This is a genomic window from Agrobacterium sp. H141 (assembly GCF_057158725.1).
Genome location: NZ_CM169893.1, coordinates 112,672 through 170,342, shown reverse-complemented (window position 1 = coordinate 170,342; position 57,671 = coordinate 112,672). Strand labels below are relative to the sequence as shown.

Here is a 57,671-nt window from a genome sequence, read left to right as displayed (position 1 = left end):
TTTCCTCCGGACTTAGCCTTGATAGGCAGGAGCGGTGCGCGTGCTCTTTGTTTGCTGGTAGACGGGACCAAGCCCATTTCCGCGTGGGGCATTACACCACCGCCATCTGTTTGTCACCCCCAAAACCGCTATTTTGGAGGCGATCTCATCCCTTGGCGGTAAGAAAAACCAACAAAGGCGACAAATGGACCGCGAGAGGTCAGTTTGAGCCGTCAGATCCTTGGTCGTCGAGAATGTCGGGGCGCCGCTCACGCGTCAGTTTGAGGGCTTCTTCGTGACGCCATTTATCGATGGCGCCATGATTTCCGGACATCAGAACAGGGGGAATGGGAAGACCTTCGAATTCCGCCGGACGGGTGTACTGCGGATGCTCCAGAAGACCGCCTTCAAAGCTTTCGCTGACACCCGACTGATCATTTCCCATGACGCCCGGCAGAATGCGCACGACAGCGTCCAGCAGTGTCAAAGCCGCAGGCTCTCCACCGGACAATATGTAATCGCCGATCGAGACTTCCTCGAGTTTGCGCGCCTCGATCACGCGCTGGTCGACACCTTCAAACCGGCCACAGACGATCACGACACCTTCGCCAGCGGCAATCTCGCGCACACGCTTCTGCGTGAGCGGTCTGCCGCGTGGGCTCATCAGAAGCCGCGGTCTCGTATCGGTCCCGGTCGAATCGATAGCAGCAGCCAGAACATCGGGTTTTAGCACCATGCCGGCTCCGCCACCGGCCGGCGTGTCATCAACATTGCGATGCTTGCCAGTGGCAAAATCCCGGATCTGAACCGTATCCAGCGACCAGTCCTCGCGCGCCAATGCCTTACCGGCAAGGGAATGGCCGAGATGCCCGGGAAACATATCCGGATAAAGCGTAAGCACCGTTGCTATGAAGGTCATAATTTGCGGCTCATCCGCGCTTGTCAGAGGGTGGCTTTCCGCCACGGCCGAGCGGCAATATATCGCCATCATCCTTCAGTCCCGCAGCGATGGGATCAACGATAATACGTCCGCCGTCCATATCGACCTCGATCACCGCAGCCTCGGAGAAGGGAATAAGCACGGGGCGCTTGCCCGGCCCTTTCAATTCGAGCAGGTCACCGGCGCCAAAATCATAGACGCCGCTCACGGCGCCATAGTGAGCACCTTCCGCGTCGAACACCTGCAACCCCTCAAGATCGGCATAGTAGAACTCGTCTTCGTCCAACTCGTCATCCGGCAGGGCGTCGCGTTCGATATAAAGCTCAAGCCCGTTCAAGGCTTCCGCGGCATTGCGATCGTTGACGCCACGAAAGCGGACAACCACGACCGTCTTGGCTTCGCGAATTTCCAGAATCTCGAAGACGCGACCGTCCTTGGCGTGAAGATTGCCGTAATCGCCAAGTGCCGTCGGGTCGGCAGCAAAGGATTTCACCCGCACTTCGCCTCTCAGGCCCTGTGCGGATCCGATGGTCGCCATGAGAACAGGATTTTCGAGTTTTGCCATCAGCCGCAGATCTGTTTCGAGTTCATTTCATGTGGTCTCTTTTAGTGAATGTCACCAGCGAAGGGAAACGGAAAACGGCCGGCATGAGAGCATGCCGGCCGTAAAATCATGCATATCGGCAGAAAATTACTCGGCAGCAGCTTCGCTTGCAGCAGCAGCGGCTTCTGCAGCTTCAGCGGCCTTCATTTCCTTTTCCTTGGTGCGCTCGACAGCCTTCTTGCCAGGCTTTGCCTTTTCAGGGTTGACGCGAGCGTCGCGGCTCGCGAGGCCAGCTTCAGCCATGAAGCGCAGAACGCGGTCTGTCGGCTGGGCGCCCTTGGCAACCCATTCCTGGATGCGCTCGGCGTTCAGTTCAACGCGCTTTTCGTTGTCCTTGGCCAGCATCGGGTTCCAGGAACCGACCTTCTCCAGGAAACGACCGTCGCGTGGGCTGCGAGCGTCGGCAACAACGATCTGGTAATAAGGACGCTTCTTGGAACCGCCGCGTGCAAGACGAATTTTCAGGGCCATGTGTTTACTCCTTCAGGCTTTCTTGGACCGTTTGTTTCAAACGGCATTTAGGTTGCGCTGCCGTGCTCGGCAGCAATGGCTTCATGGTGACGGATCACTTCCTTGATAATGAAATTCAGGAACTTCTCCGCAAAATCCGGATCAAGCTGGGCATCGTGAGCGAGTTCGCGCAGCCGGGTGATCTGGTATTCTTCGCGCGCCGGATCTGCCGGCGGCAATTCATGTTGTGCTTTCAAAACGCCCACTGCCTTGGTGCAGCGAAAGCGTTCAGCCAGCATATGGACAAGCGCTGCGTCGATATTGTCGATCGACTGGCGGTAACCGGCGAGCTGCTCCTTGATGGCGGGATCAATCATGCTGGTTCCTCATCACTTCTTCTTGGGCAATCCGGGAAGACCACCAAGACCTGGCAGTTTCGGGCCGCCAAGGCCAGGCAATCCTCCGCCACCCATACCTGGCAGGCCACCGCCTTTACCAAGACCCATGGCATCGGCCTGCTTGGCCAGCTGTTCCATCTGCTTGGGATCCATCTTGGAAAGGTCCGGCATTCCACCGCCCATTCCGCCGAGGCCCATCTTGCCGGCAAGACCGCCCATCATCTGCTTCATCATGCCGCCGCCTTTGCCTTTGCCGCCCATGGCTTTCATCATATCGGCCATCTGGCGGTGCATCTTGAGCAGCTTGTTGATGGCGGCAGCGTCAGTGCCGGAGCCCGCAGCAATACGCTTCTTGCGGCTGTGCTTGAGCAGATCGGGGTTGGCGCGCTCGGCCTTTGTCATGGAAGAGATGATCGCCAACTGACGGGCGAACATCTTGTCGTCCATGCCAGCGGCAGCCATCTTGTCCTTCATGCCGGCCATACCAGGCATCATGCCCATGATGCCGCCCATGCCGCCCATGTTCTGCATCTGCTTGAGTTGATCGGCGAGGTCGTTCAGGTCGAACTTGCCCTTGGCCATTTTCTCGGCCATGGCCTTGGCTTTTTCGGCATCGATCGTTTCCGATGCTCGCTCAACCAGCGAAACGATGTCGCCCATACCGAGAATGCGGTCGGCGATACGACGAGGATGAAACTCCTCGAGTTCCGTCATCTTTTCGCCAACACCGATCAGCTTGATCGGTTTGCCGGTTACCGCACGCATCGAAAGTGCCGCACCGCCACGACCGTCACCGTCCATACGGGTCAGAACAAGGCCGGTAATGCCAACGCGCTCATCGAAATTGCGAGCCAGATTGACAGCATCCTGACCGGTCAGCGCATCCGCGACCAGCAGGATTTCATGCGGATTGGACTTCTTCTTGATGTCGGACATCTCGACCATCAAGGGTTCGTCGATATGCGTACGACCAGCCGTATCGAGGATCACGACATCGTGGCCGCCAAGCTTTGCCGCCTGAACCGCGCGTGCCGCGATGTCTGTCGGCGACTGGCCGGCGATGATCGGCAAGACATCGATCTTGATCTGTTCGCCAATCTGGCGAAGCTGCTCCTGCGCGGCCGGACGGCGCGTATCGAGCGAAGCCATCAGAACTTTCTTGCGGTCCCGATCCGTCAGCCGCTTGGCAATCTTGCCGGTGGTTGTTGTCTTACCCGAGCCCTGCAGACCGACCATCATCAAGACGACCGGTGCTGCTGCATGGAGATCAATGGTGACGCCTTCGGCACCCAGCATGTCTACCAGCTCATCGTGAACGATCTTCACGACCATCTGGCCAGGCTTGATCGACTTCACAACGGCGGCGCCAACGGCTTTTTCGCGCACCTTCTCGGTGAATTCGCGCACCACTTCCAGCGCGACGTCGGCTTCGAGAAGCGCACGACGCACCTCGCGCAGGGCAGCGGAAACATCCGCCTCCGACAGCGCGCCACGGCCCGTCAGTCCATTCAGAATGGATCCAAGGCGGTCCTGGAGGTTTTCAAACATCGGCTCTTCCTTGTCGTTTCGAGTTGGCTATAGCTTCGCCCGCAACGTTGGTTCTTTCGGCGGCAAAAACAAGACGCAAAGCCAAAAAGCACCCGAGGGCGCATCGCGCTGTCGGGTGTTGACCTCCGGGATCTGTTTATACCTGTTAGGGGTCCCGGTCGGCGGCTCAAGAGTCTGCTCTTGTCGCTGATTTCGGCGCGATAAACAGGAAATCCATCATAAAGTCAAGACTGCGGGGCCTTTTGCTTTAAGGTCAGCGTCTTTCAATTGACGTTATGAAGCTTAGGTAACACTGGACACGGTTTCGTTGCGAGGAGGGAAGAATGCCAAAGAAGCTGCCCAACCCCTATTATGATGGTCCGCCCTCCGAGCATTTCGACGGCGTTCGCTTTTTCAACCCTGGCGGCATCAAACCGGCAGGCCTGCGCGAGCTGTTAAAGTGGAAGTTCAAAGGTGAACGGGCGAAATGGCCAAAGTCGGCCCCCAGCCCCTTTGCACCGACAAAACCGACACAGCGCATCACGGGCGATGAGCTTCGCGTCACGATGATCGGCCATGCCTCTCTGCTCATTCAGGTCGCAGGCCTCAACATTCTGACAGATCCCCTCTGGTCTGATCGCGCAAGCCCCTTGAGTTTTGCCGGGCCGAAACGGGCGGCCAAGCCGGGGATCGCCTTCAATGATCTTCCGGATATCGACGTGGTGCTCGTGACACATAATCACTATGACCATCTCGACATCTCGACGTTGAAACGCCTCTATGCCGAGCACGGTGCCCACATCATCACGCCGCTTGGCAATGACACGGTCATCCACAAATCCATTCCGGACGCCAAGGTCTCGACCATGGATTGGGGAGAGCAGCTATCCTATTGGGACGGCGTAACGATTGATGCAGAACCATGCCATCACTGGTCAGCCCGCGGGGTGACCGACAGACGCATGGCACTCTGGGCCGCATTCGTGATTTCAACGCCTGTCGGCAAAATCTATCATGTCGGCGATACCGGTTTTCACGACGGCATAAACTATCGAGCAGCCCGGGAAAAACACGGCGGTTTCCGTCTCGCCAATTTACCGATTGGCGCCTATGAACCGCGCTGGTTCATGAAGGGTCAGCATCAAAGTCCGCAAGAAGCCGTGGACGGTATGGCGCTTTGCAATGCAGCCCATGTGGCAGGTCACCACTTCGGCACATTCCAGCTGACCGACGAGGCCATAGACGCGCCCGTCACCGCGCTGAGCCAGGCCTTGGCAGAAAGGGACATAGCGGCATCCCGCTTCCGCCCGCTTCATGCAGGCGAGGTGTTCGACGTGCCCATGCCCTAAACGGCATTGACAAATCGTCATTCGCGGAAGAACCTTGAAGCCATTCACCAGGGGTGTCCCGACAAGGGGCTGAGATTCCGCTAGGTTTGCATAAACAGCGCGGTGACCCGTTGAACCTGATCCAGTTCATACTGGCGTAGGGACGGTGCGAGCGCTGTACAATCAAGGCCCGAATATTATTGGGGCTTGTGGCGTCTTTCCATCATTCCGGCTGACATGACTGGGTCTCCAAACCGAATACTTGGAGCCTCACGATGAACATTGCCTCGAAAATTCCAACACCCGAAGTCACCACTGGTCCGCTGCCGGCATCGACAAAAATCCATGTCACAGGCGAGGTCCATGCCGATATCCGCGTTCCCATGCGCCAGATCAGCGTCCACCCGACCGCTGGCGAACCACCGGTCACAGTCTATGATTCTTCTGGTCCCTACACAGACCCTGGCAACACCATAAACATTGAACAGGGCTTGCCCCGCCTGCGAGAGGCGTGGATATCAGCGCGCGCCGATACGCAAGCCTATGACGGTCGCTCGGTGAAACCCGAAGACAACGGATTTGTCTCGGGTGAGAAACTGACCCCGCAATTTCCTGCCTTGCCGACGCCCCGAAAAGCGCTCGCCGGGCAGGCTGTCACCCAGCTTGCCTATGCCCGCGCCGGCATTATCACGCCAGAGATGGAATTCGTGGCGATCCGCGAGAATCTTGGCCGCAAGGCCGTGAAGGAAATGCAAGCACGCGATGGAGAAGACTTCGGCGCGGCGATCCCGGATGTCATAACGCCGGACTTCGTGCGCGAGGAGATCGCCCGGGGTCGTGCGATTATCCCAGCCAACATCAACCATCCCGAAGCCGAGCCGATGATCATCGGCCGCAATTTCCTGGTCAAGATCAACGCCAATATTGGCAACTCCGCAGTCACCTCCTCCATGGCAGAGGAGGTGGACAAAATGGTTTGGGCCACCCGCTGGGGTGCCGATACGGTGATGGATCTCTCCACAGGCCGCAACATCCACAATATCCGCGAATGGATCATCCGCAATTCACCCGTACCGATCGGCACCGTGCCGCTTTATCAGGCACTGGAAAAGGTGAATGGAATTGCCGAGGACCTCACCTGGGAGGTTTATCGCGATACGCTGATCGAGCAGGCCGAGCAGGGCGTCGACTATTTCACCATCCACGCCGGCGTCAGGCTCTCCTATATCCATCTGACCGTCGACCGGGTCACCGGTATCGTCAGTCGCGGCGGCTCGATCATGGCCAAGTGGTGTTTGCATCACCACAAGGAGAGTTTTCTCTACGAGCATTTCGACGAGATCTGCGACATCTGCCGCGCCTACGACGTGTCTTTCTCACTCGGTGATGGCTTACGCCCCGGTTCGATTGCCGATGCCAATGACGCCGCCCAGTTTGCCGAATTGGAGACGCTGGGCGAGCTTACCCGGATCGCATGGGCAAAGGACTGCCAGGTGATGATCGAGGGCCCCGGCCATGTGCCGATGCACAAGATCAAGGCCAATATGGACAAGCAGCTCGCCGTTTGCGGCGAGGCCCCCTTTTACACCCTGGGGCCACTGACCACCGACATTGCCCCCGGTTACGACCACATTACCTCCGGCATCGGCGCCGCCATGATCGGCTGGTTTGGCACGGCCATGCTCTGCTACGTCACGCCGAAGGAACATCTGGGCCTGCCAGACCGCAACGACGTGAAGACCGGCGTCATTACCTACAAGATCGCGGCCCACGCCGCAGACCTCGCCAAGGGCCATCCGACAGCACAGGCCCGCGACGATGCGCTGTCCCGCGCCCGCTTCGAGTTTCGCTGGGAAGATCAGTTCAACCTCTCGCTCGACCCGGAAACGGCACGTGCGCTGCATGACGAGACCCTGCCAAAAGAGGCGCACAAGACAGCGCATTTCTGCTCCATGTGCGGCCCCAAATTCTGTTCCATGCGCATCTCCCACGACATCCGCGCCGAGGCCCAGAAAGAAGGAATGGCCGCCATGGTCGAGAAATACCGTGCGGGCGGCGATCTCTACATGCCGGTCGAAGGAGGAAAGCAATGAGGCGCTTTCACGATCGACAATCGGGCAAGCCGGCTCATCACCCAGAACCGGCTTCAGTCACGGAGTCGCGTCCATGGCTGTTCTGATCAAAGGCGCAGGCGTTGCAGGCCTCACGGCTGCCTTCGAACTCACGCGTCGCGGCATCAAGGTTGAGGTCAGTGAAACCCGCTCTGTCATAGGCCATGGCGCGTCGCGTTATGCGGGCGGCATGTTGGCTCCGTATTGCGAGCGTGAGGCGGCGGAAGAGTGCATTCTTGAACTTGGCCTTTCGGCAGCCGACTGGTGGGAGGCGGCACTTCCAGGCTCGGTGACGAAGAATGGGACTCTAGTCGTCGCTCCACCCCGCGATAGAGAAGAACTGAAGCGATTTGCCGGCCGTACGCGCGGCTTTCACTGGCTGGATGCAGAGGAGATCGCGGCGCTGGAACCCTGCTTGGCCGGCCGCTTTTCCAAAGCTCTCTTTTTCCCAGAGGAAGCGCATCTTGATCCACGAGCAGCCCTGGCCGGTCTCCATCGGTCTTTGCAAGCAAGCGGCGTCACCTTTCATTTGGGTGCAAAAGCAAAGGACACCGGCTGTTTCGACACCATCATTGACTGCACCGGACCAGCCGCCATTGGCCCCGCCAACGGCCTGCGCGGAGTGCGCGGCGAGATGCTCTATCTCGACACACCAGACATCACGCTATCGCGCCCGGTGCGCCTCCTTTATCCGCGCCACCCGATCTATCTGGTGCCCCGCGAGAAACATCGCTTCATGCTGGGCGCCACCATGATCGAAGCTGCCGACGATGGCCCGATAACCGCGCGTTCAATGATGGAGCTTTTGAACGCGGCTTACGCGCTTCATCCCTCTTTTGGAGAGGCTCGCATCATTGAGACCGGCACCGGCATTCGACCCGCCTTTGCCGATAACATTCCCCGCCTTGAAGAGACGCCGGACGGCTTTGCTATTGCCGGGCTTTACCGCCACGGCTTCCTGCTTTCTCCGGCACTCGCGGTCGCAGCTGCAGACCGACTTTCCCACCCGACGCGCAGAACAGAAAGGCTGACAGCATGACACTGATCGTAAACGGCGAACCCGTTACAATCGCGGTTGCAACGCTTCTCGATCTCATGGCAGCCCTCGACTACGAGGGTGATTGGCTGGCGACCGCCGTCAATGGCAACCTCGTTCATCGTGAGGATCGCGCGGTCCATCGCCTCGACGAGGGCGACCGGATCGAAATCCTGAGCCCCAAGCAGGGAGGCTGACGATGACGCTGATCCTATACGATGTCGCGCTTCAATCGCGTCTTCTGCTTGGCACGGCGCGCTATCCGTCGCCAACAGTCCTTGAGCAGGCCGTCAGATGCTCCGGAACTGAAATTGTCACCGTCTCGCTTCGCCGGGAAACAGCAGGCGGCAAGTCGGGTGGCGAGTTCTTCGATCTGATCCGGGCACTCGGGGTTCGGGTTCTGCCCAATACGGCCGGCTGCCACACCGTTTCCGAGGCCATACTGACAGCAAGGATGGCCCGTGAGGTCTTTGGCACCGACTGGATCAAGCTTGAGGTGATCGGCCATCAGGATACGCTGCAACCTGACGTTTTTGCTCTGGTAGAGGCTGCCCGCATTCTCTCAGACGATGGCTTCAACGTCTTCCCCTACACAACCGACGATCTGGTGGTTGGCGAAAAGCTCCTCGATGCCGGATGCAAGGTGCTGATGCCCTGGTGCGCACCGATCGGCTCTGCCATGGGGCCGCAAAACATGGTGGGTTTGAAAGCAATGCGGGCCGAATTTGCCGATATCCCATTGATCGTCGATGCCGGCATAGGACGCCCCTCCCATGCACTGCAGGTCATGGAACTCGGCTATGATGCTGTTCTGCTGAACACCGCCGTATCCGGGGCCGGCGATCCGGCATCGATGGCGCAAGCCTTCGGCTCCGCGATCACTGCCGGCCGCATCGCCTATCTGGCAGGCCCGCTGGAACCGCGCGACATGGCTGTGCCCTCCACACCCGTCATCGGCAAAGGCGTTTTCACATGAAGCTCGATCCCTTCTATCTGATCGTCGATAGCGCCGACTGGATCGAGCGTCTGGTCCCCCTTGGGGTGAAACTCGTGCAACTCAGGATGAAGAACATCGATGACACGATGCTCAGGCATCATGTTCGAAGGTCAAGGCGCATCTGCAAAGCCCATGAATGCCAGCTAATCATCAATGACCACTGGCAGATCGCGATTGAGGAGGACTGTGATTTTGTCCATCTCGGTCAGGAAGATATGGTGGAAGCGGATCTGGGTGCCATTCATAGGGCCGGGTTGAAGCTCGGTGTGTCAACTCACGACGATGCTGAACTCGACACGGCGCTTGCCGTCAATCCTGACTATGTTGCGCTCGGCCCCGTCTGGCCAACAATCCTGAAACAGATGAAATGGGCGCCTCAAGGGGTTGAGCGCGTAACCGACTGGAAGGCACGGCTAGGCAATATTCCCCTGGTCGCCATCGGCGGTGTGACCTCGGAGCGTGCGCCTCTCGTATTGCATGCCGGTGCCGACACTGCTGCAGTGGTGACCGACATTACCTTGAACGACGATCCGGAGGCACGCACGCTTCAATGGCTGCAAGCAACTGAGCAATGGAGGCGCCTGTAAAGCTGGCGACATCGGATAGCTTGGAAAAGTCGCCGTAAACCGACACAAACTGACAGCCGGTATGCGTATCGAAACTGCCTTAGACACTGGCAATTCACGGTCAATTCCGCCATATACACGCAAGAACCCCAAACGGAATGAAAATGTCATGGTCGCAATGGTCGAATTCGCAAAGATGAACGGGCTTGGCAACAAGATCCTGGTTGTCGACATGCGTGGCCGCAAGGATCATGTGACTGCAGAAGCCGCAATCGCCCTTGCGGCCAATGCCGAGACCACGTTCGACCAGATCATGGCCATCCACGACGCCGTGACGGACGCAACGGATGCATGGATCGACATTCTCAATTGCGATGGCACAAAGGCGCAGGCCTGCGGTAACGGCACCCGCTGCGTCGTGCAGGCACTTGCAGCCGAAACGGGACGCAAGTCCTTCACATTTCAGACGGTTGCTGGAATCCTAGGTGCGATTGAGCATGACGATGGACTGATCTCGGTCGATATGGGACGTCCGGTCTTCGAATGGGACCGCATCCCGCTTGAGGAAGAATTTTACGACACAAGTCGCATAGAACTGCAAATCGGGCCGATCGACGCGCCAATCCTGCATTCGCCCTCTGCTATGTCCATGGGCAACCCGCATGCGATCTTCTGGGTCGACGACGATCCCATGAGCTACGATCTGGAACGTTTCGGACCGCTTCTGGAAAACCATCCGATCTTCCCGGAAAAGGCCAACATTACATTGGCGCAGGTGACGGGACCATCTTCGCTCAGAACACGCACATGGGAGCGTGGTGCCGGATTGACGCTTGCCTGCGGATCTGCCGCCTGTGCCGCCGCCGTATCGGCTGCACGCACGGAGCGTACAGGGCGCAATGTGGCGATTGATGTTGCTTCCAGCCCGATCCGCCAGCCACTCGTGATCGAGTGGAGAGAGGGCGATGGCAAGGTCATCATGACAGGCCCAGCTGAATGGGAATGGTCAGGCCAGCTTGATCCGTCGACAGGTGCCTTTGAGCGGGAAGCAGAAGCCGGAGTTTCGGCCAAGTGACGATGGACACGAAAGCCGGCATCGATGTCGTCACCTTCGGCTGCCGGTTGAATACCTACGAGTCCGAGGTGATGAAGGTTGAGGCTGAGCAGGCCGGCCTTCACAATGCCATCCTTTTCAATACCTGCGCTGTCACCAGTGAAGCGGTCCGCCAGGCCCGCCAGGCCATACGTCGGGCGCGTCGCAACAATCCGGAAGCCCGCATTGTTGTAACCGGCTGTGCCGCCCAAACCGAAGCTTCCGTCTTTGCGGCAATGCCTGAAGTGGATCTGGTGCTTGGCAATGAAGAGAAGCTGAAAAGCGAAAGCTATCAATCGCTTCCAGATTTCGGCATCGCGGCTGAAGAGAAGCTGCGCGTCAACGACATCATGAGCGTCACGGAAACCGCGCCGCAGATGATCGCCCATCTCGACGGCCATGTGCGCGGTTTCATCCAGGTGCAGAACGGCTGCGACCATCGCTGTACGTTTTGCATCATTCCCTACGGTCGGGGCAATTCGCGCTCGGTCCCCATGGGCGCAGTGGTCGATCAAGCGCGGCAACTTGTTGAATCCGGCTACCGGGAGGTCGTTCTGACCGGCGTCGACGCGACCAGCTATGGCGCTGATCTTCCCGGCCAGCCAAGTCTCGGCAAATTGGCGAAAACGATTCTCCGACTGGTACCGGAAATCGAGCGGTTGCGATTGTCATCGATCGACAGCATTGAGGTCGACACTGACCTTTTCGATCTAATCGCCGATGAATCCCGCTTCATGCCGCATTTGCACCTGTCGCTGCAGCACGGAGATGATCTGCTTTTGAAACGCATGAAGCGTCGCCACAGCCGAAGGGACGCTCTTGAATTTGTGTCGCACGTGAAACAATTACGCCCATCGATGAGTTTCGGTGCCGATATGATCGCTGGCTTTCCTACGGAATCCGAAAAGATGTTTGCCAATGCGGAAAGCCTGGCGGAGGAGATCGGCATCTCCAATCTTCATGTCTTCCCATATAGCCCGCGCCCGGGTACGCCAGCGGCGCGCATGCCCCAACTCGATCGTCGTCTGATCAAGGAGCGTGCCGCGCGTCTGAGGCAAACAGCAGACAGACTTCGGCTGCAACATTTGAATGCTCAAGTGGGTAGCCGGCATAAGGTATTGGTCGAAAATGGCGGTGTGGGTCACACCGAAGACTTCACGGCCGTAGCAACCCCTGGCCTGACACCTGGGGACCTTGTGGCCGTCACCATCACCGGTCACAATGACCGTCATCTTGAAATGCAACTGGTAGGCCGTTCGGCAGCCTGATTTTCAAACGGACAAAAAAATGGCTCTCGGCTTCATCAAGAAAGTGTTCACGTTCGGCAAGGACAAACCCGCTACTGAAGAGGCGCAGGTGTCCGATGCCGAGCATATGGAAAATCTCGTCGAGGAGGCGGAAACCGCATCGGCTTTGCAAGAGATCCCGGTTGCGGCGGATCCCGTAGCGCCAGAGGAAATCGAAACGGCCGGCGGCCCGGCACCGGACGAGGTTGAGGCCGCGGCAGAACCTGCTGCGGAGCCTGATTTTGGCGAACGGGACATCACGCAGAACGAAAACTCTGACGCCGACAGCACCTCGGAATCCTTAGCGGTAGACGAATTCCACCCCCAGCCGGAGCAGCCAGTCGATCTGAGCCATGGCGAACTTCAGCAAAATGCGAACGGCGCGATTTCGCTTCCTAAGGGTTTCTCTACCGGTTCACTCGTTCCGGACCCATCGCCAGAAGCACCGACTGTCAGACTGACCTGGTTCCAGCGTCTTCGCCAGGGACTTTTCCGCACCTCATCGCAACTATCAGGTCAGATCGCCGCCCTCTTTACCAAGCGCAAGCTTGATGACGACACGCTTCAGGATCTGGAGGATCTTTTGATCCAGGCCGATCTTGGAGTCGAAACGGCGCTGCGGATAACAGACACGCTCTCCGCCGAACGCTATGGCAAGGATGTGACCGGTGAAGACGTGAGCCGCATCATGGCAGCCGAGATCACCAAGGTTCTCAAGCCCGTCGCAAAGCCGCTTGCGCTCGACCTCAGCCACAAACCGCATGTCATCCTCGTGGTCGGTGTCAACGGCACCGGCAAGACCACGACGATCGGCAAGCTTGCCGCCAAGCTGTCCGGATCAGGATTGAAGGTCATGCTCGCCGCTGGCGATACCTTCCGTGCAGCCGCGATCGAACAGCTCAAGATCTGGGCCGACAGAACGGGATCGACCTTCATTGGCAGCAAGATCGGTGCTGATGCAGCAGGCCTTGCCTATGACGCATTCGAGCAGGCGCGCGCCGAAAAATCAGACGTCCTGATCATCGATACCGCCGGCCGACTGCAGAACAAGGCCGAGTTGATGGCCGAGCTTGAGAAGATTGTAAGGGTTCTCGGCAAGCTCGATCCGGACGCGCCGCACACGGTATTGCAGACACTGGATGCCACCACCGGGCAGAATGCATTGAACCAGGTCGAGATTTTCCGCAACATTGCCGGCGTTAACGGCCTGATTATGACAAAATTGGATGGCACGGCCCGCGGCGGCATCCTTGTCGGCATAGCCGCCAAACACAAGCTGCCTGTCTATTTCATTGGCGTCGGTGAAGGCGTTGAGGACCTCGAACCTTTCGAGGCCGAGGATTTCGCCAACGCAATCGCCGGCCACGCACATCAGGGATAAATGTCGACCATGGCTAATTTCGAAAGCGACACCAAGCCGACGACCGAAGAAAAGCACCATCCGCTGCTGAAGCTGGCATTGGAAATCGGGCCTCTGCTTGTCTTCTTCTTCGGTAATCTGCGTAGTGAATGGCTGGCGCAGAAGTTTCCGGCTCTGTCCGTGATCGGCGGACCGCTGTTGATCGCGACGGCCTTGTTCATGGTGGCAACCGTAATATCGCTGATCGTGTCGAAGATTGTCTTCAAGCATCTGCCGGTGATGCCATTTGTCTCTGGCGTGGTGGTTCTCGTCTTCGGCTCGCTGTCGATCTGGCTCCAGGATGAGACCTTCATCAAGATGAAGCCGACAATCGTCAATGCGCTGTTCGGATTCGTGCTCCTGGGCGGCTTGTATTTCGGCAGGTCCTTGCTCGGCTACGTATTCAATGCCGCCTTCCAGCTTGATGATGAGGGCTGGCGCAAACTCACACTCCGCTGGGGTATCTTCTTCCTTTTTCTGGCTATCCTCAACGAAGCGGTCTGGCGCAATTTCTCGGACGATGTCTGGGTGAATTTCAAGGTCTGGGGCACCATGCCGATCACCATTCTCTTCACCCTAGCCCAGATGCCGTTGATCATGCGCCACACTGTCGAGCAAGAGCCAAAGGACCAAAAGTGAGCGCGAGCCCGGGGGAAACGACGGTTCATCGCTCAACCGTGTTCTGGTCCGTGGCACTTGCAGCACTCATTCTAGCTCAGATCGTGACGCTTTATCTGATGGGCCGGGTGCCGATCTGCGAATGCGGTTACGTCAAGCTGTTCGAGGCCGGCGTCAATACGCCTGGCAACTCCCAGCACATCGCCGACTGGTATACGCCGTCGCATATTATTCACGGCTTCATCTTCTATGGTCTGGCCTGGGTTGTGCTACGCCGGGCAAGCTTTGGTGCGCGCCTGACATTGGCAGCCGTCATCGAGATCGGTTGGGAAATCCTGGAAAACTCGCCGATCATTATCGATCGCTATCGCAACGCAACCATGGCTGTCGGTTATAGCGGCGACAGCATTCTCAATTCGACCATGGATACGGTCTGGATGGTCATTGGTTTCGTCTTTGCAAGCCGCGTGCCGGTGTGGATTACCATCCTCGTCGCCGTGGCGTTTGAGCTACTGACCGGCTACCTGATTCGCGACAATCTGACCTTCAACGTGTTGATGCTGGTCTGGCCGGTTGAGGCGATCCGGAACTGGCAGGCGGCGCTTTAACAGCCAGGTTTAGCTTGACGGCGAAGACAAGGCCTTCTCGATAGCCGGCTTGAGCTGGGTCTCGACCGATTCCGGATCGAACGGTCCGACCTTTTTGTACACGATCGTACCGTCAGCTGCGACTAGATAGCTTTCCGGAATGCCATAAACGCCCCAGTCGATGGCTGCCTTGCCATTGGGGTCAACCCCAATGGCGGCATACGGGTTGCCGAGCTCGCCTAGGAACCGCAGCGCATTTTCCTGCTTGTCCTTGTAGTTGATCCCGACAATCGTAATGCGCGGATCGCGGCTCAGCTCTTCGATGACCGGATGTTCCTGCCGGCAGGGCACGCACCAGGACGCAAAGACATTGACGAGTGTGAGTTTGCCACGAATTTCAGAGCTCGTCAGGGCCGGGACATTTGCCCCTTCAAGCGGCGAAAGAGCGAGCTGAGGCGCTTTGGTGCCAATCAGGGCAGAGGGAATATCAGAGGCATTCTTGCCGTTGAAGTCCTGCTCGTAGAGCATCTTTCCCGCCGTCGCGGCAATCCCGACAAAGACCAGCAACGGAATGGCGGCAACCAGATAGCGGCCGATCCCCTTGCGCTGGACAGCCGCGTCCTCTTTCCCCGCCTGCTCACTCATCTTTGCGCTCCATCCGGCTTGACCGAAGAGCGACGACGAATACCTGCGGCCTCAAGGGCTTTGAGCTCCTTTTGCCGTGCGCGCCCGTCAAGCCATGTCCATAAAACGGCAACGGCAATCAGTCCGAAGGTGATGATGTAGGACGCAGTGATGTAAAAGGTGTGGCTCATAACTTGTCACCCTGGCTTGCCAGCCGCGCGGCCATTCGCCGTTGCGAAGCCACCCGGCGCCGCCAGATTTCGTTCCTCATGGCCATGATATGCAAGGTGAAGAACAGCAGCGTGAAGGCAATCGCCATGACGAACAGCGGCCGCAGGAATTCTGAATCGATAGTTGGCCCACCCAGGCGCATCACGCTTGCCGGCTGATGCAGCGTGTTCCACCAGTCGACCGAGAACTTGATGATCGGGATATTCACGAAGCCGACAAGAATGAGCACCGCGCTGAGCTTGGCCGCTTTGGACGGATCATCCATGGATCGGTTGAGTGCGATCACACCCAGATACATCAGAAACAACACGAATACGGAGGTCAGGCGGGCATCCCAGACCCACCAGGTGCCCCACATGGGCTTACCCCAAAGAGACCCCGTGACCAGTGCGATCAGTGTGAAGATCGCGCCGAGCGGGGCGGCAGCCCTGTGGCTGACATCGGCGAGAGGATGACGCCAGACCAGTGTGCCGATCGCCGAGAGAGCCATCACCGTGTAGCACATCATCGAAAGCCAGGCCGCTGGCACATGGATATACATGATGCGGACCGTCAGTCCCTGCTGATAATCGCCTTCTGTCGTGAAGCTCATATAAAGCCCGAGCGCCAGCAACACAGCCGTAATGACCGCCATCCAGGGCAGAATACGCGCAGCCAGGGCCAAAAACCGCGTGGGGTTTGCCAGATCGCTAAGCTTGGTAATCGTGAGGCTATTGTCGGTCATGCGGCGTTTCTAGCCTCATCGGTAGGCTTCTGCAATTGATCTTGCTCAATCTGTAGCGTGACGCAGGGCAAGCGCTGCCGCAAGCGGACCGATGACCGCAAAGAACAGGGTGATCGCAATCAGAAACAGAAACGGCGGCATAAATGGGGCCGGATCCTCAACCGCAGCATAGCTCGCGCTCACGCCAAAAATCAGCACCGGAATGGCAAGCGGTAAGACGAGGATCGACACCAGGAGACCGCCGCGCGGCAAGGCGACGGCCACAGCAGCACCCGCAGCCCCGATAAATGTGATGGCCGGCGATCCAACCAGCAGCGTCAACACCACGGCGCCGATGGCCACTTCGCTCATATTCATGAAGAGCCCGAGCAACGGAGCGGCGATGACCAGTGGCAGGCTGGTGCCAATCCAATGGGCGAGACACTTGACGAAGACTGTCAGAACCAACGGTGTCTCCTGCATCAGGATCACATCCAGCGAACCATCATCGCGATCGGCCTGAAACAATCTGTCGAGCCCAAGAAGAGCGGCCAGCAAGGCGCCGATCCAGACAATCGCCGGACCTATGCGCGACAGCAAATTGAGATCCGGGCCAACGCCGAAGGGAATGACGGCTACCACGGTCATGAAAAACAACACACCGATCAGGGCGCCGCCGCCAGCCCGGATCGAAAGTTTGATATCCCGAAAGAATAGAGCCGTCATAGCATTGGCCCCGGCTCGCCATACGCGAACCCGCGCATCCGGATTTCTTTGGCACCTGCCAGCCCCAAAGGTTGGTGGGTGGCGGCAAGGGCTATCCCGCCGTTCTCGAGATGTGTGCGAACAAGGCCTGCAAACATGGCATCTGCGCTCGAATCAAGGGCCGCGGTCGGCTCATCGAGGATCCAGACAGGCCGATAGGCCACCAGCAACCTGGCCATGGCAAAACGGCGCTGCTGGCCGGCCGACAGATAACCGTATGGCAGATGCGTGATACCGCTCAGTCCAACGGCGTCGGCTGCTTCTTCCACCTCAATCCCCTGCCCGCCCTCAAAATTGCCCAGATGGGCTTTCCAGAAGGAGAGATTCTCCTCAACGGTCAGCTCGCGCTTCATCCCGTTGCGGTGGCCGAGATAGTGGCTTGCCTCGCGAACGGGCCGGCTTTCCCTCTGATCTGAAAGATGAAAATTGATTCGCCCCGCCTCAGGTGCCAGCAGTCCAGCGACAACCCGAAGCAAGGTCGACTTTCCCGACCCGTTCTTCCCGGTAAGAATCAACGCCTCTCCGGCGTTCAGAACAAAACTGACATCGGAGAAAAGAATGTCTTCACCGCGCTCAACTGCAAGGTTTTCAGCGGTAAGCCGCATGGAATGGTCTTTCCGGCAACGTTTCGGTCACCCAATTAAAATTTTGTCAGATTTAGCCTATGGTTGCTCTGGTACCTTTCATAGAAATTATCTATAAGTCCCGCAACCACGCCAGCGGCCGGCGTGAAGGTTCATCCTTGTACCGAACATGATGATTGTACTCTACAATTCTCACGGGCGGACAGCGGAAATGGTCGCACCCGCATCCTGATGTGCATTACGTGCATAGGCGTCCGCACGAATGTGTTGGCTCTCAGAAATAAGCGGGGTTTCTATCCGTGTCCAAATCACTCGACAGCTTTAATTGTCGCTCCACTCTGACCGTAGATGGCAAAGACTATGTCTATTACAGCCTTCCCAAGGCTGAAGCCAACGGTCTGGCCGGAGTTTCGAAACTTCCTTATTCGATGAAGGTGCTCCTTGAGAACCTTCTGCGCAATGAAGACGGTCGCTCCGTCACCAAAGCCGATATCGAAGCCGTTGCCGCCTGGCTCAATGACAAGGGCACTGCCGGCGCGGAAATCGCCTATCGTCCGGCCCGCGTGCTGATGCAGGACTTCACCGGCGTTCCAGCCGTTGTCGACCTCGCCGCCATGCGTGACGGCATTGTTAACCTCGGTGGCGATCCGGAAAAGATCAATCCGCTGGTTCCCGTCGACCTCGTCATCGACCACTCGGTCATCGTCGACGAATTCGGCACACCGCAGGCTTTTGCGAAGAACGTTGAGCTGGAATACCAGCGCAATGGCGAACGCTACCGCTTCCTGAAATGGGGCCAGCAGGCGTTCAAGAACTTCCGTGTTGTTCCTCCGGGTACCGGCATCTGTCACCAGGTTAACCTCGAATATCTCGGCCAGACCGTATGGACGAAGGAAGAGGATGGTGAAACAACCGCCTATCCCGATACCTGCGTTGGTACAGACAGCCACACCACCATGATCAATGGTCTGGGCGTTCTGGGCTGGGGCGTTGGCGGTATTGAAGCCGAAGCGGCCATGCTCGGACAGCCGGTTTCCATGCTTCTGCCGGAAGTCATCGGTTTCAAGCTGACCGGCAAGCTCAAGGAAGGCGTGACCGCGACCGATCTCGTACTGACCGTCGTTCAGATGCTGCGCCAGAAGGGCGTTGTTTCCAAGTTCGTCGAATTCTTTGGCCCGGGCATGGACAACATGCCACTCGCTGACCGTGCAACGATCGGCAACATGGGTCCGGAATACGGCGCGACCTGCGGCTTCTTCCCGGTCGACGGCGAAACCATCAACTACCTCACCATGTCTGGCCGTACACACGAGCGGATCGCGCTTGTCGAAGCCTATTCCAAGGCTCAGGGCATGTGGCGTGAAGGCGATGGTTCCGACCTGGTCTTCACCGACACGCTGGAACTCGACCTCAATGACGTCGTCCCGTCCATGGCCGGCCCGAAGCGTCCAGAAGGTCGCCTACCACTCGAAACCATTGCGCCGAACTTTGCCACATCTCTTGATGAGGTCTATAAGAAGCCGGGTCAGCTTTCGAACCGATACGCAGTAGAAAGCACCGACTTCGATCTCGGACACGGTGACGTCTGCATCGCAGCCATCACATCCTGCACCAATACGTCGAACCCCAGTGTACTGATTGCAGCCGGTCTTCTGGCCCGCAACGCAGTTGCCAAGGGCTTGAAGTCCAAGCCTTGGGTCAAGACCTCGCTCGCACCCGGATCCCAGGTCGTCGGCGAATATCTCGAGAAGTCCGGTTTGCAGAAGGACCTCGACGCGCTGGGCTTCAATCTGGTCGGCTTCGGTTGCACCACCTGCATCGGTAACTCCGGCCCGCTTCCGGCTCCGGTCTCTAAGACCATCAACGACAAGGGTCTGATCACAGCCGGTGTTCTCTCGGGCAACCGCAACTTCGAAGGCCGTATCTCTCCAGACGTTCAGGCCAATTACCTGGCATCTCCGCCGCTGGTCGTTGCCTATGCCCTGGCAGGCTCCGTGCAGAAGGATCTGACCTCCGAACCGCTCGGCGAAGACACCGACGGAAATCCGGTCTATCTGAAGGATATCTGGCCGACTTCGAAGGAAATCCAGGAATTCATCCTGAAATACGTCACACGCGAACTCTATGAGTCACGCTATGCCGACGTGTTCAAGGGTGATGAAAACTGGCAGGCTGTTCAGATCCCGCCTGGCCAGACCTATGCCTGGGACAATAATTCGACCTATGTGCAGAACCCGCCTTACTTTGTTGGCATGGGCAGGACCGGTTCCGGTGTTGCAAACATCGAGAACGCTCGCGTACTTGGCCTGTTCGGCGACAAGATCACCACCGACCACATTTCTCCGGCCGGTTCGATCAAGGCGCAGTCCCCTGCTGGTGAATACCTGTTGGAAAATGGCGTCGGCATTGCTGACTTCAACCAGTACGGTACGCGTCGCGGTAACCACGAAGTCATGATGCGCGGCACTTTCGCCAACATCCGCATCCGCAACCACATGCTCGGCCCGAACGGCAAGGAAGGTGGCTACACCATCCACTATCCGTCCAAGGAAGAGATGTCGATTTACGATGCGGCCATGATGTACAAGGAAGAAGGCGTTCCGTTGGTCATTTTCGCAGGTGGCGAATACGGCAACGGTTCGTCGCGTGACTGGGCTGCCAAGGGTACCAACCTGCTCGGCGTTCGCGCAGTCGTGGCCGAAAGCTTTGAGCGTATTCACCGTTCGAACCTGGTTGGCATGGGCGTTGTTCCGTTCTGCTTCGAGAACGGCACGACCTGGACCTCGCTCGGCCTCAAGGGCGATGAAACGGTTACGATCGAGGGCCTGGATGGTGAAATCAAGCCCCGCGAGAAGAAGATCGCCAAGATCACCTACGGCGACGGCACTGTGAAGGAAGTTCCCCTGATCTGCCGTATCGATACGCTCGATGAGGTGACCTACGTCAACAACGGCGGCATCCTTCAGACCGTTCTGCGCGATCTGGTCGCCTGATCCGTCTTCAGCCAATTTAACGAGAAGCCGCCGGACAGTTCCGGCGGCTTTTTTCATGGCGCATTTTTCATCAACCCAGCCTCACCCCATCGTGACTTTCTGTTGAAAAACGGACGGAGTATGTGTCTCATGGAAATTGCGGCGTCTGCGCGGAAATTGCGGACGGACCAATGGCATTGAATAGAGCGGTTCCCATGATTTCGAGATTACTTGCGTCGATCCTGCTTCTGAGCATCTCTCTTACGGGGAATGCACATGCTGACGACGTGGGAAAAACGCCCAAGGGCGTCATAGAACTGTTCGTATCGCAAGGCTGTATGTCATGCGTGGCGGCAGACCGAGCCATGAGTTATCTTGCCGTCCAGCAGGATATCGTCGCGCTCGCCTATCATGTCGATTACTGGAACTACCGCGGTTGGACTGACCCTCTGAGCAGGCCGGAGAACTCAAACCGTCAATATGGCTATGCTCATACGCTGGGGCGCAGCGGTGTCTATACGCCGCAAGCCATTCTCAACGGACGCGAGCAGCAGAAGGGCACAGACGTTGCCGTGCTGAACAAGCGCCTGGATGTGATGCGTGCGAGAGGCAGCGGTCTCCACGTTCCGATCCGCGCCGTCAGCCGTGGCGGCAAACTCAAGATCACGGTGGGCGAAGGATCAGGCGAAGCGGATATCGTCGTCGTTTATTTCCGCAAGCGGCAGGACATGGAGATCACCAAGGGCACCAATGAGGGCCAGAAGGTCTCCAACTGGAACAGCGTAACAGATGTCCAGACCGTCGGCGTGTGGAGCGGCGAAGAGACAAAGCTTGTCTTGCCGTCAAAGGTAATGGGTGAAGACAAGAGCGACGGTTGCGCTATTCTCGTTCAAATGCGGGGTCCAAACGGCGAACCCGGCGCAATCCTCGGCGCAACCATACTTACCGCCAAGCAAAGTTCCTGAAGTGACTGCCAAGGCTTGAAAACCGGCGGTCCGATCCAGAACATTGGGGGGCTGGGGGTAAGGGGTCAATGCGCCAGACCGGACCATTGGCGCCAGGCGCCAACCGGAAACTCAATGTCGTCTCTAATTGGGGCGCTCTTTTGACCAAAATACGGCACGCCCCAAAATCTCATTTTGTCGACCCTAAGCGACTGTAAATTCAGGATTTTACTGGCGCCCTTGCATTTTTTTCAGGCTCCGGCAAACTGTCGCTCGCCTGTCATAATGAAAGGACGAGGAGCGCCTATGACCGATTTTCCGCGTGACGATGAGAACCGTATGGAAAGCGGCGCGGCCTCAGTCGTCGATCTGCGGGAATACAAGAAAAGCCGTGACCCGCTTCCCGTCACATTCCACCGGCGTGAACTCGATGCCATACTCTGGGTCTATGGCCGCATGGTGGGTGACGGTGAATGGCGTGACTATGCAATCGACCACACGAGGGAAAAAGCAGTCTTTTCAGTGTTCAAGCGCTCAGGTGAGCTGCCACTGTATCGGATAGAGAAAAATCCGAAACTCGCGGCAAAACAAGGTGCCTTCAGCGTGGTCAATACGGCAGGCATGGTGCTGAAGCGTGGCCACGAGATCAAGCAGGTGCTGAAGGTTTTTGACAAGGTCTTGAAGCTGATTGACTGATGCGTCGGCAAAACATCGTCGCTGCAGGATGGAACCGGGCACCGGAGCCTTTGGTCATCCACTCAACATTCACCCGCAGATAATATCTTCAATGATAGCCTGAGCAATGCCCAACCGCGGTTCCAGCCGAGGATCGACCTTGACTTGCGGCAAAAACCTTTTAATAGCAGGCAGCGAAAGGAAACCGCGCATGCGCTCGATAGCTGCTGCATCTGCCGAATATTGTCACCTGGCACTGTGTGTCCGGGCAATTTCTGCGGTTTCCAATTCATCCAAGACCACGGCCAAAACGACGACGAAAACCGTCTGACGTCTCTGGCCAACCGCTCTCTCCCCGGCAAGGCCGGGGACAAGGTCGCTGCATCCCTGCAGCACCCCCTCACCACCGCGGAGAGAAAGAAAGAGAGCAGTTTATCATGGGTTTCAAAGTTGCAGTCGCAGGCGCCACCGGCAATGTCGGTCGCGAAATGCTCAACATTCTGGCCGAGCGCGGTTTCCCGGCTGACGAGGTCGTGGCACTTGCCTCCGCGCGCTCGCAAGGCACAGAAGCATCCTTTGGCGACAAGACGCTGAAGGTCCAGAATCTGGAGAACTACGACTTTTCCGACACCGACATCTGCCTGATGTCGGCTGGCGGCGATGTCTCCAAGAAGTGGTCGCCAAAGATCGGTGCCCAGGGCTGCGTTGTCATCGACAACTCTTCTGCCTGGCGCTACGACGCAGACGTTCCATTGATCGTACCGGAAGTAAACCCGGACGCCATCAAGGACTTCACCCGCCGCAATATCATTGCCAACCCGAACTGCTCGACAGCCCAGCTTGTCGTAGCGTTGAAGCCATTGCACGATGCCGCCAAGATCAAGCGTATCGTGGTCTCCACCTACCAGTCGGTATCTGGTGCCGGCAAGGAAGGCATGGATGAGCTGTTCTCCCAGACACGCGCCGTCTTCGTCGCCGATCCGATCGAATCGCGGAAATTCACCAAGCGCATCGCCTTCAACGTGATCCCACACATCGATTCCTTCATGGAAGACGGCTATACCAAGGAAGAGTGGAAGGTTCTGGCCGAGACCAAGAAGATGCTCGATCCGAAGATCAAGGTCACCTGCACTGCTGTGCGTGTCCCGGTTTTCATTGGCCATTCGGAATCGGTCAATATCGAATTCGAAAACGAAATGACCGCCGATCAGGCCCGCGACATCCTGCGCGAAGCACCCGGCTGCCTCGTCATCGACAAGCACGAAGACGGCGGCTACATCACGCCTTACGAATGCGCGGGCGAAGACGCGACTTACATCTCGCGGATTCGCGAAGACGCGACTGTCGAAAACGGCCTCAACATCTGGGTCGTCTCAGACAACCTTCGCAAGGGCGCTGCACTGAATGCAATTCAGATCGCCGAACTGCTTGTGAACCGCGGACTGATCAAGCCAAAGAGCCAGGCCTGAGCCATTGGAACCCCGGACCCCTTCTGGGAGACCGGGGTTTTCCATCGCATGGACACGCGCAATAACCTGACTATTCAAGACCACGTGATCAGATCCCTGCATTTTAAACGTGTATTTGAATTCGCTGATCGTTCTCACTAATGTGACAAACAGCCTTCGGCGGATATCTGTCGGGCATTTTCCAAACTGACAAACAGGTCGAGTGACCGGGAGCTTTTATGCGGATTGCAAGAACGGCGGCAGCAACACTGCTCATCACAGGGAGTTTCCTCGCGTCCGCATCAGGTCTGCTCGCCGCCCAGTGCGGCAATACCTCTGCTGGGTTCTCGAACTGGGTCGAGCAGTTCAAGGTTGAAGCGGTCAGCAAGGGACTGAATGCCCGGCTGGTCGATCAGGTCATGTCAACCGTCAACTATAACAGGCCGACAATCAGCGCAGACCGGGGCCAGAAAAGCTTCAAGCTGTCCTTTGACAGCTTCATGAAGAAGCGCGGCGGAGCAACCATCATTTCAAAGGGCAAGCGGATGAAGAGCGCAAACGCGGCGCTGTTCTCCCGCATCGAAAAACAGTATGGCGTGCCAGCCGGTCCACTGATTGCTATCTGGGGCATGGAAACAGGGTTTGGCGGCTTCCTGGGCAACCAGCACACGCTCTCTGCCGTTGCCACGCTCTCCTATGACTGCCGCCGCAGTGCGTTCTTTACCGACCAGCTCTATGCAGCAATCCAGCTCGTCGGCGACCGTTCGCTCAGCCTCCAGGCACGCGGTGCAGCCCATGGTGAAATCGGCCAGACACAGTTTCTGCCGCGCAACGTCGTCAAATTCGGCGTCGACGGTGATCGCGATGGTCGCATTGATCTCGTGAGGTCGCGTGCAGACGCGCTGGCGTCCACTGCGAATTTCCTGCGTGGCCACGGGTGGCGTGCCGGAGCCGGCTATCAGCCTGGCCAGCCGAATTTTGCAGCTTTACAGGGCTGGAATGCCGCAACGGTGTATCAGCAGGCCATCGCCTATATCGGCGCACAAATCGACGGCAACTGATCAGCTAAAACTGTCGCGACCGCTTAGAGATAAAGGCGCCCGAAATCTTTGGTTTCGGGGTCCATGATCCAGAGTTCGCCATTGGAAATGTCGAACCAGGCGCCGTGGATCTTAAGCTTTCCACGCTCTTCCAGAATCTTTACGCAAGGGAAGGTCCGCAGGTTCTCGATGGAATTCCGGATCGACACCCGCTCCAGCGCCGTCTGTCGCTCGCCGGGCGTCATATTGGAATTGCCATTGATCTGCGCGGCAGCGGGCTTGACCAGATTCATCCATTTTCCGATGAAATCTCCGGGCGAGAGAGGCTCCGCATTCGGATCGAGCGCTGCCTGAATACCGCCGCAACGACCATGTCCCATGACAATGATATCGCGCACCCTCAGGGACTGGACAGCAAATTCCAGTGCAGCCGAGGTGGAGTGATACTGGCCATCAGGCTCATACGGCGGTACCATGTTGGCGACATTGCGCACAACGAATAGTTCCCCCGGCCCGGCGTCGAAGATTGTCTCAGGCGCGGCGCGTGAGTCACAGCATGCGACCACCAGCGTATGAGGCTTCTGACCATTTTTCGCCAAAGTGCTATAGCGCTCACGCTCGTCGGTGTAACGACCGGTCATGAAGTTGCGATAGCCATCGAGGAGTGCGTTCGGAAACTGCTTCATGAGTTTTCGATTAAACTGACTAGGTCGTCATGGCAACATAGTTTTGACGAGAGGCGGGCGCACGGACCGCCCGCGGGTGTCAATCCGTGGACAGCTTCTCACAATTGACCAAAGAGACTATAAGAAATCAGAAATATTCAACCAGAGCAAATTTCCGGCCATCGCTATGTTAAGTACATTAAATTGAAAACATTTCTGCGCAATGTCCGTGACAAACCAATAGTCCTCGGGAGGGCACATCAGCATGGCCGCGAGCAAAAAGTCGAAACGTGACAATCTACACGAGAGCGCCCGGCAGATCGCCACGGCCATAGGGGAGCCCTTTCTCGATCCTTCGACCTTGTTCGAGCGTGCCAGCAATGACGACATGGAGCGTTACACACCTGAAATGCTCGCCTTTTCAGCGCTTCGTGCAGCGCAGGATCTGGCGTCGTGGGATGGCAATGCACCGCAAATCAACATAGCCTCGATCACGGGTGTCGAACCGGATGGCGTTCCGGTCACGGTCTTGTCGGTCACAGATATCAACAAGCCGTTCCTTTACGATTCGGTGATGGGCGAGGTGACGAGCAGTCATCGCGATATTTTCCTCGCCGTTCATCCAATCTTGCCGGCAAGCGAGGCCCGCAACGCCAAGCTGGAAGCGCCGGCCGACAGCCCAAGCGGTGCCATTCGAATAAGCTATATCCAGCTTCATCTTGCACCGCTGGACGCCCAGCAAAGCGAGGCACTGATTGCCCGTCTCCGCACCGTCCTCTCCCAGGTCGATATTGCAGCAACAGACTGGAAGCCCATGCTGGCAACGCTCGATGGAGCGATGCAGGATCTCGAAAGCCTTCCATCCACACGCCGCAAGCGAGAGCGCGACGAAGCGCTTTCGTTTCTTGACTGGCTGCGAAAGGACAATTTCACCTTTCTGGGAATGCGCGAATATATCTATTCGGGCGAAGGCGCCGATGCGAAGATAGAGCGCGGCAAGGGAAGGGGCCTCGGCATCCTGGCCGATCCGGATGTTCTGGTGCTTCGGCAGGGAAAAAATGCCGTCACCACGACACCGGAAATTCTGGCCTTCCTGCAGGGGACCGATTTCCTCATCGTCACAAAAGCCAATGTCAAATCCGTCGTCCATCGCCGCGCCTATATGGATTATGTCGGCGTGAAGCGCTTCAATGCCGACGGCAAGGTAATCGGCGAGCTGCGCATCGTCGGCCTCTTTACCGCCACTGCCTATACGCATTCCCTCAATCAGATTCCGCTCTTGCGCGCCAAGGCAGAGAAGGTCACCGATCATTTCGGTTTTGATCCACGAAGCCATTCTGGCCGCATTCTGCAAAACACACTCGAATCCTACCCTCGCGACGATCTCTTTCAGATCGATGTGGATCTGATGATTCGCTTCTGCGAGCAGATCATGGATCTGAGCGAGCGGCCGCGTGTTCGCGTCTTGCCGCGCATCGATCATTTCGACAGATTTGTGTCCCTGATCGTCTATGTGCCGCGCGAAGACTATAATTCGACGGTGCGTGAGAAGCTTGGCGACTACTTCGCAGCGATCTATGACGGCCATGTTTCAGCCTACTACCCGGCATTTCCCGAGGGCGGTGTTGCACGTGTTCACTTCATCATCGGTCGCTCCAGCGGCAGGACACCCCGCATTCCGCAGGTCAAACTGGAACAGGCCGTTCTTGAGATCACCACCCGCTGGGAAGACCGTTTTGCAAGCCTCGCCGGGATCAATGCGCCAGACGTCAAGATCAGCAGCGCCTATCAGGATGCCTTCGAACCTGAGGAGGCGGTTGCCGATCTTCACCATGTCAGAGCCTGCCTGCACGGTTCTGCCATCAGCATTGCCTTCCATGAGCGGCAGAGCGAAAACGGTTCGGCGCTTTACCTGAAGATCTTCCACGCTGGCGAACATCTGCCGCTATCGCGCCGCGTCCCACTGCTCGAAAATCTCGGCTTCAACGTCATCAGCGAGCGCACATTCGACATTGGCGCGGTCCCTGAGGATGGCGAGCACCGTCTGGTTATCTTGCATGACATGGAGCTTCAACTTCAGGGCGGAAAACCTTTCTCTTTCAAGACCCAGGCCCCTATCGTCGAAGAAGCATTCCTTGCCGCCTATAACGGCGTGGTGGACAACGACACCTTCAACCGGCTGGTATTGTCCGCTGGTCTGACGGCGCGGGAAGTCACCGTCCTCAGAGCCTATGCAGCCTATTTGCGCCAGAGCGGCATCGTCTATTCGCAAAGCTACATCGCCGATACCCTGAACAAGTATCCGGCTATAGCGACCTCGATCTTCTCGTTGTTCCAGGATAGCTTCGATCCCGAACTGGACGAGAAGAATCGGGCTCGTAAAGGCACCGACCACCACAAGATGATCGAGCAGAATCTTGCAGACGTGCCAAGCCTCGACGAGGATCGCATTCTGCGACGCTACGTGAATGCCATCGATGCGACGCTCAGGACCAACTATTTCCAGACAACCCCTGACGGCCTGCCAAAGGCCATGCTGGCATTCAAGTTTGATCCAAAGAGGCTGGAAGGCCTGCCCGATCCACGGCCCTTCCGAGAAATCTATGTCTACGGTGTGGAGGTCGAAGGCGTTCACCTGCGCTTCGGCAAGGTCGCACGTGGCGGTTTGCGCTGGTCTGACCGCGCACAGGATTACCGCACGGAAGTCCTGGGGCTGGTAAAGGCCCAGCAGGTCAAGAACGCCGTCATCGTGCCTGTCGGCGCCAAAGGCGGCTTCTACCCGAAACAACTGCCCGTGGGCGGCAGCCGTGATGAATATCTGACGGCCGGCAAGGACGCCTACAAGACCTTCATCACCACACTGCTGTCCATCACGGACAATATCGACGATGGCGAAGTTGTGCCGCCTGCAGACACAGTGCGCCTGGATGAGGACGATCCCTATTTCGTTGTAGCAGCGGACAAGGGAACCGCCACATTCTCCGATACGGCCAACGAACTGGCACGCGCTGCCGGTTTCTGGCTCGACGATGCCTTCGCCTCCGGTGGATCTGCCGGTTACGACCACAAGAAAATGGGCATCACGGCACGCGGAGCATGGGAAGCCGTCAAGCGGCATTTCCGTGAAATGAATGTCGACATTCAGGCGACGCCGTTTACCGTCGCCGGCGTCGGCGACATGTCCGGCGACGTATTCGGCAATGGCATGCTGCTGTCGGAGAAGATCCGGCTGATTGCCGCCTTCGACCATCGCGACATCTTTATCGATCCCGATCCGGATATTGCACGGTCCTTTGCCGAGCGGCAGAGGCTTTTCGATCTGCCCCGCTCGAGCTGGCAGGACTATGATCGCAAAGGTCTGTCGAAGGGCGCGATGATCATTTCACGCTCCGAGAAATCCGTAACGCTCACACCGCAGGCGGCAGCGGCCATCGGTCTCGACAAGACCATCGCATCGCCCTTCGAAATCATGACGGCCATCCTGAAGGCGCCGGTTGATCTCCTCTGGTTCGGCGGCATTGGCACCTACCTCAAGGCTGCGAGCGAGAATGATTCCGATGTTGGCGATCGCGCCAATGATGCAATCCGCGTTTGCGCAAGCGATGTGAACGCGAAGGTGATCGGCGAGGGAGCCAATCTCGGCGTTACCCAGAAGGGACGTATCGCCTTTGCCATGAAGGGGGGTCGATGCAATTCCGACGCCATAGACAATTCGGCCGGCGTGAATTCGTCTGACGTCGAGGTCAACATCAAGATCGCCTTTGCTTCGGCCATCACCCAGGATCGATTGACCTTGCCCAAGCGCAACAAGCTTCTGGTCGAGATGACCGAGGATGTGGGCGAACTGGTGCTGCGCAACAATTATCTCCAGAGTCTGGCCATTTCGCTGATTGACGAGAAGGGCACCGACAATCGTGAAGAACTGAGCCGGCTCATGAACGTGCTCGAATCGTCAGGTCAGCTGAATCGCGAGATCGAGACACTACCGGGCGAGCAGGAACTGCACGAAAGATATGCGGCTGGCAAAAGCCTCACGCGACCGGAAATCGGTGTGCTCCTGTCCTATGCAAAGATCGTCCTCTTCGATCAGCTGGTCGCCAGCGGCCTGCCGGACGATCCCTATTGCATGACGTCGCTCATGAATTATTTCCCGACAAAGATGCGAAAGGCCTTCCCCGACGATATCGCAGGTCACCGTCTTCACCGGGAAATCATCGCAACGGTTCTGGCCAACCATGCCATCAATCGCGGCGGACCGGGCTTCATCGTCAAAATGAGCGATGCCACTGGTGCTCTGGCGGCCCAGGTGGTGAAGGCAGCCCTGCTCACGCGTGATGGGCTCGAACTGCCGGATATCTGGGACAGGATCGACGCACTGGATGCACAGATTCCAGGTGCCGTGCAAAACAGGCTCTACGCAAAAGTGACTGACGTCTACACAGACGTCACCCGTCTTTTGCTAGAGACCGATGGTGCCACCGGCGATATCGCCACAGCCCTGGAGCGCATCAAGTCAGCTGTGAAGGCCCTGAAACAGACCGTAACCAAGATCATGCCGGAAGGACTGCGTCTGGCGACCGAAAGCCAGATCGCTGAACTGGTGGCAGCCGGAGCTCCAGTCGATATTGCCACTGAAGTAACCGGTTTGAGGCTGCTGTCTCTGGTTCCCGAAGCGATGCAAATCGTGGATGAAACCGGTGCGCAGCTTGCCCGTGTCGTCGAAAGCTATTTTGCCGTCAGCGAGCTGTTCCGCGTCAGCGATGTCTTGAGAGCTGCCGAGCGGATTACCACGACCGATCATTATGACAGCCTTGCACTGACACGCAGCATCGACCAGATCGCGTCCGCACGGCGCAACATCGTCATTTCGGCTCTGTCCAAACACGGCGACGAGCGCGAACCGGTCAAAGCCTGGCGCGCCGACGATGAGGCGCGGATGGACAAGATCGCAGTCGAACTGGCCAATATCAGCGAAGGCGGGGAGCCCAGCCTGTCACGCATCACGGTTGCTGCGGGCCTGCTCACCGATCTTGCACATGAAAGGACAAAGTGACACTGTCGCCATCGGTTAAAACCGTAGGTAAAATCAGTGAATGACTAATGTTGTATCGGCGGGTCAGCCGCGAAAAGCGGCTGACAGAGGCGTTATAGGCTGGATGCTGTTCGACTGGGCGGCGCAACCTTTCTTCACCGTGGTCACGACATTTATTTTCGGACCTTATTTCGTCTCCCGCATGACCTCGGACCCCGTGTCCGCACAGGCAAGCTGGAGCAATATGGCCACCATTTCCTCCATCATTATTGCCTTGCTGGCCCCTGTTCTGGGTTCGATCGCCGACAGATCGGGAAGCCGAAAACCATGGATCGCGTTCTTTGCGGTGGCAAAGATCATCAGCCTTTGCCTGCTCTGGACCGCAGCACCCGGATCGCCTGTGATAATTCCGCTGATCCTGATGATAGTGGCGTCGATCTCGGCCGAGTTCTCCATCGTCTTCAATGACTCGATGATGCCGCGCCTGGTCAGTTCGGAAGATGTCGGGCGCATTTCCAATATCGCCTGGGGCATGGGCTATCTCGGCGGTATCATTGTCCTGATCGGCGTTGTGCTCTTCATAGCAGCAAACCCGGACACTGGCCTTACTCTGCAGGGCCAGCGCCCGCTCTTCGGCCTCGATCCGGTGACCGGAGAGGATGCTCGCATTACCGGGCCACTCTCGGCCATGTGGTATTTTATCTTCATACTTCCGATGTTCTTCTTCACACCGGATGCAAAGCGAGGATTGCCGCTGGGCCAAGCCGTCAGATCCGGCTTCGGCGATCTCAAGGCCACCCTGCACGAGCTGAAGACAAGACCGGCCATCACCCGCTTCCTGATCGCGCGCATGCTCTACCAGGACGGCGTGAACGGTTTGCTTATCCTCGGAGGCGTCTTTGCCGCTGGCATGTTCGGCTGGTCGACGATGGAGATTGGCGTCTACGGCATTATTTTGAATGTTGTCGCCATTGGTGGCTGTATCGGTGCCGGCTATATCGACCGCGGCTTCGGATCCAAATTCACCGTGGTGATGAGCCTTGTACTATTGCTCATCGCAACCGTCGGCATCATCTCGACGGGACCGGGTTTCACACTCTTCGGCGCGCTGGAATTTAACGATACGGGATCGGTGGGGCTGTTCTCAACAGCGGCGGAAAAGGCCTATATCTTCTTCGGTACACTTGTCGGCCTTGCATTCGGACCCGTTCAGGCCTCATCGCGGTCTTATCTCGCTCGCAGTGTGAGCATCGAGGAAGCCGGCCGATATTTCGGCATCTACGCGTTGTCCGGCCGAGCCACAAGTTTCATGGCGACGCTCAGTTTTTCCATACTGACCTACTGGAGCGGATCAGCCCGAGTGGGCATGGCCAGCATGATTTTCTATCTGGCGGTCGGTCTCTTCATCCTCGCCCGGACACCTTACCCGGCTTCCGATGCTGACCGGTCCATCTGACCGGCCGGCATCGGATAGAAACAAAAGGCTCTAGTGGCGGAAATGCCTGACGCCTGTGAAGACCATGGCAACGCCATGCTCATCGGCAGCGGCAATCACCTCTTCATCACGCATCGAACCACCCGGCTGAATGACAGCAGTGGCGCCGGCAGCAATGGCTGCCAGAAGGCCGTCTGCAAATGGGTAGAAGGCCTCTGACGCCACAGCAGATCCCTTCGTCAACGGCTCTGGCAATCCAAGAGCCTTGGCGGCATCCTCCGCCTTCATCGCCGCAATCCGGGCGGAATCGACGCGGCTCATTTGACCGGCACCGATACCGGCGGTCTGTCCGCCCTTGGCGTAGATCACCGCATTGGACTTCACATGCTTTGCAATCTTGAAGGCGAACTTCATGTCCTCAAGCTCGGTCTCGGTCGGCGCGCGCTTGGTCACCACCTTCAGATCCAGATCCTCAACAACCGCATTGTCGCGGGACTGCACCAGAAGCCCGCCGGAGACCGTTTTGGCTGTCAATCCGGCAGCCCGTGGATCGGGCAGGGCACCAACGCGCAGCAGCCGAAGATTGGGCTTCTTGGCAATGATCGCCCGTGCAGCATCATCGATCTCCGGAGCGATGATGACTTCGGTGAAGAGCTTGACGATTTCCTCGGCAGTCGCCGCATCGAGCGTCTGGTTGAGTGCGACAATACCACCGAATGCCGAAACGGAATCGCAGGCCAGCGCCCGCTTATAGGCCTCAACAAGGCTTGAACCGGTCGCCACACCGCAAGGGTTCGCATGCTTGATGATAGCGCAGGCCGGTGCGTTTTCCGGCAGGAACTCCGCTACAAGTTCATAGGCCGCGTCGGTGTCGTTGATATTGTTGTAGGAGAGCTGCTTGCCCTGCAAAAGTTCAGCCGTCGCAACGCCCGGGCGCTGGTCCCCGTTTACGTAAAAGGCAGCGCTCTGATGCGGGTTTTCGCCATAACGCATCTTTTCCTTCAGTGCACCACCGACAACCCGGTATGCCGGCGTATCGATCGTCAGTGCGTCGGCAAACCAGTTTGAAATCATCGCGTCATAGGCAGCCGTGCGCGCAAACGCCTTTGCAGCAAAACGCTGGCGCAGGGCATAACTCGTCTGGCCTTCATCGGCCTGAAGCGCTTCCAGCAATTCGGCATAGTCGGACGGATCGGTAATGGTGGTCACATAGGCATGGTTCTTTGCCGAAGCGCGGATCATCGCCGGACCGCCAATGTCGATGTTCTCGACAGTCGTTGGATAATCGCCGCCGGCAGCGCGAACCTGTTCGAAGGGGTAAAGGTTGATCACGGCCAGATCGATGGCATCGATACCGTGTTCCTTCATCGCAGCGACATGGTCTTGATCATCACGAATGGCCAAGAGACCGCCATGAACATTCGGATGAAGCGTCTTGACGCGACCGTCCATGATTTCCGGGAAACCCGTCACCTCGGAGACATCGGTCACCTCAAGGCCAGCCTTTGCGATTTCCTTGTGGGTGCCACCGGTGGACAGCAACCTCACACCAAGTGCGCTCAATGCCTTCGCCAGATCCACAATTCCGGATTTATCCGACACCGACAGCAATGCCGTGCGGATATTTACCTTTTCGGGAATAGGCGTTTTCTTGGAAACGACGGCCATGGCGATGCTCCGATTGCATGAGGGGGATCAAGCCCAGACAGGCTTTTGCCCGCGCCCTAGCATAGCTTTACGCCGGAGGAAACTATTCTTGGCCTCCGATGGGACGCCCATCCGTTCGAAATGCGCTCGGCGATCAGGAATGGTAGGTGAGAAACCAGCGAATCTCGGCGCCATCGAATGGGAATTCGATCTGTTGCGACGGTCGAACGCCGGAGCTATCGGCGAAGAAGATATCTTCGGTGATCTCAAGCTCACCCACCGGCGTGGTGAATGTCCAGCTATCGCCGTCAGGGGCCTCCATGCGGATCGTACCGCCGTCGACCTGCGAGAGCGCAATTATCGGATGAATATGGAAGCGTGCCACAGCAGGCTGCGGAACCACGCCCGTTGCAGGCTCACCATCAGGCAAAAGAATTCGATCGCGACCAACGACTTTCTTGCCATCGGCACTCATGCGGATCTCGCGCTCGTGTATGACGCCGAAGGGATGCACATAGCCGTCATGACTGGCCACAAGCCGGTCGCTGCCGTCACTGCCTGCGCTGCGCGCAATCTTGACCTCACGCACGCCGTCGCTGAACACGGGCCCAAGGAAGGGCGATCCGGAAATCCGGCTGGACGCTCTGTCGGCCAGAATAACGGTGGAATGCGCGGCAGTTTCCCGGGCAATGCGCTGCAACCTCGCGCTGGCAAACCGGGGCGACCCGGAATTGACGATGAAACGGTGCCGGCCTGAAGACAGCTCGAATGACAGACAACCCGCATGGGCTGTTCTGGAGAGTTGCGGCGAGAGCGGCTTTCCACCATCGACAATGATCACTGTGTCGCCAGCAGCCAGTCGTTGATACTGAGAGTGGGGCAGGGCCTTGAACGGCTGGCCAGCAGTCTCGTCATATCGAAGGACGGACATCAAATCATGCGCAAGCGTTGAACTCGCGCCATTGAACAGTGCCAGATCTCCACCTTGGTGGCGGAAGAAGCGGATCGCCGGAAAGATACGATCAATCGCCGGTATGAGCTTGATCGGAACGTCGTGGCCCAGATTGATATAGGTCTGTCGGAGCGGCAAGAGATCAAAAAGCAGCTCGACGGCTGTTTGCGGATTGCGCGAGATGTGGCCACCATCTGGCAGGATCTGCCGCTCTAGCTCACGGTCCAATGCGTGAGCAGCACGAGTGATCGCCGATGCCCGCGTGGCCATCGAAATGGACGCCATGGCAAGTGCAATCCGGATCCTGAGCCTGACAAATCCGTCCGGTGCATGTTTTACCTGAGAGCGAAGATAGGCGACCTGGAAATCCAGGCTGGTCAGAAAGCGGCGGTGAAACCCGCCATCCGCATCGTGAAGCACGATTGGCGAATGCGACAGCCAGGCAACGACCCGCTGTGCAACAATTTCCAGATCCCAGGCAAGACCACGAACGCGCCTTCCATGCAACTCGATCCAGTCGTCGACGATCAGCCGCACATTGGCACAACTCTCCGACGTCTTGTCTGCACGAATATGACGCAACCAGCCGAAAGCATGCAGCCGTTCTTCGAAGATCATCGACGGCAGTTCAACCCGAAAAGGCGAACCCCCTCCGACATCCAGCACGCGACCGGCTAGCGGAAAGCGACCTGCCAAAATTTCTTCGGCAACATACGGATCGACGGTTCTAAGATCGGTGGGCGCGACGATGAGACGGCGTGCGTTTCCGGTAAAAGGTCGCAGCAATGCCAGGCGCCGCGATGAGATCCAGCTGCGCAGTTTCCGGTTTGCCTCTGTCACATAAAGCGAGATCAATCGCCTATGCTCCTGTCGTGCCCACTTCCAACGAAGCCGTCACCCCGCAAGATATGGAAATCTGCGAAGAAAACGCGCTCCAAGGAGCAACAACTGGCATGCATGCTATGACACAACTCATAAAGCGTTATCAGAATGTCCTCCCTCGACGGCTTTTCGAAAAGCAGCTTTCCGCGCCGAAACATTCCTGCAATCGGGACAATATTCCAATTTAACGAACGCTTATATTAAAATCTTATTAGTTTTTGCGAATCACGCAGGCGTAGAAGCCGTCCATACCACTCGAAAGGTGGTCATCTGATGGCAGCATCGCCGGCGTCGTGCGGAACTCGCCGAGTGAAGTGATCGCTTCTTCAAGGCCCGGCCAATCCTCCTTATGGATGGCAACTCGCTGCAGATCAGCTCGCTGATCGAGCACGCGGGCGACAACGTCCTCACCTTCCTTTGGATCCAGTGAGCAGTTGGAAAACACCAGGGTGCCACCGGAATTGACAAGGTCGGCAGCCTTCAGAAGAAGCCTCTCCTGGACACCGGCCAATTTCTCGATGTCAGCCGTGCTCTTCGTCCACAACACGTCAGGATGCCGACGGGTCGTTCCCGTAGAAGAGCATGGAGCATCCAGCAAAACGGCATCAAAAAGACCGTCTGGTTCATAATCCATCAGGTTCGTCTTGATGCAGTCGGCTTCAAATCCGAGCCTTGCAAGGTTGCTGCGAAGACGATCGAGCCTGTTCGGGGATTGTTCGACAGCAGTCACAGCGGCACCGGCCATGACAAGCTGCGCGGTCTTGCCGCCGGGCGCGGCGCAGAGATCGGCAACACGCTTGTCGGAAATATCGCCAAACAGCTTTGCCGGGATCGTCGCAGCTGCATCCTGAACCCACCAGTCACCGGCCTCGAAACCCTCAATCAGCGGAATAGCCCCTCTGAACGCGGGCAGGCGGACGCTGCCGGTAGGCAGAACCCGGCCCTCGAGCTTGGCCGCCCAGACTGCCGGGTCGCCCTTTACTGTCAGGTCAATGGCCGCGGGATGGAGTTGAGCCTCGGAGATCGCCCGGGCATCCTCTTCGCCATAAATCTCGACAAGCCGTGCGAAAAACCATTGCGGAATGCAATTAATGCCGGCGGCCTGCTCAAGCAGATCCTCCTTTTCGCGACCGACACGACGCAAGATCGCGTTGACCAGCTTGGCGAAGCGCCGGCTGCGCGGATCGCGATTGGCCAGTTCGACTGCGATATCGACAGCTGAATGGTCGGGAACATCGAGGTAGAGGATCTGAACGGCGCCAACCACCATCAACTCGTGAAGCGACCGCGCGCCCTGCGGCAGCGGCGATTGCAGCAACGAAGACAGAATGGCCTCTATCCGCAAGCGATAGCGCAGTCCGGTCTGCACAATGGCGCGCACCAAACCACGATCGGCTTCATTCAGCGCGATGTAGGCGGGGTTTCCATGCTCGGCGTCCAGCATGCCATCAAGCGGGGTCTTGCGGTCGACGACGGCCGCGAGGATCTTGGCCGCGGCGGCACGCGCCTCCATGCCAGGCTTCGCAGCAGGGGATCTGAAACCACCCCCCGAACCGCCCTCACCACGGTTTCCTTGTTTTCTGGCATCGCCGTTGCGGTTGTTTGTCAATGTCAAGACCAGGGACCTTTACGCGGTTGGGAGCTACCGCGGCCCCAGCCAACATTGGGTACAGAGCGCGATTTGCGCGCGGGCTTAGCAGTTGGCGCCGATGGCGTCGACCCCTGACCCATCTCCTGCGCCATGCCCTGAAGCGCTGCGATGCGGTTTTCCGTATTCGGATGGGTTGAAAAGAGATTATCCATTCGTTCGCCACTCAGCGGATTGATAATGAACATGTGCGCGGTCGCCGGATGCCGTTCGGCATCAGGATTATGGATCTGCGATGCATCTCCGGCGATCTTGCCAAGTGCTGAGGCGAGCCACAGAGGATTGCCGCAGATTTGAGCACCGCGCTTGTCAGCGGCATATTCGCGCGTGCGGCTGATCGCCATCTGCACCAGCATGGCGGCAAGCGGCGCCACGATCATCGCCAGAAGAATGCCCACAAACCCGAACGGATTGTTGCGATCGTCGCGAGAACCACCAAAGAAGAATGCAAAATTTCCGAGCATGGAAATCGCACCCGCAAGCGTGGCTGTAATCGTCATGGTCAGCGTATCGCGGTTCTCCACATGGGCAAGCTCATGCGCCATGACGCCCGCGACTTCATCCGGAGACAGTCGGCGAAGAAGCCCTGTCGATGCGGCCACTGCGGCGTTTTGCGGGTTGCGACCGGTGGCAAAGGCGTTCGGCTGCGGGCTGTCGAAAACAAAGACCTTCGGCATCGGCAGGCCGGCGTTGGCCGTCAGTCTCTGGATCATCTGATAGAATTCTGGCGCAGATCGCTCATCCACTTCCTGCGCATGATAGGCCTTCAGGACCATGCTGTCCGAATTCCAATAGGAATAGAAGTTCATACCAGCCGCGATCACAAGAGCGATCAACATGCCGCTTTGCCCGCCGATCATATAGCCAACACCCATGAAAAGCGCCGTCATGAAGGCAAGCAACATCGCGGTCCGAATTGTATTCATGGCTTGTCTCCATTCTCAACGGCCTTGCTTTGCAAGGACCAGACTCCTATGTGCCTGTGCTATAAGATGTAAATCCGAACTTGTTTTTTCAATATTCGCGGAGCGGGAGACGATGACCGACGCTAACTTTGACAAGCAGACAGCCGATGCGCCTGCCGAAAAGCCCGAGAAAGTGCTTTCCGCCGCAGCCAGGCGCGCATTGGCAGAAGCCGAAGAGCGACGATTGAATTCTCCAGAGGTCGAGCCGCCCCAGGAACTCGGTGGGCGTGGCGGCAAAGACCCGGCACGCTTCGGCGATTGGGAGATCAAAGGCCGCGCCATAGACTTTTGATCTGAATTAATTCCTGTTGAATTGGAATTAATTAAGGAATATGATCCTATCATGTTTCTTCGTTCGACATGTCTTTTGACTCTGGTCTCAGTAATGGCCGTTCACCTGCCCACGGCATCCGCACGGCAGGGCGTCATCGCAGGACCCGTAGAAGCTGAGATCATCCGGGTTATCGATGGCGACACCGTTCTGGTTGCAGCCAAGCCCTGGCCGTCCCAGAGCATTACAACCTATGTGCGGCTACGCGGGATCGATGCGCCGGAGATGAAAGATCGTTGCCCGGCAATGAGAGACGCCGCCCATAGGGCCCACGAGGCACTCACCAACCTGCTGGAAAACAGCCCATCAATATTCCTGACAGAGATATCAGGCGACAAATATTATGGGCGGATACTCGCAGATGTGAGGCTCCCCAATGGCGACGATCCAGCCGACAAATTGATGCAATCAGGCCTTGTCGTTCGCTATGATGGTGGGAAGAAGATCAGGCCGATCTGCCCGCAAACCCAATGACCAAAGAAAAAGTCCCCGCCTTACCCAGCAGGGACTTCATGGATCTGGCCAGAGCTTTATCGCTCAGCTTGCGCGGTTCTGCCGATTGGCGATCAGATCGTCGACCACAGCCGGATCCGCAAGTGTCGACGTATCGCCCAAGGCGCCGAAATCGTCCTCGGCAATCTTGCGCAAGATACGCCTCATGATCTTCCCGGAGCGGGTCTTGGGCAGGCCCGGCGAGAACTGGATCTTGTCCGGTGTTGCAATCGGCCCGATTTCATTGCGGACATGGCGAACGAGATCCTGGCGCAGCGCATCATCGCCTTCGTGATCCCCCATCAGCGTCACGTAGCAGTAAATGCCCTGACCCTTGATCGCATGCGGATAACCCACAACTGCGGCTTCTGAAACCATCTCATGGGACACAAGCGCCGATTCGACTTCCGCAGTGCCAAGACGGTGACCTGAAACATTGAGCACGTCATCGACGCGTCCGGTGATCCAGTAATAGCCGTCCTCATCTCTGCGGCAGCCATCACCGGTGAAATATTTCCCCTTATAGGCCGAGAAATAGGTCTGGATGAAGCGCTCATGGTCGCCATAGACGGTGCGCATCTGGCCTGGCCAACTGTCGGCGATACAAAGATTACCGTCGGTAGCGCCTTCCAGAATATGACCTTCATTGTCGACGAGTTCCGGCTTTACCCCGAAGAAGGGAAGGGTCGCAGAGCCGGGCTTGAGATCGGTTGCACCGGGCAGCGGGCTGATCAGGATACCCCCCGTCTCCGTTTGCCACCAGGTATCGACGATCGGCGATTTCTGCTCGCCCACCACGTTGTAATACCATTCCCAGGCTTCCGGATTGATCGGCTCGCCCACGGAACCGAGCAGGCGCAGGCTGGCCCGTGATGACCGTTTGACGAAATCGTCGCCAGCGCCCATCAGCGCACGAATGGCGGTCGGCGCGGTATAGAAAATATCGACCTTATGCTTGTCGACGATTTCCCAGAACCGTCCCTGATTGGGGAAATTCGGCACGCCCTCGAACATGACAGTCGTCGCCGCATTCGCAAGCGGCCCGTAGACGATGTAGGAATGACCGGTCACCCAGCCGACATCGGCCGTACACCAGTAGATCTCACCGTCTTTGTAATCGAAGACATATTGGTGCGTCATCGATGCATAGACGAGGTAACCACCGGTCGTGTGCAGCACACCCTTCGGCTTGCCGGTCGATCCCGATGTGTAGAGAATGAAGAGCGGATCCTCCGCATTCATTTTCACAGGCGGGCATTCCGGCTCCACCTTGGCGATTGCCTCGTGGTACCAGATGTCTCGACCGCGCGCCCATTCGATCTTTCCACCGGTACGGCGCACCACCAGCACATTGCTTACGGTGACATATTGCTTTGCCGCGATATGGATCGCCTTGTCGGTGTTCTCCTTGAGCGGAATAGGTTTGCCGCCACGCACACCCTCGTCACAGGTAATCACGAAGGTCGACTCGCAGTCGACAATACGACCTGCCAGCGCTTCTGGCGAAAACCCGCCGAAGACAACCGAATGAACAGCACCGATGCGCGAGCATGCCAGCATCGCATAAGCCGCTTCCGGGATCATTGGCATATAGATTGTGACCCGATCGCCCTTTTTGACGCCGTTTTCCTTCAGGACGTTCGCAAGACGGCAAACCTGCTCGTAGAGCTGATTATAGGTGATCTTCTTGTCGATATAGGGGTTGTCCCCCTCCCAGATGATCGCCGTCCTTTCGCCATGGGTTTCCAGATGGCGGTCGATGCAGTTGTAGGAAACGTTGGTCAGGCCGTCTTCGTACCATTTGATCGATACATCGCCCTCAAACGACGTATTCTTGACCTTCGTATAAGGCTTGAACCAGTCAATGCGCTTGCCATGCTCACCCCAGAATGCATCGGGATCGTCGATGCTGTCCTGATACCACTTGAGGTAAGTTTCCTTGTCGATCAAGGCGCGACTTTTAGCCGATGGAAGCACCGGATAGGTTTTGGCTGACATGAACTCCTCCTCATGTTGACGCGCGTCTTTATTATTTGAAGGCCTCCGCCCCCCAATTTGAGCCCATACATAGCAAATCAAAGCGCATGAGCAATTAGACAAAGGTCATTGCGGCTTCAGAGAATTGCAATTTACGTAAGTTACGGTTATATCCCCAACGAATTCCCGGAAATTGTGGTAGATTCCACGGCCCGCGAGCCCCGGCGCGGACGTCTAAGAGGACTATTGTAAATGGCTCAAACACTGCTCATGCCCAAGGCGACGGCTGTATGGTTGGTCGACAACACAGCACTTTCGTTCGATCAGATCGCCCAGTTCTGCAAGCTGCATCCACTTGAAGTGAAGGCAATCGCCGATGGCGAAGCGGCGCAGGGCATCAAGGGTCTCGATCCGATTGCAACCGGTCAGCTATCCCGCGATGAAATCAAGCGCGCCGAATCTGATACGAATCACAAACTCAAGCTCTCCGAGCCAAAGGTTCGCGTTCCGGATTCCAAGCGCCGTGGCCCGCGCTACACCCCGGTGTCCAAGCGTCAGGACCGACCGAATGCCATTCTCTGGCTGGTGCGCAACCATCCTGAACTCAAGGATGCGCAAATCTCGCGTCTGGTTGGTACCACCAAGAGCACCATCGAGCAGATTCGTGATCGGACCCACTGGAACTCGGCCAATCTCGCGCCAATGGATCCGGTAACGCTTGGCCTTTGCAGCCAGATTGATCTCGACCTGGAAGTCGAAAAGGCCTCCAAGGGCCGTCCGTTGCCGACCGAGGCAGAACTGGGTGCGACGCTGCAATCGGCCAGCGACACAGAGCACTATATCGGCAGTGATCATGGCGCAGAAGAGAAGGAAATCGATGCGGATGCGGTCTTCGCAAAGCTGAAGTCTCTCAAGTCCGATCAGCCTCAGGACGAAGACGAGGACTGATATTCTCCATCTGCTTTGAATTGATTGAAGGCCCCGGCAATATCAGTGCCGGGGCCTTATTGATATCACGCAGTCTCTGCCATTCCGTGCTGCTGGAGAACGGCAGTGATCTCGTCGAGAATCGCCGGATCGTCAATGGTCGCCGGCATCTTCCAGGGCAATCCATCGGCGATTTTCTGCATGGTTCCACGCAAGATCTTGCCGGAGCGGGTTTTCGGCAGCCGCTCGACAATCATCACATTCTTGAAGGCAGCCACTGGGCCGATCTCGTCTCGAATGAGCTGTATGATTTCACGTGAAACGATCGCTTGGTCGCGCGAGACGCCCTTCTTCAACACAAGAAATCCGCAAGGGACCTGCCCCTTGAGAGAATCGGCGATGCCGACCACTGCACATTCCGCCACATCAGGATGCGTTGCCAACACCTCCTCCATCGCGCCGGTCGAGAGACGGTGACCCGCGCAATTGATGATGTCATCGGTTCGCGCCATGACGAACAGGTAACCGTCCTCATCGATCAGACCCGCATCCGATGTCTTGTAATAGCCCGGGAACTCCTCAAGGCAGGACGTACGGAAGCGCTCGTCGGCATTCCAGAACGTCACCAAGGCCCCGGGCGGCAACGGCAGCTTCACAACGATATTGCCGAGCGTGCCATCGGCGACGGGATGCCCTTCATCATCAAGAACCTCCACCGCATATCCCGGCATGCACACCGCCGGAGACCCGTATTTGACCGGGAGAAGCCCAAGCCCGTACGGGTTGGCAGAAATCGGCCATCCGGTTTCCGTTTGCCACCAATGGTCGATCACCGGCACACCGAGCGCGCGCTCAGCCCATTTGATCGTTTCGGTATCGGCCCTTTCACCGGCCAGATAAAGCGCTCGGAAGCCGGAGAGGTCGTATTTCTGAACGAAGTCTGCCTCCGGATCGTCACGGCGAATGGCCCGGAATGCGGTTGGCGCCGTAAAAAGCGTCTTCACGTTATGCTCGGCGATCACCCGCCAATATGTGCCGGCATCCGGGGTCCCTATGGGCTTTCCTTCAAACAGGATGGTTGTGTTGCCGGCCAGCAAGGGGCCATAGACGATATAGGAATGTCCAACGACCCAACCGATATCGGATGCGGCCCAGAATACCTCACCCGGCTTTACGCCAAAGATGTTCTCCATGCTCCAGTGTAGCGCCACCATGTGCCCGCCATTGTCACGGACCACCCCTTTGGGCTCGCCTGTCGTGCCGGAGGTGTAGAGAATATAGAGCGGATCGGTGGCCAGAACCGGCACACAAGGCACGTCGGCGCCCAACAATTTCTCCGCTTCAATTGCCTGCGCGAGATCCACATCGCCGTGCTCGTAACGCAAAGGCGCATGCAACTCGTCGCGCTGAAGAATAAAGCTGTAATTCGGCTTCGTCTTGGCAAGGTCAATGGCGTGATCGAGCAGAGGCTTGTAAGGCACCACGCGCCCGGGCTCCAGGCCGCAGCTGGCGCTGATAACCGCCTTTGCCTGGCAATCATCGATACGCGTTGCCAGTTCATGCGCGGCGAAACCGCCGAAAACCACGGAATGCACAGCACCGATGCGCGCGCAGGCCAGCATCGAGAACACCGCCTCGGGGATCATCGGCATATAGATGATCACACGGTCACCCTTACTGATGCCGTGGTTGACCAGAACAGCTGCGATCGCCTGAACCTCTTCAAGCATCGCATCATAGGTGAAATGGGTCTTCGCGCCTGTCATCGGGCTATCGTAGATGAGCGCTTCTTGAGCACCGCGACCGGCTGCAATATTTCGGTCCAGGCAGTTGTGGCAGGTATTTGTCTCAGCGCCGACAAACCAGCGACCATAGACACCCGCGCTTTCGTCCAGCACCTTTTCCGCCGGCTTGAACCAGTCGAGGTTTTCAGCCGCCTCAGCCCAGAATTGTTCAGGCGCATCACGCCATGATTCATAGACGTCGCGATATCGTGACTGCATGGTTTCCTCCCCAGAAAACAAAGGATGTCTCATCCTCCGTCGTCATCTTAGCCGGGGTGAAGCCTCGCTGAAAAGCCAGACGAAAGCGGTACACGTATCAAATAGTGCGGAATATACGCTCAGCGTGCACCGAAGATAGCAGAACCGACACGAACACTGGTGGCGCCGAACTCGATGGCCGTCTCGAAATCACCGGACATGCCCATGGAAAGACGTTCTACACCGCAGTCTTTTGCGATCTTGGCGAGCAATGCAAAATGAGGGCCGGGGTTTTCATCAACAGGTGGTATGCACATCAGACCTTCAATCTGAAGCCCCAGTTCGTCCCGACATAAAGTCACGAATTCAGCTGTCTTGTCCGGCTCGATGCCGGCTTTCTGTGGTTCGAGCCCGGTATTGACCTGGACATAACAGCGCAAGTGGCGATCCTGACGCTTCATTTCCTCAGCAAGCGCACGCGCGATCTTTTCCCTGTCCACTGTCTCGATGACATCGAACAGTGCGACAGCGTCCGCCGCCTTGTTGGACTGCAAAGGGCCGATCAGATGAAGGTCGATGCCAGCAGTCTCGGCCTTCAGCTCGGGCCACTTCGCTTGCGCTTCCTGCACTCGGTTCTCGCCGAATACACGCTGCCCACAGGCAATGACCGGTCTGATCGCATCCGCATCGAATGTCTTCGACACAGCAACGAGTTCCACCGAACCCTCGTCGCGTTTCGACCTGTCAGCCGTCTTGGCGATCCGTTCGCGAACTTCGGAGAGTCTTTCTTCAATCGTCATATTTCAATTCCGTCATTTTGACCTATCTAGGGCTGACATCCATTACCATTCACCGCCAGGATGCCAAAGCCCGTTTGAGGACCTCTTAAACTTGACGCTTGGGCGGTTTCATGGTGAAGGTCTCGCCAACTTCCCCTTATCCCGGAATAGCATGACATGAGCAGCGAACGTTATAATCCTCGTGATGCCGAGCCCCGATGGCAGGCCAAGTGGTCGGATGCCGGCGTCTTCACGACCGACAACAGCGATCCACGGGAAAAATATTACGTCCTTGAGATGTTCCCCTATCCATCGGGACGCATCCATATGGGCCACGTTCGCAACTACGCCATGGGTGATGTCGTGGCGCGCTACAAGCGCGCCCGCGGCTTTAACGTGTTGCACCCCATGGGATGGGACGCATTCGGTATGCCCGCAGAGAACGCCGCGATGCAGAACAATGTCCATCCCAAGGACTGGACCTACCAGAATATCGCAACCATGCGTACCCAGCTGAAGTCGATGGGCCTCTCGCTCGACTGGTCGCGAGAATTCGCAACATGCGATGTCGAATACTATCAGCAGCAGCAGCACCTGTTCCTCGACATGATGGAAAAGGGCCTGGTCTACCGCAAGCAATCCAAGGTCAACTGGGACCCGGTCGACCATACGGTGCTGGCCAATGAGCAGGTCATCGATGGTCGCGGCTGGAGATCTGGCGCGCTGGTGGAACAGCGTGAATTGACCCAGTGGTTCTTCAAGATCACCGATTTCAGCCAGGATCTGCTGGATTCGCTGGATGATCTCGATCACTGGCCCGAAAAGGTCCGATTGATGCAGAAGAACTGGATCGGTCGCTCCGAAGGACTGACCCTGCGCTGGGAGATCACGCCTGCATCTGCACCGGCCGGCTTCTCGGAATTGTCTGTTTACACCACTCGCCCGGACACCCTATTTGGCGCATCTTTCATGGCGATTGCCGCAGACCACCCGCTGGCCCGGTCCGTCGCCGAAAACAATGCCGAGATCGCTGCATTCTGCGATGAGTGCCGCCGTGCCGGTACCTCCTTGGCCGCCCTGGAAACGGCGGAAAAGAAGGGTATGGACACCGGAGTGCGGGTCAAGCATCCGTTCGATCCAGAATGGGAACTGCCGGTATACATCGCCAATTTCGTCCTGATGGATTACGGCACAGGCGCCATCTTCGGCTGCCCGTCCGGAGACCAGCGCGATCTGGACTTTGCACGTAAATATGACCTGCCTGTCGTAGCCGTGGTCATGCCGAAAGACGCCAACGCCGACACGTTCGAGGTTGGTGACACCGCCTATGACGGCGACGGCGTCATGATCAATTCACGTTTCCTCAATGGCCTCTCCACCGATGAAGCTTTCCAGACGGTAGCCGACAAATTGTCGGAGACGAGACTGAATGGACAAGCGCAGGGCGAACGCAAGGTACAGTTCCGCCTGCGCGACTGGGGCGTCTCACGCCAACGTTATTGGGGCTGCCCGATCCCGGTCATTCATTGCGAGGACTGCGGTGTCGTACCGGTTCCGAAATCAGATCTTCCGGTCAAACTTCCAGATGATGTGACTTTCGACGTTCCTGGCAATCCGCTGGACCGCCATGCCACGTGGCGCCATGTCGATTGCCCGGTCTGCAGCAAACCTGCGCGGCGGGAAACCGACACGATGGATACCTTCGTCGATTCGAGCTGGTACTACACCCGCTTTACCGCACCGTGGGAAGCCAATCCGACGGATCCGGCTGTTGCGGATCACTGGTTGCCGGTGGATCAGTATATCGGCGGTATCGAGCATGCGATCCTGCACCTGCTCTATTCGCGCTTCTTTACCCGCGCCATGCGTGAAACCGGTCATGTCAGCCTCTCTGAGCCTTTCAAGGGCCTCTTCACGCAGGGCATGGTGGTTCATGAAACCTATCGTCTGGGCTCGGGTTCCAACGGCCAGTGGGTTGCCCCGGCAGATATCCGGATCGAGGAGACCGATGGCACCCGTCGGGCTTTCATGCTGGAAGGCGGCTCAGAAGTCGAGATCGGCTCCATCGAGAAGATGTCCAAGTCGAAAAAGAATGTGGTCGACCCGGATGATATCCTGGCCTCCTATGGAGCCGACACTGCGCGCTTCTTCGTATTGTCTGACTCTCCGCCGGAACGGGATGTGATCTGGTCCGAGGCTGGCGTCGAAGGGGCACACCGCTTCGTCCAGCGTGTCTGGCGCGTGATCTCCGAAGCTGCCGCTCAATTAAAGACGGTAGAGCGGAATCCGGCTAAGGATGGCGATGCTCTGGCATTGTCACAGGCCGCGCACAAAACGCTGAAGGCCGTTGGCGAAGATCTCGACAAGCTGTCCTTCAACAAGGCGATCGCCCGCATCTATGAGTTCGTGAACATGCTGGCGCCGGCGCTCGGCAAGGTTGCCGCCGGCAAGGATGTGACGCCCGACTATATCGCGGCAACACGCGATGCCACAGAGATCCTCATCCAGATCATCGCGCCCATGGTGCCGCATCTGGCGGAAGAATGCTGGAAGGTACTGGGCAATGGCGGCATTGTCGCGCAGACCGCTTGGCCGATCTTCGATCCTGCTCTCGTGGTCGAAAACGAGATCGTCCTGCCAATTCAGGTCAACGGAAAGAAACGTGCTGAATTGACAATCGCGCGCGATGCGAACCAGAATGAGGTCGAACAGGCCGTTTTGGCGCTCGACGCGATCAAAACCTTGCTCAACGGCCAGCAGCCGAAGAAGATTATTGTTGTACCTCAAAGGATTGTGAACCTTGTCGTCTAGTTCGATTGCGGCCTGGTTTGGCCGATCAGCCTCCGCCGGCATTGTCGCTGCCCTGGTGATCCTTTCCGGTTGTCAGGTACAGCCGCTCTATAGTGAAACATCACCGGCCGCGCACAGCCTCGGATCGATAGCCTTCTCCGATGCCAAGGACCGCGTCTCCCAGGAGGTGCGCAATCACCTGATCTTCCTGACTGCCGGTGGGGCAGGGGAACCGGCCAATCCGGAATACCGGGTGGACCTGCGTGTCAAGACCGTGTCGTCAGGCGTCCTGTTGGAACGCTCCTCCGATACAGCGAAAGCTGGCCGCGTCGTCGTGTCTGCAGACTACACCGTAACACGGACGGGCGATGCGACCGTTCTTCGGGCAGGTCACCGCCAGGCGGTTGCGCTTGTCGATTATCCCGCGCAGGAATTTGCAAAGCTCCGCGCCATACGTGATGCCGAAAACCGTGCTGCGAGGCAGCTGGCTGAACTCATTCGCGCAGACCTTGCTGCCGTTCTTGGTCGTTGATCATCAGAGCGAGCCATGTGACGCGGCTGACCGCCGAGCCAACGACTCTGGACCTTTGATCGCAAATGACCGAGATAAAATCCCACGAATATGACGGGTTCCTGAAAGGATCAGCGCGCAGCTATCGCCTGTTCATCCTGTACGGTCCCGACAGAGGTCTTGTGTCCGAACGCGCAGTCCAGCTTGCCGCGGTCACCGGCGTGCCTCTTGACGACCCGTTTGCCCTCATCCGCCTCGATGCAACAGACCTGCAGGGTGACCCCGGCAGGCTCCTCGACGAGACCGGTTCGATAGGCCTCTTCGGCGGCGAAAAGCTGATCTGGCTTCGTGCCGGTGGCACGGAAAAAGCCCTCACAGATGCCGTCGACCAGCTCGCCAAGGGGACGCTTGAAGGATCATTTGTAATCATCGAGGCCGGTGACTTGAAAAAAGGTGCCGCACTGCGCCGGATTGGTGAATCCTCCCGCATCTGTGCACAGATTGCCTGCTATCAGGACGATGCCCGATCCCTCAATGCCCTGATTGACTCTGAGCTTGGACAGACAGGCCAGCGAATCACGCCGGCAGCGCGCGACATGCTGGTCTCCTCACTTGGCGGAGACCGCATCGCGTCGCGCAACGAGATCAACAAGCTGCTTTTATACTGCCTCAATCTGCCACAAATCGACCTGGAGCACGTGGTCGAGATCATTGGGGATGCCAGCGCCATATCGGTCGATGAAGCCGTCGACGCCGTCCTGAAGGGCGACCGCGAAGGTTTCCTGCATGCCACAAATAAGATCGTGAGCTCAAAGACACCTGTATTCCTGTTGCTGCAAGCCTGTCTGAGGCAATTTCAGCAACTGGATGTGATGAAGACAGAAATGGAAGACAAACGGCTGCAGGCAGGCCAGGCAATGCAGACCTTGGGCCGTGGCATTCACTTCAAGCGCAAACCGGTGGTCGAACGTGCCTTGCGAAACTGGACCAGCACCGATCTGGCCAAAGAAACCTCAAGGATGCTGAGCGCTATCTTGCTGTGCCGGCAACGGCCACAGCTGGAAGACGATATAGCCATGCAGACGCTTCTGTCGACGACATTGCAGTCCGCACGGCGCAATCGATAGCCAGCTAAATCAAACCCGGCCTTCAAGAAGGCGGCAGATTTCCTCTAGTTGTTCCAGTGACTTATAAGCAATCTTGATTTGCCCACCTTCGCCCTTGTGGTTGATCACCACAGACAGACCGAGGCTATCCGACAGACTGCGTTCCAGCGCGACCGTATCGGAATCCTTCTCCACTTTCGGCTGTGCGCCCGTCGAGGGTTCGTTCTCCGCGCGAATATGATTCTGTGCCAGGCGTTCCGCGTCGCGGACTGAGAGTCCCTTGGAGGTAATAGTCTTGGCCAAACCGACGGGATCCGACGTCGAGACGAGGGCGCGGGCATGACCAGCCGACAGGCTCCCGCCCGCAAGCATCTCACGAACGGGTTCCGGCAGTTTCAAGAGACGCAGGCTGTTGGCCACGTGACTGCGGCTCTTGCCGATCACTTCGCCCAGATCGTTCTGCGTATATCCGTAGTCAGCAATCAGCTGCTCATAGCCCAGAGCTTCTTCCAGCGGGTTGAGATCCTGCCGCTGAACATTTTCAACGATTGCCAACTCAAGCGCGGTCTTGTCATCGACGTCGCGAACAATCACCGGAATTTCAACCAGGCCGGCAAGCTGTGCGGCCCGCCAACGACGCTCCCCCGCGATAATCTCGAAACGGTCCTTCTCCCGCGTTCTCACAACAACGGGCTGCACAATGCCGTGCTGACGAACGGAACCCGCAAGATCCTGCAACTCGCTCTCATCGAAATAACGACGCGGGTTGCGCGGATTGCGCGATACAAATTCGATGGGAACCGTGCGATCCGCCGAAATCACCGAGGCATTGTCGGCAGATTGCGTCGGTTGATCCATCTCACCGATCAAGGCGGCGAGGCCACGACCGAGGCGGCGTTTCGAAATATCGTCGTTCATACTAAACTCACTTTTGCAGATGCACGCTCAATCACGCGGCAGCCTTCCGCTGACGTTCCCGCTGTATCACCTCGGAGGCAAGTTGAAGATAGGCTTGGCTACCTGCACACTTCAAATCGTAGAGGATCGCCGGCTTGCCGTAAGAGGGTGCCTCGGACACCCGAACATTTCTCGGGATAAGCGTATGATAGACCTTCTCGCCGAGATGCGTTCGCACATCAGATACCACCTGCTGCGCGAGGTTGTTTCGCGCATCATACATCGTCAAAACGATGCCCTGGATATCGATAGCGGGATTTACGCTACGTCGAACCTGATTGATTGTTTCCAGCAGCTGGCTAAGACCCTCAAGCGCAAAGAATTCACACTGAAGCGGCACAAGGACGGAATGTGCAGCCGCCATTGCGTTCATCGTCAACAGGTTGAAGGATGGCGGGCAATCCAGAAGAATATAGGAATATTCAGCGGCACTTGCCTCTTGCAACGATTTCTTCAGACGGAATACGCGGTCTGCCTGCTGCGAAATTTCCATTTCAAGACCAAGCAAATCGAGCGTAGACGGCACAATGGCGAGATTGGGCACAGCCGTCTGGATCGCCGCCTGGGCCACCGTATGACTACCGATCAGAAGGTCATAGGACGAATGCGTACGATCTCTGCGATCGATACCAAGTCCAGTACTGGCATTGCCCTGGGGATCGAGGTCGACGATCAGGACTTTCTCACCGATCGCAGCGAGCGCCGTTGCCAGATTGATAGCGGTTGTTGTCTTACCAACGCCGCCTTTCTGGTTTGCAATAGTGATAATTCGGTTCTTGTCACTGGCCATGCCGCACCTGACTACAGTTAAACCCTACGCGAAAGACCGGTAATTTCCAGGATAAAGGAATCCGCCTCGATGGCGCTAGGATGTATTACCAGATCGAAGCGCCAGCGGTCACGCGCTTTGTCGACTTCTGCTACGTAATCCCGGCCTTTATGGAAGAAACACCGCGTATTTTCTTGCGCCTCTACCCATGGGATACTGAAACCCAATAATTTGTCGAGATCAGCGACGGCGCGCGCAGAAATAGCGTCGCAAGAAGGCAGTTTTTTTACGGCATCTTCAATGCGGCTGGTATGGACAGCTCCTCGAGCGCCAGTTTCCAACAACGCAGTCCGCAAAAACGCAGCCTTCTTGTGGTTGCTCTCGACCAGATCCACCCATCCGGCGTCGGACTCTGCCAAGAGAATGGCGGTAATGATCCCCGGAAAACCGCCCCCACTTCCAAGATCGATCCATTGTTTCGGTTGGGATACAATCTTCATCAGTTGAGCGCTGTCGGCAATATGCCGGGTCTGCAAATCACCCTTTGTTGAAGGCGCGACAAGATTGATTCGTGCAGCCCACTTCTGAAAGAGTTCTGAAAAATGCTGAAGCCTCTCAAACGTTTCACGTGAAACAGTGCGCCCCAAAACATTTTCAAGGTATTTTCTATCCATTGACAGTAATACCTCCTCTACCGCCCGCCGATTTCTGCAACAAACCAATAACAAGCGCGACCGCTGCCGGTGTAACGCCATCTATCTTCGAGAGCTGCGAAATGTTCTGAGGTCTATACTTCGACAGCTTCTGCTGCATTTCAATCGAGAGGCCTGGCAAACCTTCAAACTGAAAATCCACCGGAATGACCCGATTTTCTTCACGCCGTGTACGCTCGATATCATCGGCCTGCCGATCAAGATAGACAGCATATGTCGCAGTATTCTCAAGAGCCTCGACCACACAAGGCTCTATCGTCGCCAACTCTGGTAATGCTGAAGCCAGATCGGCGAAGCTGACCGCAGGGTATGACAGAAGCTCCATGGCCGATCTGCGTCGTCCATCTTGATTCACGTCCAGACCGATGCGCCGCGCGTCAGAAGGCGTGAGGGAAAGCGATGATAGGATAGCTCTGCCTGCTTCGTAGCTGGACGAGTATTGTCGAAACTTTTCCGATCTTGCTGTTTTGACGCAGCCGAGCTCCACCCCAATGGGCGTCAGACGCAAGTCTGCATTATCGGCCCTTAATGTCAGACGGTACTCAGCGCGCGACGTAAACATTCTATAGGGCTCCAGAACGCCCCGTGACGTCAAATCATCAATCATCACACCGATATAGGAATTGGTACGCGAAAACACATATCCATCCTGACCGGATACAAATCGTGCAGCGTTGATGCCGGCAACCAATCCCTGGGCTCCGGCCTCTTCATAACCGGTAGTGCCATTGATCTGACCTGCCAAAAACAGACCCTTCAAGGCGCGCAACTCCAAAGTCGGTTCCAGCTGCCGCGGATCTATGTAGTCATACTCAATCGCATAGCCTGGTTGGAGAATGGTGACATTCTCAAGTCCCGGGATGGTGTGAATGAACTCGCCCTGCACATCCTCAGGTAAAGACGTCGAAATTCCATTGGGGTAGACTGTATGATCCTCAAGGCCCTCAGGCTCGAGGAAGATCTGATGGCCGTCTCGATCACCGAAGCGCTGGATCTTGTCCTCAATTGAAGGGCAATAACGCGGTCCAATGCCTTCGATCTGCCCGGAATACATTGCCGATCGATGCATGTTATCACGAATGACCCGATGTCCGGCTTCCGTTGTCCGGGTGACACCACAATCAATTTGCCGATTGGTAATAGCATCGGTCATGAAGGAGAACGGTACCGGTTCATCATCCGCGCTCTGCCGGTCCAATGACTGCCAATCAATAGTACGACCGTCCAGACGCGCCGGCGTACCTGTCTTCAGGCGGCCGAGATCGAGACCCAATAGCGACAGACGTTCACTCAAGCCAAGTGATGGCGCCTCTCCCATTCGGCCAGCCGGTATCTTTCGATCGCCAATATGAATAAGCCCGTTCAGAAAGGTACCTGTTGTCAGCACCACCGCCCGGGCTTCGATTGTCCGTCCATCTCTCAGGCAAACGCCTGTAAGAACCCCTGACTTGACCTGCAGATCAAAGACATCACCCTCAATCACTTGAAGATTATTCGTTTCGGCAACGGCGTTCTGCACCGCGCTTTTGTAAAGTGACCGGTCAGCCTGCGTCCTGGGTCCGCGCACAGCCGGACCCTTTTTTCGATTAAGCAGCCGAAACTGGATCCCGCCTTTGTCTGCGCAAACACCCATCAGCCCGTCGAGAGCGTCAATCTCACGCACAAGATGTCCCTTGCCCAAACCACCAATGGCGGGATTACAAGACATGGCGCCGATAGTATCCGCCCTGTGCGTGATCAGGACCGTCTCCGCGCCAGTTCTGGCAGCGGCAGCGGCTGCTTCTGTGCCCGCATGGCCGCCACCAATTACAATGACGTCAAATTTATCGGTCATCTTTTCTCTCCAGAACAACAAACAGATTGCTCGAACGCACTGAGTGTTTCACGTGAATCATTTTCCAACACAAAACTCGGAGAAGATCGAACCCAATAACGTTTCGACATCGATTCGACCGGTCAATCGACCAATCGCGTCTCCGGCATTTCTGAGATATTCCGCTCGCACCTCTAATGCAAACTCTTCACCGCTAAGGGCTTGGTCTACAGCAGCATACACGTCACGCACGTGTTCAGCTTGCCTCAATCGGGCCGGCAGCATTCCCATCTCATGTCCGACATCGGCAACGATTGCCCTCCGCAATGCATCCAGCAATGTATCCAACCCAGATGAGTTCATTGTCGATATGATAACATCATAGCTGCAGCTCTCGGACGCTGCTGCATGTGCATCGCTTTTCGTTCCGACAGACAATAACGGAACCGAAATGTTTAGATCGGCCGCATCCATTGGTCTCCGGCCGATTTCAGACAGGCTCAAGACAAGGTTGCACTGTTCGAGCAGCGAGGTCGCCCGTCTGATGCCCTCAAGCTCAATCGCATCCGCAGTCTCGCGCAGACCAGCGGTGTCATACAATTGAACAGCATAACCATCAATATCCAGATCGCATTGAATGATATCGCGTGTTGTCCCCGCATGCTCCGTCACTATGGCTACATCACGTCTCGCTAAGGCGTTTAAAAGACTGGATTTTCCGGCATTCGGCGGGCCGATGATCGCCACCTTGAACCCATCACGGATGATTTCGCCGACATGGAATTGGCCAAGATGCCGTGCGATCTCAGCTCTCAATCCCTTCAGCTCATCCCAGATTTGATCACTAACCGAACCAGGAATGTCACCCTCATCCGAAAAGTCGAGCTCTGCCTCTATGAGCGCGCGAGACCGAATCAGTTGCGCGCGCCAAGCAGAGTAGAGCTCTGACAGATGACCGCCGCTCTGTTCCAGGGCCAACCGTCGCTGCATCTCGGTCTCAGCCGTGATCAGATCTGACAGCCCTTCAATCTCTACCAGATCCAGTTTGCCGTTTTCGAATGCCCGGCGTGAAAACTCACCGGCTTCCGCCATCCGGCAACCCGGATACTCGGAAATTGCCGCCAACAGCGCTCTAACGACGGCTTTGCCCCCATGAACCTGGAATTCGACGCTGTCTTCGCCCGTAAAGGAACGCGGAGCTCGAAATACCAGGATCAGTGCCTGATCGATGGGTAAACCATCACGGGAACGAATCGTTTTGAGGGTCGCAAGCCGATCTCTGGGAATGGACCCTGCAAGCTCATGACAAACATCCAATGATGCAGGTCCACTCACACGGATTACTGCCACCCCTGACGGTAACCCACCGCTGGAAAGGGCAAAGATTGTATCCCGTTCCGTCATGATCTCTTATTACGCTCCAGAACCAAAAAGCATCAACGTCATGACGCATTGAACATTCAAAACGACAATGGCGGAACGGACATATAATTGCCCGCTCCGCCACATCTCGACATCCCAAAAGGAATGGTATCAGGTATTCATCGAGTCGAAGAAATCACCATTGGTCTTGGTCTGCTTCAATTTGTCGATCAGGAACTCGATGGCATCAGTGGTGCCCATCGGTGCCAGAATACGACGCAGCACGAAGATCTTCTGCAGATCCTGACGTGGCACGAGCAGGTCTTCCTTACGTGTGCCGGACTTGAGAATATCCATCGACGGGAAGATACGCTTGTCAGCCACCTTGCGGTCGAGAACGATTTCCGAGTTACCAGTACCCTTGAATTCTTCAAAGATAACTTCATCCATACGGCTACCGGTATCGATTAGCGCCGTGGCGATAATGGTGAGCGAGCCACCTTCTTCAATGTTACGGGCAGCACCAAAGAAACGCTTTGGACGCTGCAGCGCATTGGCATCCACACCACCGGTCAGAACCTTGCCGGAGGAGGGCACAACGGTGTTGTAAGCACGACCGAGGCGCGTAATGGAATCCAGCAGAATGACAACGTCTCGCCCGTGCTCGACCAAACGTTTGGCCTTCTCGATCACCATTTCGGCAACCTGAACGTGGCGCACAGCCGGCTCATCGAATGTCGAGGAGACAACTTCGCCGCGCACGGAGCGCTGCATGTCGGTCACTTCTTCTGGCCGCTCATCAATGAGCAGCACGATCAGATAGCATTCCGGATGATTGGCCGTAATCGAATGGGCGATGTTCTGAAGCAGAACCGTCTTACCGGTACGTGGTGGCGCAACAATCAATCCACGCTGGCCCTTGCCAAGAGGAGCAACAAGATCGATGACGCGAGCGGAAAGATCCTTCGATGTCGGAATTTCGAGTTCCATCTTGAAGCGCTCATCCGGATAGAGAGGCGTCAGATTGTCGAAATGCACCTTGTGGCGGATCTTCTCAGGATCTTCGAAATTGATCGTGTTGACCTTCAGGAGGGCAAAGTAACGCTCGCCTTCCTTCGGTCCGCGGATTGGCCCTTCAACCGTATCACCGGTCTTGAGCGAGAACCGCCTGATCTGTGACGGTGAGATATAGATATCATCCGGGCCTGGCAGATAGTTGGCGTTCGCGGAACGTAGAAAACCGAAGCCATCCTGAAGAACTTCAACGACTCCTTCTCCGATGATCTCGACATCCTGGCTGGCGAGCATCTTGAGGATCGCAAACATGAGCTCCTGCTTGCGCATTGTGCTCGCATTTTCAACTTCAAGAGATTCGGCAAAGGCCAGAAGATCTGTCGGAGATTTGCTTTTAAGTTCTTGTAGCTTCATTTCAGCCATGAAGGGGACCACGTTCAGTTCTGCTGGGAAAGGCGTGCGATGTGGAATTCAATGCGATTTTTGGAACCGCATAATACAGAAAGCAACACATGCCACGAAGATGAGATGTGCGGAAAATAGCGATTTCAACCGCATACCGCAAGGTAAAAAGGAAAATGCGTTGATTTTATGCAACCGCATCGAAAATCAGCTCAAAACGGTTTCACAATTACCATTATCACGATGAAAATCATCAAAATCGTCGGAATCTCGTTGGCCAGCCGCCAAAAACGGGCGTTCTTGATGTAACGACCCTGCTCAAACGCAGTCACGGCTTTGGCGAAATAAACATGCGTCGCGGTCAGCAGGACCACAGCCAGCAACTTCGCATGCAGCCAACCGCCGCTGAAGCCGTAGATATCCCAAGCGATGAACAGTCCAAACAGCCAGGATAGGATCATGGCCGGTGTCATGATGATCCGCATCAGCCGCTTTTCCATCATGCTGAAGGTGCGCGCCTGGTCTGACTCCGGCTGACTGTCTATGTGGTAGATGAAGAGCCGCGGCAGATAGAGCATGCCGGCCATCCAGGAAATCACTGCAATGACGTGCAGCGATTTGATCCAGAGATAGCGCGTCCCTGGATCCATGAACATCAAACCGACTGCAGCAGCGACAAAGACGGTGAGCGCAATTCCGGCCCGCAGAGCAACACGACTGCCAGATTTGCGTTCGCCGTCCACGGTCATTGCCCGTAGCTCCGTACGCGCTCGACAAGCGTCGTCACGTTTGCCGGATCGGCCTGTGGGGTAATGCCGTGGCCGAGATTGAAGATCAGCGGACCATTGCCCAACTTGTCAAGAATACGATCGATGCCGTCTACCAAGGCCTGACCGCCCGCCACCACACGCATTGGGTCGAGGTTACCCTGGATGGGGCCGTCTTTCTGCAACTCTGCCGCAAACTCGAGCGGGACTGCCCAATCCAAACCGATCGCGTCCGCGCCGGTTTTCCTGCGATAATCTTTCAACAGCACGCCGGCGCCCTTAGCAAACGCAATTATCTTTGCCGATGGACGCCTGGATCGAACGATGTCGATCATCCGCGAAACGGGCTTCACACAGAACTTTTCAAACTCATCTTCGCCAAGCACGCCTGCCCAAGAGTCGAAAATCTGCACGGCGTCGGCGCCAGCATCAATCTGTGCAACCAGATAATCGGCCGAAATTTCAGCCAGCAGCGACAGCAGATGCTCAAATGCTTCCGGATGCCGATAGGCAAATAAACGCGCCGGCGCTTGATCAGGCGTTCCATGCCCGGCAATCATGTAGGTCGCGACAGTCCACGGAGCTCCGCAAAAACCAAGAAGCGTTGTTTCCTCAGGCAGCTCCCTGCGCAAGCGTCCAACTGTTTCCATGACAGGGGCCAGATAGTCGATGGCTCTACTTCCATCGAGTGTGTGGATCGTCGCCTCGTCAATGGGATCCATCTCCGGACCCTTACCTTCCGTGAAACGAACATTGCGTTTCAACGCATCGGGAATAACCAGAATATCGGAAAACAGGATAGCGGCATCAAATCCATATCGACGAATTGGCTGGTGTGTCACTTCCGT

50 protein-coding genes and 1 riboswitch (1 of these 51 running past the window's edge) are annotated in these 57,671 nt (G+C 56.9%); of the genes, 24 read left to right on the top strand and 26 right to left on the bottom strand.

Going from position 1 to position 57,671, the window contains the following annotated elements:
* Positions 1-199: 199 nt before the first annotated feature.
* From trmD to ffh, 5 genes are all read right to left on the bottom strand, one after another.
* Positions 200-898, bottom strand: a complete 699-nt coding sequence (trmD, locus tag ACWPM9_RS00745) for a tRNA (guanosine(37)-N1)-methyltransferase TrmD (protein ID WP_484756415.1) — start codon at positions 896-898, stop codon at positions 200-202.
* Positions 899-908: 10 nt separating this feature from the next.
* Positions 909-1,484, bottom strand: coding sequence for a ribosome maturation factor RimM (gene rimM / locus ACWPM9_RS00740; protein WP_484756414.1), 576 nt, complete (start codon positions 1,482-1,484; stop codon positions 909-911).
* Positions 1,485-1,610: 126 nt separating this feature from the next.
* A complete protein-coding gene (gene rpsP / locus ACWPM9_RS00735) occupies positions 1,611-1,994 on the bottom strand; it encodes a 30S ribosomal protein S16 (RefSeq protein WP_428188425.1) in 384 nt (127 codons plus the stop codon).
* A 47-nt stretch (positions 1,995-2,041) separates the two neighbouring features.
* Positions 2,042-2,350, bottom strand: a complete 309-nt coding sequence (locus tag ACWPM9_RS00730) for a chorismate mutase (protein ID WP_428188424.1) — start codon at positions 2,348-2,350, stop codon at positions 2,042-2,044.
* 12 nt (positions 2,351-2,362) lie between these two features.
* Positions 2,363-3,919, bottom strand: a complete 1,557-nt coding sequence (gene ffh / locus ACWPM9_RS00725) for a signal recognition particle protein (RefSeq protein WP_484756413.1) — start codon at positions 3,917-3,919, stop codon at positions 2,363-2,365.
* Between the two features lie 323 nt (positions 3,920-4,242).
* Between ffh and ACWPM9_RS00720 the strand changes: the two genes are divergently transcribed.
* The 11 genes from ACWPM9_RS00720 (at position 4,243) to ACWPM9_RS00670 (ending at position 14,940) form a co-directional block, all read left to right on the top strand.
* Positions 4,243-5,247, top strand: coding sequence for an MBL fold metallo-hydrolase (locus tag ACWPM9_RS00720; protein WP_484756412.1), 1,005 nt, complete (start codon positions 4,243-4,245; stop codon positions 5,245-5,247).
* Between the two features lie 39 nt (positions 5,248-5,286).
* Positions 5,287-5,408, top strand: a riboswitch (TPP riboswitch).
* 93 nt (positions 5,409-5,501) lie between these two features.
* Complete coding sequence (gene thiC, locus ACWPM9_RS00715) at positions 5,502-7,319, top strand: phosphomethylpyrimidine synthase ThiC (RefSeq protein ID WP_484756411.1); 1,818 nt, start codon at positions 5,502-5,504, stop codon at positions 7,317-7,319.
* 73 nt (positions 7,320-7,392) lie between these two features.
* On the top strand, positions 7,393-8,376 hold the full coding sequence (thiO, locus tag ACWPM9_RS00710; protein ID WP_484756410.1) for a glycine oxidase ThiO: 984 nt from the start codon (positions 7,393-7,395) through the stop codon (positions 8,374-8,376).
* A complete protein-coding gene (gene thiS / locus ACWPM9_RS00705; protein WP_484756409.1) occupies positions 8,373-8,570 on the top strand; it encodes a sulfur carrier protein ThiS in 198 nt (65 codons plus the stop codon). Before thiO ends, thiS begins: the two co-directional genes overlap by 4 nt.
* A gap of 2 nt (positions 8,571-8,572) precedes the next feature.
* Positions 8,573-9,349: a thiazole synthase gene (locus tag ACWPM9_RS00700; RefSeq protein ID WP_484756408.1), complete on the top strand. Its 777-nt coding sequence runs from the start codon at positions 8,573-8,575 to the stop codon at positions 9,347-9,349.
* Entirely contained in the window at positions 9,346-9,957 is a 612-nt protein-coding gene (locus ACWPM9_RS00695) for a thiamine phosphate synthase (protein WP_484756407.1), read from the top strand. Before ACWPM9_RS00700 ends, ACWPM9_RS00695 begins: the two co-directional genes overlap by 4 nt.
* A 148-nt stretch (positions 9,958-10,105) precedes the next feature.
* A complete protein-coding gene (gene dapF / locus ACWPM9_RS00690) occupies positions 10,106-11,011 on the top strand; it encodes a diaminopimelate epimerase (RefSeq protein WP_484756406.1) in 906 nt (301 codons plus the stop codon).
* Positions 11,012-11,013: 2 nt separating this feature from the next.
* Positions 11,014-12,297 carry a tRNA (N(6)-L-threonylcarbamoyladenosine(37)-C(2))-methylthiotransferase MtaB gene (mtaB, locus tag ACWPM9_RS00685; protein WP_484756405.1) on the top strand — a complete coding sequence of 428 codons (1,284 nt, stop codon included), beginning with the start codon at positions 11,014-11,016 and terminating at the stop codon, positions 12,295-12,297.
* Positions 12,298-12,316: 19 nt separating this feature from the next.
* A complete protein-coding gene (ftsY, locus tag ACWPM9_RS00680) occupies positions 12,317-13,696 on the top strand; it encodes a signal recognition particle-docking protein FtsY (protein ID WP_484756404.1) in 1,380 nt (459 codons plus the stop codon).
* 9 nt (positions 13,697-13,705) lie between these two features.
* Positions 13,706-14,353, top strand: coding sequence for a septation protein A (locus tag ACWPM9_RS00675; RefSeq protein ID WP_484756403.1), 648 nt, complete (start codon positions 13,706-13,708; stop codon positions 14,351-14,353).
* A complete protein-coding gene (locus ACWPM9_RS00670) occupies positions 14,350-14,940 on the top strand; it encodes a DUF2585 domain-containing protein (protein WP_484756402.1) in 591 nt (196 codons plus the stop codon). The genes ACWPM9_RS00675 and ACWPM9_RS00670 overlap by 4 nt, the downstream gene beginning before the upstream one ends.
* A gap of 9 nt (positions 14,941-14,949) precedes the next feature.
* On the opposite strand, the gene ACWPM9_RS00665 is transcribed toward ACWPM9_RS00670, so the two are convergent.
* The 5 genes from ACWPM9_RS00665 to ccmA are packed head-to-tail and all read right to left on the bottom strand — an operon-like array spanning position 14,950 to position 17,847.
* On the bottom strand, positions 14,950-15,564 hold the full coding sequence (locus ACWPM9_RS00665) for a DsbE family thiol:disulfide interchange protein (RefSeq protein WP_484756401.1): 615 nt from the start codon (positions 15,562-15,564) through the stop codon (positions 14,950-14,952).
* A complete protein-coding gene (ccmD, locus tag ACWPM9_RS00660; protein ID WP_484756400.1) occupies positions 15,561-15,734 on the bottom strand; it encodes a heme exporter protein CcmD in 174 nt (57 codons plus the stop codon). Before ccmD ends, ACWPM9_RS00665 begins: the two co-directional genes overlap by 4 nt.
* Positions 15,731-16,498, bottom strand: a complete 768-nt coding sequence (locus ACWPM9_RS00655; protein WP_484756399.1) for a heme ABC transporter permease — start codon at positions 16,496-16,498, stop codon at positions 15,731-15,733. Before ACWPM9_RS00655 ends, ccmD begins: the two co-directional genes overlap by 4 nt.
* A gap of 45 nt (positions 16,499-16,543) precedes the next feature.
* On the bottom strand, positions 16,544-17,203 hold the full coding sequence (gene ccmB, locus ACWPM9_RS00650) for a heme exporter protein CcmB (RefSeq protein ID WP_428188408.1): 660 nt from the start codon (positions 17,201-17,203) through the stop codon (positions 16,544-16,546).
* A complete protein-coding gene (gene ccmA, locus ACWPM9_RS00645) occupies positions 17,200-17,847 on the bottom strand; it encodes a heme ABC exporter ATP-binding protein CcmA (RefSeq protein ID WP_484756398.1) in 648 nt (215 codons plus the stop codon). The genes ccmB and ccmA overlap by 4 nt, the downstream gene beginning before the upstream one ends.
* A 278-nt stretch (positions 17,848-18,125) precedes the next feature.
* Between ccmA and acnA the strand changes: the two genes are divergently transcribed.
* The 5 genes from acnA (at position 18,126) to ACWPM9_RS00620 (ending at position 24,926) form a co-directional block, all read left to right on the top strand.
* Positions 18,126-20,819 carry an aconitate hydratase AcnA gene (acnA, locus tag ACWPM9_RS00640; RefSeq protein WP_484756397.1) on the top strand — a complete coding sequence of 898 codons (2,694 nt, stop codon included), beginning with the start codon at positions 18,126-18,128 and terminating at the stop codon, positions 20,817-20,819.
* A 344-nt stretch (positions 20,820-21,163) separates the two neighbouring features.
* Entirely contained in the window at positions 21,164-21,763 is a 600-nt protein-coding gene (locus tag ACWPM9_RS00635; RefSeq protein WP_484756396.1) for a DUF1223 domain-containing protein, read from the top strand.
* 285 nt (positions 21,764-22,048) lie between these two features.
* Positions 22,049-22,438, top strand: coding sequence for a DUF2794 domain-containing protein (locus ACWPM9_RS00630; protein ID WP_484756395.1), 390 nt, complete (start codon positions 22,049-22,051; stop codon positions 22,436-22,438).
* 416 nt (positions 22,439-22,854) lie between these two features.
* Positions 22,855-23,886 (top strand): aspartate-semialdehyde dehydrogenase, encoded by a 1,032-nt coding sequence (locus ACWPM9_RS00625; protein ID WP_428188403.1) that lies wholly within the window; start codon positions 22,855-22,857, stop codon positions 23,884-23,886.
* A gap of 218 nt (positions 23,887-24,104) precedes the next feature.
* Positions 24,105-24,926 (top strand): lytic murein transglycosylase, encoded by an 822-nt coding sequence (locus ACWPM9_RS00620; protein ID WP_484756394.1) that lies wholly within the window; start codon positions 24,105-24,107, stop codon positions 24,924-24,926.
* 23 nt (positions 24,927-24,949) lie between these two features.
* On the opposite strand, the gene ACWPM9_RS00615 is transcribed toward ACWPM9_RS00620, so the two are convergent.
* Positions 24,950-25,591, bottom strand: a complete 642-nt coding sequence (locus ACWPM9_RS00615) for a carbonic anhydrase (RefSeq protein ID WP_428188401.1) — start codon at positions 25,589-25,591, stop codon at positions 24,950-24,952.
* Positions 25,592-25,835: 244 nt separating this feature from the next.
* On the opposite strand from ACWPM9_RS00615, the gene ACWPM9_RS00610 reads away from it, so the two are divergent.
* On the top strand, positions 25,836-30,623 hold the full coding sequence (locus ACWPM9_RS00610) for an NAD-glutamate dehydrogenase (RefSeq protein ID WP_484756393.1): 4,788 nt from the start codon (positions 25,836-25,838) through the stop codon (positions 30,621-30,623).
* 40 nt (positions 30,624-30,663) lie between these two features.
* A complete protein-coding gene (locus ACWPM9_RS00605; RefSeq protein ID WP_484756392.1) occupies positions 30,664-32,058 on the top strand; it encodes an MFS transporter in 1,395 nt (464 codons plus the stop codon).
* 30 nt (positions 32,059-32,088) lie between these two features.
* On the opposite strand, the gene purH is transcribed toward ACWPM9_RS00605, so the two are convergent.
* The 4 genes from purH to htpX all read right to left on the bottom strand — a co-directional run bounded on the left by purH (position 32,089) and on the right by htpX (position 38,092).
* Positions 32,089-33,705, bottom strand: a complete 1,617-nt coding sequence (gene purH, locus ACWPM9_RS00600) for a bifunctional phosphoribosylaminoimidazolecarboxamide formyltransferase/IMP cyclohydrolase (RefSeq protein ID WP_484756391.1) — start codon at positions 33,703-33,705, stop codon at positions 32,089-32,091.
* Between the two features lie 133 nt (positions 33,706-33,838).
* The gene (locus ACWPM9_RS00595) at positions 33,839-35,491 is read right to left on the bottom strand and encodes a heparinase II/III family protein (protein WP_484756390.1); all 1,653 of its coding nucleotides are present in this window, start codon (positions 35,489-35,491) and stop codon (positions 33,839-33,841) included.
* A gap of 238 nt (positions 35,492-35,729) precedes the next feature.
* Positions 35,730-37,127 carry an RsmB/NOP family class I SAM-dependent RNA methyltransferase gene (locus tag ACWPM9_RS00590; RefSeq protein WP_484757558.1) on the bottom strand — a complete coding sequence of 466 codons (1,398 nt, stop codon included), beginning with the start codon at positions 37,125-37,127 and terminating at the stop codon, positions 35,730-35,732.
* Between the two features lie 2 nt (positions 37,128-37,129).
* Complete coding sequence (gene htpX, locus ACWPM9_RS00585) at positions 37,130-38,092, bottom strand: zinc metalloprotease HtpX (protein ID WP_484756389.1); 963 nt, start codon at positions 38,090-38,092, stop codon at positions 37,130-37,132.
* 112 nt (positions 38,093-38,204) lie between these two features.
* Between htpX and ACWPM9_RS00580 the strand changes: the two genes are divergently transcribed.
* Together ACWPM9_RS00580 and ACWPM9_RS00575 are read left to right on the top strand one after the other, a co-directional pair.
* Entirely contained in the window at positions 38,205-38,423 is a 219-nt protein-coding gene (locus ACWPM9_RS00580; RefSeq protein WP_428188394.1) for a DUF1674 domain-containing protein, read from the top strand.
* A gap of 51 nt (positions 38,424-38,474) precedes the next feature.
* On the top strand, positions 38,475-38,936 hold the full coding sequence (locus tag ACWPM9_RS00575; RefSeq protein ID WP_484756388.1) for a thermonuclease family protein: 462 nt from the start codon (positions 38,475-38,477) through the stop codon (positions 38,934-38,936).
* A 63-nt stretch (positions 38,937-38,999) separates the two neighbouring features.
* Here the strand turns inward: ACWPM9_RS00575 and acs are convergent, their stop codons facing one another.
* Positions 39,000-40,952: an acetate--CoA ligase gene (acs, locus tag ACWPM9_RS00570; protein ID WP_484756387.1), complete on the bottom strand. Its 1,953-nt coding sequence runs from the start codon at positions 40,950-40,952 to the stop codon at positions 39,000-39,002.
* A 231-nt stretch (positions 40,953-41,183) separates the two neighbouring features.
* Between acs and ACWPM9_RS00565 the strand changes: the two genes are divergently transcribed.
* Positions 41,184-41,879: a DUF1013 domain-containing protein gene (locus tag ACWPM9_RS00565; protein WP_484756386.1), complete on the top strand. Its 696-nt coding sequence runs from the start codon at positions 41,184-41,186 to the stop codon at positions 41,877-41,879.
* 65 nt (positions 41,880-41,944) lie between these two features.
* On the opposite strand, the gene ACWPM9_RS00560 is transcribed toward ACWPM9_RS00565, so the two are convergent.
* A complete protein-coding gene (locus tag ACWPM9_RS00560) occupies positions 41,945-43,861 on the bottom strand; it encodes a propionyl-CoA synthetase (RefSeq protein WP_484756385.1) in 1,917 nt (638 codons plus the stop codon).
* A 119-nt stretch (positions 43,862-43,980) separates the two neighbouring features.
* Positions 43,981-44,640, bottom strand: a complete 660-nt coding sequence (locus ACWPM9_RS00555) for a YggS family pyridoxal phosphate-dependent enzyme (protein WP_484756384.1) — start codon at positions 44,638-44,640, stop codon at positions 43,981-43,983.
* 156 nt (positions 44,641-44,796) lie between these two features.
* Between ACWPM9_RS00555 and leuS the strand changes: the two genes are divergently transcribed.
* The 3 genes from leuS to holA all read left to right on the top strand — a co-directional run bounded on the left by leuS (position 44,797) and on the right by holA (position 49,047).
* Complete coding sequence (leuS, locus tag ACWPM9_RS00550) at positions 44,797-47,430, top strand: leucine--tRNA ligase (RefSeq protein ID WP_484756383.1); 2,634 nt, start codon at positions 44,797-44,799, stop codon at positions 47,428-47,430.
* Entirely contained in the window at positions 47,420-47,941 is a 522-nt protein-coding gene (lptE, locus tag ACWPM9_RS00545) for an LPS assembly lipoprotein LptE (RefSeq protein WP_428188387.1), read from the top strand. The genes leuS and lptE overlap by 11 nt, the downstream gene beginning before the upstream one ends.
* A 65-nt stretch (positions 47,942-48,006) precedes the next feature.
* Positions 48,007-49,047: a DNA polymerase III subunit delta gene (gene holA, locus ACWPM9_RS00540; RefSeq protein ID WP_428188386.1), complete on the top strand. Its 1,041-nt coding sequence runs from the start codon at positions 48,007-48,009 to the stop codon at positions 49,045-49,047.
* Positions 49,048-49,056: 9 nt separating this feature from the next.
* Here the strand turns inward: holA and ACWPM9_RS00535 are convergent, their stop codons facing one another.
* From ACWPM9_RS00535 to hemE, 8 genes are all read right to left on the bottom strand, one after another.
* Positions 49,057-49,944: a ParB/RepB/Spo0J family partition protein gene (locus tag ACWPM9_RS00535; protein ID WP_428188385.1), complete on the bottom strand. Its 888-nt coding sequence runs from the start codon at positions 49,942-49,944 to the stop codon at positions 49,057-49,059.
* Between the two features lie 31 nt (positions 49,945-49,975).
* A complete protein-coding gene (locus ACWPM9_RS00530) occupies positions 49,976-50,773 on the bottom strand; it encodes a ParA family protein (protein WP_428188384.1) in 798 nt (265 codons plus the stop codon).
* A 17-nt stretch (positions 50,774-50,790) separates the two neighbouring features.
* Entirely contained in the window at positions 50,791-51,426 is a 636-nt protein-coding gene (rsmG, locus tag ACWPM9_RS00525; protein WP_484756382.1) for a 16S rRNA (guanine(527)-N(7))-methyltransferase RsmG, read from the bottom strand.
* Positions 51,419-53,299, bottom strand: a complete 1,881-nt coding sequence (mnmG, locus tag ACWPM9_RS00520) for a tRNA uridine-5-carboxymethylaminomethyl(34) synthesis enzyme MnmG (protein ID WP_484756381.1) — start codon at positions 53,297-53,299, stop codon at positions 51,419-51,421. Before mnmG ends, rsmG begins: the two co-directional genes overlap by 8 nt.
* Before the next feature lie 57 nt (positions 53,300-53,356).
* Positions 53,357-54,682 carry a tRNA uridine-5-carboxymethylaminomethyl(34) synthesis GTPase MnmE gene (gene mnmE / locus ACWPM9_RS00515; protein WP_484756380.1) on the bottom strand — a complete coding sequence of 442 codons (1,326 nt, stop codon included), beginning with the start codon at positions 54,680-54,682 and terminating at the stop codon, positions 53,357-53,359.
* Between the two features lie 129 nt (positions 54,683-54,811).
* Positions 54,812-56,077: a transcription termination factor Rho gene (gene rho / locus ACWPM9_RS00510; protein ID WP_428188380.1), complete on the bottom strand. Its 1,266-nt coding sequence runs from the start codon at positions 56,075-56,077 to the stop codon at positions 54,812-54,814.
* Positions 56,078-56,268: 191 nt separating this feature from the next.
* A complete protein-coding gene (gene hemJ, locus ACWPM9_RS00505) occupies positions 56,269-56,805 on the bottom strand; it encodes a protoporphyrinogen oxidase HemJ (RefSeq protein WP_484756379.1) in 537 nt (178 codons plus the stop codon).
* On the bottom strand, positions 56,802-57,671 hold the 3' portion of the coding sequence (hemE, locus tag ACWPM9_RS00500; RefSeq protein WP_428188378.1) for a uroporphyrinogen decarboxylase. 165 nt of this gene lie beyond the right edge of the window; 870 of the gene's 1,035 nt are visible here — the last part of the coding sequence; the start codon falls outside the window, past its right edge; it ends in the stop codon at positions 56,802-56,804. The genes hemJ and hemE overlap by 4 nt, the downstream gene beginning before the upstream one ends.

What these genes read in the sequence shown, in the direction of transcription:
- hemJ (WP_484756379.1), bottom strand. Translation starts at nt 56,805, where the DNA reads ATGACCGTGGACGGCGAACGCAAATCTGGCAGTCGTGTTGCTCTGCGG.
- ftsY (WP_484756404.1), top strand. Translation starts at nt 12,317, where the DNA reads ATGGCTCTCGGCTTCATCAAGAAAGTGTTCACGTTCGGCAAGGACAAA.
- ACWPM9_RS00635 (WP_484756396.1), top strand. Translation starts at nt 21,164, where the DNA reads ATGAGTTATCTTGCCGTCCAGCAGGATATCGTCGCGCTCGCCTATCAT.
- acs (WP_484756387.1), bottom strand. Translation starts at nt 40,952, where the DNA reads ATGTCAGCCAAAACCTATCCGGTGCTTCCATCGGCTAAAAGTCGCGCC.
- thiS (WP_484756409.1), top strand. Translation starts at nt 8,373, where the DNA reads ATGACACTGATCGTAAACGGCGAACCCGTTACAATCGCGGTTGCAACG.
- ACWPM9_RS00530 (WP_428188384.1), bottom strand. Translation starts at nt 50,773, where the DNA reads ATGGCCAGTGACAAGAACCGAATTATCACTATTGCAAACCAGAAAGGC.
- mtaB (WP_484756405.1), top strand. Translation starts at nt 11,014, where the DNA reads ATGGACACGAAAGCCGGCATCGATGTCGTCACCTTCGGCTGCCGGTTG.
- leuS (WP_484756383.1), top strand. Translation starts at nt 44,797, where the DNA reads ATGAGCAGCGAACGTTATAATCCTCGTGATGCCGAGCCCCGATGGCAG.
- ccmA (WP_484756398.1), bottom strand. Translation starts at nt 17,847, where the DNA reads ATGCGGCTTACCGCTGAAAACCTTGCAGTTGAGCGCGGTGAAGACATT.
- ACWPM9_RS00630 (WP_484756395.1), top strand. Translation starts at nt 22,049, where the DNA reads ATGACCGATTTTCCGCGTGACGATGAGAACCGTATGGAAAGCGGCGCG.
- mnmE (WP_484756380.1), bottom strand. Translation starts at nt 54,682, where the DNA reads ATGACGGAACGGGATACAATCTTTGCCCTTTCCAGCGGTGGGTTACCG.
- purH (WP_484756391.1), bottom strand. Translation starts at nt 33,705, where the DNA reads ATGGCCGTCGTTTCCAAGAAAACGCCTATTCCCGAAAAGGTAAATATC.
- thiC (WP_484756411.1), top strand. Translation starts at nt 5,502, where the DNA reads ATGAACATTGCCTCGAAAATTCCAACACCCGAAGTCACCACTGGTCCG.
- thiO (WP_484756410.1), top strand. Translation starts at nt 7,393, where the DNA reads ATGGCTGTTCTGATCAAAGGCGCAGGCGTTGCAGGCCTCACGGCTGCC.
- ccmD (WP_484756400.1), bottom strand. Translation starts at nt 15,734, where the DNA reads ATGAGCCACACCTTTTACATCACTGCGTCCTACATCATCACCTTCGGA.
- ccmB (WP_428188408.1), bottom strand. Translation starts at nt 17,203, where the DNA reads ATGACGGCTCTATTCTTTCGGGATATCAAACTTTCGATCCGGGCTGGC.
- rimM (WP_484756414.1), bottom strand. Translation starts at nt 1,484, where the DNA reads ATGGCAAAACTCGAAAATCCTGTTCTCATGGCGACCATCGGATCCGCA.
- ACWPM9_RS00615 (WP_428188401.1), bottom strand. Translation starts at nt 25,591, where the DNA reads ATGAAGCAGTTTCCGAACGCACTCCTCGATGGCTATCGCAACTTCATG.
- rpsP (WP_428188425.1), bottom strand. Translation starts at nt 1,994, where the DNA reads ATGGCCCTGAAAATTCGTCTTGCACGCGGCGGTTCCAAGAAGCGTCCT.
- trmD (WP_484756415.1), bottom strand. Translation starts at nt 898, where the DNA reads ATGACCTTCATAGCAACGGTGCTTACGCTTTATCCGGATATGTTTCCC.
- ACWPM9_RS00700 (WP_484756408.1), top strand. Translation starts at nt 8,573, where the DNA reads ATGACGCTGATCCTATACGATGTCGCGCTTCAATCGCGTCTTCTGCTT.
- ACWPM9_RS00535 (WP_428188385.1), bottom strand. Translation starts at nt 49,944, where the DNA reads ATGAACGACGATATTTCGAAACGCCGCCTCGGTCGTGGCCTCGCCGCC.
- ACWPM9_RS00665 (WP_484756401.1), bottom strand. Translation starts at nt 15,564, where the DNA reads ATGAGTGAGCAGGCGGGGAAAGAGGACGCGGCTGTCCAGCGCAAGGGG.
- ACWPM9_RS00695 (WP_484756407.1), top strand. Translation starts at nt 9,346, where the DNA reads ATGAAGCTCGATCCCTTCTATCTGATCGTCGATAGCGCCGACTGGATC.
- ACWPM9_RS00565 (WP_484756386.1), top strand. Translation starts at nt 41,184, where the DNA reads ATGGCTCAAACACTGCTCATGCCCAAGGCGACGGCTGTATGGTTGGTC.
- ACWPM9_RS00620 (WP_484756394.1), top strand. Translation starts at nt 24,105, where the DNA reads ATGCGGATTGCAAGAACGGCGGCAGCAACACTGCTCATCACAGGGAGT.
- ACWPM9_RS00555 (WP_484756384.1), bottom strand. Translation starts at nt 44,640, where the DNA reads ATGACGATTGAAGAAAGACTCTCCGAAGTTCGCGAACGGATCGCCAAG.
- ACWPM9_RS00730 (WP_428188424.1), bottom strand. Translation starts at nt 2,350, where the DNA reads ATGATTGATCCCGCCATCAAGGAGCAGCTCGCCGGTTACCGCCAGTCG.
- ACWPM9_RS00605 (WP_484756392.1), top strand. Translation starts at nt 30,664, where the DNA reads ATGACTAATGTTGTATCGGCGGGTCAGCCGCGAAAAGCGGCTGACAGA.
- ACWPM9_RS00610 (WP_484756393.1), top strand. Translation starts at nt 25,836, where the DNA reads ATGGCCGCGAGCAAAAAGTCGAAACGTGACAATCTACACGAGAGCGCC.
- holA (WP_428188386.1), top strand. Translation starts at nt 48,007, where the DNA reads ATGACCGAGATAAAATCCCACGAATATGACGGGTTCCTGAAAGGATCA.
- rho (WP_428188380.1), bottom strand. Translation starts at nt 56,077, where the DNA reads ATGGCTGAAATGAAGCTACAAGAACTTAAAAGCAAATCTCCGACAGAT.
- ACWPM9_RS00675 (WP_484756403.1), top strand. Translation starts at nt 13,706, where the DNA reads ATGGCTAATTTCGAAAGCGACACCAAGCCGACGACCGAAGAAAAGCAC.
- ACWPM9_RS00625 (WP_428188403.1), top strand. Translation starts at nt 22,855, where the DNA reads ATGGGTTTCAAAGTTGCAGTCGCAGGCGCCACCGGCAATGTCGGTCGC.
- rsmG (WP_484756382.1), bottom strand. Translation starts at nt 51,426, where the DNA reads ATGGATAGAAAATACCTTGAAAATGTTTTGGGGCGCACTGTTTCACGT.
- mnmG (WP_484756381.1), bottom strand. Translation starts at nt 53,299, where the DNA reads ATGACCGATAAATTTGACGTCATTGTAATTGGTGGCGGCCATGCGGGC.
- ACWPM9_RS00655 (WP_484756399.1), bottom strand. Translation starts at nt 16,498, where the DNA reads ATGACCGACAATAGCCTCACGATTACCAAGCTTAGCGATCTGGCAAAC.
- ACWPM9_RS00560 (WP_484756385.1), bottom strand. Translation starts at nt 43,861, where the DNA reads ATGCAGTCACGATATCGCGACGTCTATGAATCATGGCGTGATGCGCCT.
- htpX (WP_484756389.1), bottom strand. Translation starts at nt 38,092, where the DNA reads ATGAATACAATTCGGACCGCGATGTTGCTTGCCTTCATGACGGCGCTT.
- ACWPM9_RS00720 (WP_484756412.1), top strand. Translation starts at nt 4,243, where the DNA reads ATGCCAAAGAAGCTGCCCAACCCCTATTATGATGGTCCGCCCTCCGAG.
- ffh (WP_484756413.1), bottom strand. Translation starts at nt 3,919, where the DNA reads ATGTTTGAAAACCTCCAGGACCGCCTTGGATCCATTCTGAATGGACTG.
- ACWPM9_RS00575 (WP_484756388.1), top strand. Translation starts at nt 38,475, where the DNA reads ATGTTTCTTCGTTCGACATGTCTTTTGACTCTGGTCTCAGTAATGGCC.
- ACWPM9_RS00580 (WP_428188394.1), top strand. Translation starts at nt 38,205, where the DNA reads ATGACCGACGCTAACTTTGACAAGCAGACAGCCGATGCGCCTGCCGAA.
- dapF (WP_484756406.1), top strand. Translation starts at nt 10,106, where the DNA reads ATGGTCGCAATGGTCGAATTCGCAAAGATGAACGGGCTTGGCAACAAG.